This is a genomic window from Thalassotalea algicola, assembly GCF_012932965.1.
Lineage (GTDB): Bacteria > Pseudomonadota > Gammaproteobacteria > Enterobacterales > Alteromonadaceae > Thalassotalea_F > Thalassotalea_F algicola.
The window spans coordinates 1-57,671 of the sequence record NZ_JABBXH010000005.1; the positions used below are offsets into that span (position 1 = coordinate 1).

At 39.4% G+C, this 57,671-nt stretch carries 59 protein-coding genes (1 of these 59 running past the window's edge); 34 read left to right on the forward strand and 25 right to left on the reverse strand.

Features of this window, described 5'->3' with window-relative positions; genetic code table 11:
• Positions 1–239: 239 nt before the first annotated feature.
• Positions 240–845 (reverse strand): TetR/AcrR family transcriptional regulator, encoded by a 606-nt coding sequence (locus HII17_RS14785; protein ID WP_169076145.1) that lies wholly within the window; start codon positions 843–845, stop codon positions 240–242.
• Between the two features lie 146 nt (positions 846–991).
• Here HII17_RS14785 and HII17_RS14790 point away from each other — a divergent pair, with 146 nt between their 5' ends.
• Entirely contained in the window at positions 992–2,002 is a 1,011-nt protein-coding gene (locus tag HII17_RS14790; RefSeq protein ID WP_235938843.1) for an MBL fold metallo-hydrolase, read from the forward strand.
• Positions 2,003–2,077: 75 nt separating this feature from the next.
• Here the strand turns inward: HII17_RS14790 and HII17_RS14795 are convergent, their stop codons facing one another.
• Complete coding sequence (locus tag HII17_RS14795; RefSeq protein WP_169076147.1) at positions 2,078–2,668, reverse strand: hypothetical protein; 591 nt, start codon at positions 2,666–2,668, stop codon at positions 2,078–2,080.
• A gap of 372 nt (positions 2,669–3,040) precedes the next feature.
• Here HII17_RS14795 and HII17_RS14800 point away from each other — a divergent pair, with 372 nt between their 5' ends.
• From HII17_RS14800 to HII17_RS14825, 6 genes are read left to right on the forward strand one after another with little or no spacing between them, the layout of a single operon-like run.
• Complete coding sequence (locus HII17_RS14800) at positions 3,041–3,763, forward strand: DUF3450 domain-containing protein (protein ID WP_408033892.1); 723 nt, start codon at positions 3,041–3,043, stop codon at positions 3,761–3,763.
• A 19-nt stretch (positions 3,764–3,782) separates the two neighbouring features.
• Positions 3,783–5,153: a MotA/TolQ/ExbB proton channel family protein gene (locus tag HII17_RS14805; RefSeq protein ID WP_169076149.1), complete on the forward strand. Its 1,371-nt coding sequence runs from the start codon at positions 3,783–3,785 to the stop codon at positions 5,151–5,153.
• Between the two features lie 2 nt (positions 5,154–5,155).
• Entirely contained in the window at positions 5,156–5,680 is a 525-nt protein-coding gene (locus HII17_RS14810; protein ID WP_169076150.1) for a MotA/TolQ/ExbB proton channel family protein, read from the forward strand.
• 57 nt (positions 5,681–5,737) lie between these two features.
• Positions 5,738–6,151: an ExbD/TolR family protein gene (locus tag HII17_RS14815; RefSeq protein ID WP_169076151.1), complete on the forward strand. Its 414-nt coding sequence runs from the start codon at positions 5,738–5,740 to the stop codon at positions 6,149–6,151.
• Between the two features lie 42 nt (positions 6,152–6,193).
• Positions 6,194–6,802: an energy transducer TonB gene (locus HII17_RS14820; RefSeq protein WP_169076332.1), complete on the forward strand. Its 609-nt coding sequence runs from the start codon at positions 6,194–6,196 to the stop codon at positions 6,800–6,802.
• Between the two features lie 60 nt (positions 6,803–6,862).
• Positions 6,863–8,164 carry a tetratricopeptide repeat protein gene (locus tag HII17_RS14825; RefSeq protein ID WP_169076152.1) on the forward strand — a complete coding sequence of 434 codons (1,302 nt, stop codon included), beginning with the start codon at positions 6,863–6,865 and terminating at the stop codon, positions 8,162–8,164.
• Between the two features lie 79 nt (positions 8,165–8,243).
• Here the strand turns inward: HII17_RS14825 and HII17_RS14830 are convergent, their stop codons facing one another.
• The 8 genes from HII17_RS14830 to HII17_RS14865 all read right to left on the reverse strand — a co-directional run bounded on the left by HII17_RS14830 (position 8,244) and on the right by HII17_RS14865 (position 15,802).
• Positions 8,244–9,305: a hypothetical protein gene (locus HII17_RS14830; RefSeq protein ID WP_169076153.1), complete on the reverse strand. Its 1,062-nt coding sequence runs from the start codon at positions 9,303–9,305 to the stop codon at positions 8,244–8,246.
• A gap of 14 nt (positions 9,306–9,319) precedes the next feature.
• Positions 9,320–10,372 carry a hypothetical protein gene (locus HII17_RS14835; RefSeq protein WP_169076154.1) on the reverse strand — a complete coding sequence of 351 codons (1,053 nt, stop codon included), beginning with the start codon at positions 10,370–10,372 and terminating at the stop codon, positions 9,320–9,322.
• A gap of 334 nt (positions 10,373–10,706) precedes the next feature.
• Positions 10,707–11,948, reverse strand: a complete 1,242-nt coding sequence (locus HII17_RS14840) for a tetratricopeptide repeat protein (protein WP_169076155.1) — start codon at positions 11,946–11,948, stop codon at positions 10,707–10,709.
• Positions 11,945–12,613, reverse strand: coding sequence for an energy transducer TonB (locus HII17_RS14845; protein ID WP_169076156.1), 669 nt, complete (start codon positions 12,611–12,613; stop codon positions 11,945–11,947). The genes HII17_RS14840 and HII17_RS14845 overlap by 4 nt, the downstream gene beginning before the upstream one ends.
• Before the next feature lie 9 nt (positions 12,614–12,622).
• Positions 12,623–13,027 (reverse strand): ExbD/TolR family protein, encoded by a 405-nt coding sequence (locus tag HII17_RS14850; RefSeq protein ID WP_169076157.1) that lies wholly within the window; start codon positions 13,025–13,027, stop codon positions 12,623–12,625.
• Between the two features lie 2 nt (positions 13,028–13,029).
• The gene (locus HII17_RS14855) at positions 13,030–13,584 is read right to left on the reverse strand and encodes a MotA/TolQ/ExbB proton channel family protein (protein WP_169076158.1); all 555 of its coding nucleotides are present in this window, start codon (positions 13,582–13,584) and stop codon (positions 13,030–13,032) included.
• Between the two features lie 17 nt (positions 13,585–13,601).
• Positions 13,602–15,023 carry a MotA/TolQ/ExbB proton channel family protein gene (locus tag HII17_RS14860; RefSeq protein ID WP_169076159.1) on the reverse strand — a complete coding sequence of 474 codons (1,422 nt, stop codon included), beginning with the start codon at positions 15,021–15,023 and terminating at the stop codon, positions 13,602–13,604.
• Positions 15,023–15,802 carry a DUF3450 domain-containing protein gene (locus tag HII17_RS14865; protein WP_169076160.1) on the reverse strand — a complete coding sequence of 260 codons (780 nt, stop codon included), beginning with the start codon at positions 15,800–15,802 and terminating at the stop codon, positions 15,023–15,025. The genes HII17_RS14860 and HII17_RS14865 overlap by 1 nt, the downstream gene beginning before the upstream one ends.
• Before the next feature lie 488 nt (positions 15,803–16,290).
• Here HII17_RS14865 and HII17_RS14870 point away from each other — a divergent pair, with 488 nt between their 5' ends.
• A complete protein-coding gene (locus HII17_RS14870) occupies positions 16,291–16,728 on the forward strand; it encodes a DUF3718 domain-containing protein (RefSeq protein ID WP_169076161.1) in 438 nt (145 codons plus the stop codon).
• Positions 16,729–17,224: 496 nt separating this feature from the next.
• On the opposite strand, the gene HII17_RS14875 is transcribed toward HII17_RS14870, so the two are convergent.
• The 3 genes from HII17_RS14875 to HII17_RS14885 form a co-directional block, all read right to left on the reverse strand.
• Positions 17,225–18,508 carry an HlyC/CorC family transporter gene (locus HII17_RS14875; RefSeq protein ID WP_169076162.1) on the reverse strand — a complete coding sequence of 428 codons (1,284 nt, stop codon included), beginning with the start codon at positions 18,506–18,508 and terminating at the stop codon, positions 17,225–17,227.
• A gap of 77 nt (positions 18,509–18,585) precedes the next feature.
• Positions 18,586–19,386: a cytochrome C assembly family protein gene (locus tag HII17_RS14880; RefSeq protein WP_169076163.1), complete on the reverse strand. Its 801-nt coding sequence runs from the start codon at positions 19,384–19,386 to the stop codon at positions 18,586–18,588.
• 80 nt (positions 19,387–19,466) lie between these two features.
• Positions 19,467–20,525 carry an SO_0444 family Cu/Zn efflux transporter gene (locus HII17_RS14885; protein ID WP_328824548.1) on the reverse strand — a complete coding sequence of 353 codons (1,059 nt, stop codon included), beginning with the start codon at positions 20,523–20,525 and terminating at the stop codon, positions 19,467–19,469.
• A gap of 154 nt (positions 20,526–20,679) precedes the next feature.
• Between HII17_RS14885 and ffh the strand changes: the two genes are divergently transcribed.
• The 7 genes from ffh to HII17_RS14920 all read left to right on the forward strand — a co-directional run bounded on the left by ffh (position 20,680) and on the right by HII17_RS14920 (position 25,745).
• Positions 20,680–22,074 carry a signal recognition particle protein gene (gene ffh / locus HII17_RS14890; RefSeq protein WP_169076165.1) on the forward strand — a complete coding sequence of 465 codons (1,395 nt, stop codon included), beginning with the start codon at positions 20,680–20,682 and terminating at the stop codon, positions 22,072–22,074.
• Between the two features lie 107 nt (positions 22,075–22,181).
• The gene (locus tag HII17_RS14895) at positions 22,182–22,412 is read left to right on the forward strand and encodes a hypothetical protein (RefSeq protein ID WP_169076166.1); all 231 of its coding nucleotides are present in this window, start codon (positions 22,182–22,184) and stop codon (positions 22,410–22,412) included.
• A gap of 172 nt (positions 22,413–22,584) precedes the next feature.
• Positions 22,585–22,833, forward strand: a complete 249-nt coding sequence (gene rpsP / locus HII17_RS14900) for a 30S ribosomal protein S16 (RefSeq protein ID WP_169076167.1) — start codon at positions 22,585–22,587, stop codon at positions 22,831–22,833.
• A gap of 36 nt (positions 22,834–22,869) precedes the next feature.
• The gene (rimM, locus tag HII17_RS14905; protein ID WP_169076168.1) at positions 22,870–23,391 is read left to right on the forward strand and encodes a ribosome maturation factor RimM; all 522 of its coding nucleotides are present in this window, start codon (positions 22,870–22,872) and stop codon (positions 23,389–23,391) included.
• A gap of 18 nt (positions 23,392–23,409) precedes the next feature.
• Positions 23,410–24,183 (forward strand): tRNA (guanosine(37)-N1)-methyltransferase TrmD, encoded by a 774-nt coding sequence (gene trmD / locus HII17_RS14910; protein ID WP_169076333.1) that lies wholly within the window; start codon positions 23,410–23,412, stop codon positions 24,181–24,183.
• 12 nt (positions 24,184–24,195) lie between these two features.
• Positions 24,196–24,549, forward strand: coding sequence for a 50S ribosomal protein L19 (gene rplS, locus HII17_RS14915; RefSeq protein WP_169076169.1), 354 nt, complete (start codon positions 24,196–24,198; stop codon positions 24,547–24,549).
• 230 nt (positions 24,550–24,779) lie between these two features.
• Positions 24,780–25,745 carry a Gfo/Idh/MocA family protein gene (locus tag HII17_RS14920; protein ID WP_169076170.1) on the forward strand — a complete coding sequence of 322 codons (966 nt, stop codon included), beginning with the start codon at positions 24,780–24,782 and terminating at the stop codon, positions 25,743–25,745.
• Between the two features lie 65 nt (positions 25,746–25,810).
• Here HII17_RS14920 and HII17_RS14925 read toward each other — a convergent pair whose 3' ends face one another.
• The 3 genes from HII17_RS14925 to HII17_RS14935 all read right to left on the reverse strand — a co-directional run bounded on the left by HII17_RS14925 (position 25,811) and on the right by HII17_RS14935 (position 29,115).
• Positions 25,811–26,218 carry a type 2 periplasmic-binding domain-containing protein gene (locus HII17_RS14925; protein ID WP_169076171.1) on the reverse strand — a complete coding sequence of 136 codons (408 nt, stop codon included), beginning with the start codon at positions 26,216–26,218 and terminating at the stop codon, positions 25,811–25,813.
• A gap of 12 nt (positions 26,219–26,230) precedes the next feature.
• Positions 26,231–27,418: a porin family protein gene (locus HII17_RS14930; protein ID WP_169076172.1), complete on the reverse strand. Its 1,188-nt coding sequence runs from the start codon at positions 27,416–27,418 to the stop codon at positions 26,231–26,233.
• A gap of 77 nt (positions 27,419–27,495) precedes the next feature.
• A complete protein-coding gene (locus tag HII17_RS14935) occupies positions 27,496–29,115 on the reverse strand; it encodes a methyl-accepting chemotaxis protein (RefSeq protein WP_169076173.1) in 1,620 nt (539 codons plus the stop codon).
• A gap of 335 nt (positions 29,116–29,450) precedes the next feature.
• On the opposite strand from HII17_RS14935, the gene acs reads away from it, so the two are divergent.
• Positions 29,451–31,394, forward strand: coding sequence for an acetate--CoA ligase (gene acs / locus HII17_RS14940; RefSeq protein WP_169076174.1), 1,944 nt, complete (start codon positions 29,451–29,453; stop codon positions 31,392–31,394).
• 49 nt (positions 31,395–31,443) lie between these two features.
• On the opposite strand, the gene HII17_RS14945 is transcribed toward acs, so the two are convergent.
• Positions 31,444–32,436: a CpcT/CpeT family chromophore lyase gene (locus tag HII17_RS14945; protein WP_169076175.1), complete on the reverse strand. Its 993-nt coding sequence runs from the start codon at positions 32,434–32,436 to the stop codon at positions 31,444–31,446.
• A gap of 212 nt (positions 32,437–32,648) precedes the next feature.
• Here HII17_RS14945 and nrdR point away from each other — a divergent pair, with 212 nt between their 5' ends.
• From nrdR to HII17_RS14970, 5 genes are all read left to right on the forward strand, one after another.
• Complete coding sequence (nrdR, locus tag HII17_RS14950) at positions 32,649–33,104, forward strand: transcriptional regulator NrdR (protein WP_169076176.1); 456 nt, start codon at positions 32,649–32,651, stop codon at positions 33,102–33,104.
• Positions 33,094–34,230: a bifunctional diaminohydroxyphosphoribosylaminopyrimidine deaminase/5-amino-6-(5-phosphoribosylamino)uracil reductase RibD gene (gene ribD, locus HII17_RS14955; RefSeq protein ID WP_169076177.1), complete on the forward strand. Its 1,137-nt coding sequence runs from the start codon at positions 33,094–33,096 to the stop codon at positions 34,228–34,230. The genes nrdR and ribD overlap by 11 nt, the downstream gene beginning before the upstream one ends.
• Positions 34,230–34,886, forward strand: a complete 657-nt coding sequence (locus HII17_RS14960; RefSeq protein WP_169076178.1) for a riboflavin synthase — start codon at positions 34,230–34,232, stop codon at positions 34,884–34,886. The genes ribD and HII17_RS14960 overlap by 1 nt, the downstream gene beginning before the upstream one ends.
• 10 nt (positions 34,887–34,896) lie before the next feature.
• Positions 34,897–36,006, forward strand: a complete 1,110-nt coding sequence (gene ribBA / locus HII17_RS14965; protein WP_169076179.1) for a bifunctional 3,4-dihydroxy-2-butanone-4-phosphate synthase/GTP cyclohydrolase II — start codon at positions 34,897–34,899, stop codon at positions 36,004–36,006.
• A gap of 226 nt (positions 36,007–36,232) precedes the next feature.
• The gene (locus tag HII17_RS14970; RefSeq protein WP_169076180.1) at positions 36,233–38,257 is read left to right on the forward strand and encodes a methyl-accepting chemotaxis protein; all 2,025 of its coding nucleotides are present in this window, start codon (positions 36,233–36,235) and stop codon (positions 38,255–38,257) included.
• 65 nt (positions 38,258–38,322) lie between these two features.
• Here HII17_RS14970 and dxs read toward each other — a convergent pair whose 3' ends face one another.
• From dxs to HII17_RS14985, 3 genes are read right to left on the reverse strand one after another with little or no spacing between them, the layout of a single operon-like run.
• Complete coding sequence (dxs, locus tag HII17_RS14975; protein ID WP_169076181.1) at positions 38,323–40,185, reverse strand: 1-deoxy-D-xylulose-5-phosphate synthase; 1,863 nt, start codon at positions 40,183–40,185, stop codon at positions 38,323–38,325.
• A 13-nt stretch (positions 40,186–40,198) separates the two neighbouring features.
• The gene (gene ispA, locus HII17_RS14980; protein WP_169076182.1) at positions 40,199–41,089 is read right to left on the reverse strand and encodes a (2E,6E)-farnesyl diphosphate synthase; all 891 of its coding nucleotides are present in this window, start codon (positions 41,087–41,089) and stop codon (positions 40,199–40,201) included.
• 3 nt (positions 41,090–41,092) lie between these two features.
• Positions 41,093–41,335 carry an exodeoxyribonuclease VII small subunit gene (locus HII17_RS14985; protein WP_169076183.1) on the reverse strand — a complete coding sequence of 81 codons (243 nt, stop codon included), beginning with the start codon at positions 41,333–41,335 and terminating at the stop codon, positions 41,093–41,095.
• A 220-nt stretch (positions 41,336–41,555) separates the two neighbouring features.
• On the opposite strand from HII17_RS14985, the gene pomA reads away from it, so the two are divergent.
• The 3 genes from pomA to thiI all read left to right on the forward strand — a co-directional run bounded on the left by pomA (position 41,556) and on the right by thiI (position 44,837).
• Positions 41,556–42,320, forward strand: a complete 765-nt coding sequence (gene pomA / locus HII17_RS14990; protein WP_169076184.1) for a flagellar motor protein PomA — start codon at positions 41,556–41,558, stop codon at positions 42,318–42,320.
• An 11-nt stretch (positions 42,321–42,331) separates the two neighbouring features.
• Positions 42,332–43,288, forward strand: coding sequence for a flagellar motor protein MotB (locus HII17_RS14995; protein ID WP_169076185.1), 957 nt, complete (start codon positions 42,332–42,334; stop codon positions 43,286–43,288).
• Between the two features lie 94 nt (positions 43,289–43,382).
• Positions 43,383–44,837 (forward strand): tRNA uracil 4-sulfurtransferase ThiI, encoded by a 1,455-nt coding sequence (gene thiI / locus HII17_RS15000; RefSeq protein WP_169076186.1) that lies wholly within the window; start codon positions 43,383–43,385, stop codon positions 44,835–44,837.
• 66 nt (positions 44,838–44,903) lie between these two features.
• Here thiI and HII17_RS15005 read toward each other — a convergent pair whose 3' ends face one another.
• Entirely contained in the window at positions 44,904–45,662 is a 759-nt protein-coding gene (locus HII17_RS15005; protein WP_169076187.1) for an outer membrane protein assembly factor BamD, read from the reverse strand.
• Positions 45,663–45,814: 152 nt separating this feature from the next.
• Between HII17_RS15005 and rluD the strand changes: the two genes are divergently transcribed.
• The 3 genes from rluD to clpB all read left to right on the forward strand — a co-directional run bounded on the left by rluD (position 45,815) and on the right by clpB (position 50,214).
• Positions 45,815–46,789, forward strand: a complete 975-nt coding sequence (gene rluD, locus HII17_RS15010) for a 23S rRNA pseudouridine(1911/1915/1917) synthase RluD (protein WP_169076188.1) — start codon at positions 45,815–45,817, stop codon at positions 46,787–46,789.
• On the forward strand, positions 46,770–47,531 hold the full coding sequence (gene pgeF, locus HII17_RS15015) for a peptidoglycan editing factor PgeF (protein WP_169076189.1): 762 nt from the start codon (positions 46,770–46,772) through the stop codon (positions 47,529–47,531). The genes rluD and pgeF overlap by 20 nt, the downstream gene beginning before the upstream one ends.
• A 106-nt stretch (positions 47,532–47,637) precedes the next feature.
• Positions 47,638–50,214 (forward strand): ATP-dependent chaperone ClpB, encoded by a 2,577-nt coding sequence (gene clpB, locus HII17_RS15020; protein ID WP_169076190.1) that lies wholly within the window; start codon positions 47,638–47,640, stop codon positions 50,212–50,214.
• A gap of 36 nt (positions 50,215–50,250) precedes the next feature.
• Here clpB and HII17_RS15025 read toward each other — a convergent pair whose 3' ends face one another.
• Positions 50,251–50,697, reverse strand: coding sequence for a DUF4124 domain-containing protein (locus HII17_RS15025; RefSeq protein WP_169076191.1), 447 nt, complete (start codon positions 50,695–50,697; stop codon positions 50,251–50,253).
• A 187-nt stretch (positions 50,698–50,884) separates the two neighbouring features.
• Between HII17_RS15025 and pssA the strand changes: the two genes are divergently transcribed.
• Positions 50,885–51,769, forward strand: coding sequence for a CDP-diacylglycerol--serine O-phosphatidyltransferase (gene pssA / locus HII17_RS15030; RefSeq protein WP_169076192.1), 885 nt, complete (start codon positions 50,885–50,887; stop codon positions 51,767–51,769).
• 104 nt (positions 51,770–51,873) lie between these two features.
• On the opposite strand, the gene HII17_RS15035 is transcribed toward pssA, so the two are convergent.
• From HII17_RS15035 to flgA, 3 genes are all read right to left on the reverse strand, one after another.
• Positions 51,874–52,302 (reverse strand): flagella synthesis protein FlgN, encoded by a 429-nt coding sequence (locus HII17_RS15035; protein ID WP_169076193.1) that lies wholly within the window; start codon positions 52,300–52,302, stop codon positions 51,874–51,876.
• A 23-nt stretch (positions 52,303–52,325) separates the two neighbouring features.
• The gene (gene flgM / locus HII17_RS15040) at positions 52,326–52,640 is read right to left on the reverse strand and encodes a flagellar biosynthesis anti-sigma factor FlgM (RefSeq protein WP_211185378.1); all 315 of its coding nucleotides are present in this window, start codon (positions 52,638–52,640) and stop codon (positions 52,326–52,328) included.
• A gap of 74 nt (positions 52,641–52,714) precedes the next feature.
• The gene (flgA, locus tag HII17_RS15045; protein WP_169076194.1) at positions 52,715–53,407 is read right to left on the reverse strand and encodes a flagellar basal body P-ring formation chaperone FlgA; all 693 of its coding nucleotides are present in this window, start codon (positions 53,405–53,407) and stop codon (positions 52,715–52,717) included.
• A 161-nt stretch (positions 53,408–53,568) separates the two neighbouring features.
• Here flgA and HII17_RS15050 point away from each other — a divergent pair, with 161 nt between their 5' ends.
• The 6 genes from HII17_RS15050 to flgE all read left to right on the forward strand — a co-directional run.
• The gene (locus tag HII17_RS15050) at positions 53,569–54,498 is read left to right on the forward strand and encodes a chemotaxis protein (RefSeq protein ID WP_169076195.1); all 930 of its coding nucleotides are present in this window, start codon (positions 53,569–53,571) and stop codon (positions 54,496–54,498) included.
• Between the two features lie 31 nt (positions 54,499–54,529).
• The gene (locus tag HII17_RS15055; protein ID WP_169076196.1) at positions 54,530–55,363 is read left to right on the forward strand and encodes a CheR family methyltransferase; all 834 of its coding nucleotides are present in this window, start codon (positions 54,530–54,532) and stop codon (positions 55,361–55,363) included.
• A 63-nt stretch (positions 55,364–55,426) separates the two neighbouring features.
• Positions 55,427–55,825 carry a flagellar basal body rod protein FlgB gene (flgB, locus tag HII17_RS15060; protein WP_169076197.1) on the forward strand — a complete coding sequence of 133 codons (399 nt, stop codon included), beginning with the start codon at positions 55,427–55,429 and terminating at the stop codon, positions 55,823–55,825.
• A 2-nt stretch (positions 55,826–55,827) separates the two neighbouring features.
• On the forward strand, positions 55,828–56,247 hold the full coding sequence (gene flgC, locus HII17_RS15065; protein WP_169076198.1) for a flagellar basal body rod protein FlgC: 420 nt from the start codon (positions 55,828–55,830) through the stop codon (positions 56,245–56,247).
• A gap of 18 nt (positions 56,248–56,265) precedes the next feature.
• Entirely contained in the window at positions 56,266–56,952 is a 687-nt protein-coding gene (locus tag HII17_RS15070; RefSeq protein WP_169076199.1) for a flagellar hook assembly protein FlgD, read from the forward strand.
• 28 nt (positions 56,953–56,980) lie between these two features.
• Positions 56,981–57,671, forward strand: partial view of a flagellar hook protein FlgE gene (gene flgE, locus HII17_RS15075; RefSeq protein WP_169076200.1) — the 5' portion only. 686 nt of this gene lie beyond the right edge of the window; the window shows 691 of its 1,377 coding nt (coding positions 1–691); it begins with the start codon at positions 56,981–56,983; its stop codon lies off the right edge, out of view.

Below are 57,671 nucleotides of genomic sequence, written 5' to 3' on the forward strand. Positions count from 1 at the left end.
AGTGGTGAACCAATTACTCATAAACTTGAACTGTATAAAACTGATCGGATCGATTGTTATAAAGTTTTTGTCGACGGAAAACTTTGGAAAAAGCGTATTGGTTGGAGCAACATCTTGGCTGGTATTAGAAAAGCACTCCCTAGATTAGCTAGAGAATGACAGTCCATTCTTCGTTCTTAACAGCCTATCAGAAGAAGAATATACCGGTTGCCAGTATCGCCAGGTATTATCTACAATAACTACGAATTGGCGTATCTAGCCAAAAACATGGCTACCGACTCATCGGCTAAATTAATTTGTTCTTGTTCAGAAAGCAAAGGGCACAAGCCTAACAACTGCGGCCAAAAACAGCTGCCTTTAATTAAGCCATGTAATTGTTGAACAGCAAGTTCGATATTTTTAACAGTAAGTAATCCGTCGTTAGTTGCATTTTCTAACCAAAGTTGAAGCGAGGTTTCTTGTTTTGAAAACTTCTCTATTTCCACTTGTAAAGCTTCCGGCTGAAATAAAAAGTGCCCCATGGCAACACGAGATAAATCGATGTAATCAGGGCTATTCATCAACGAAATTTCTTTCATCAATATCTTGGTGAGTTGTGGTGCTAAAGGCGCTGTTTTGTCGTAATCATCTTCGCTACTTAGCATGGCTTTTTGCCATAGCTCCTTAACTAAGTGCATGACTAATTCTTCTTTGGTTTTAAAGTGGTTATAAACGGTTCGTTTAGACACGTTCGCCACTTCTGCCAGTTTATCCATACTGGTCGCTTGCACGCCGTTTTCTTTAAACACTAATTTAGCTGCGTTAATAATATCTAACCGCTTTTGCTCGCTTCTTGATAGTGCCATTTATCTCTCATTTTCAAACAACCACTTATTCATTTTACACTGAGTAGTTTACTTTTCAATATCAAATAAGTAAACTGCACCGGGTAGTTTACTTTGTGGTTGTGATGATGATGAACAATGGCGGAAAATTTTTAATAGGAGCATTAATGGCTATTTCTTTATTAAGTGGATGTAATAGCGAGCAGCAGAGCGCTCAAGTATTTAAGAATACAGAATTTGAATATAAGACCGATTTAAGGAATATCTGGAAGATACTCAAAGAGTATATCAGCGTAGAGCGAGCGGCTCCTGTGCCAATTGATGCCTTGCCAATAAAGCCATTAAGCTTTGCGGAAATTCAAGCAGCTAAAAACAATAGTGCCGCAAAACTTGGTCACTCAACGATACTGATGAAAATTAATGAGCAATTAATTTTGCTTGATCCTGTGTTTAGCGAAAGAGCTTCTCCCGTACAATGGGCAGGACCAAAGCGATTTCATAAATCTCCTATTTCAATAGATGAGCTTGAGCATATTGACGTTGTGGTGATTAGTCATGATCACTACGATCATTTAGATAAAAACTCGATTAAGCAACTTAATAATAAAGTTGGCCATTTTATCGTGCCGCTTAATGTTGGGACTTATTTGCAAAAGTGGGGAGTTGAACCTTCAAAAATTTCGGAGTTAAATTGGTGGCAATCAACCCAGGTGAATGGCGTGGAATATATTGCTACGCCTACCCAGCACTTTTCTGGCAGAGGTCTAACTGATCGAGATGAAACACTATGGGCAAGCTGGGTAATCAGAACTGACGACCTAAATGTTTATTTCAGTGGCGATAGCGGATATTTTTCTGGATTTGCTGAAATCGGTGAAAAATATGGCCCTTTCGATTTAACTTTCGTTGAGGCAGGTGCGTACAATAAACTGTGGGCCGATATTCATATGCTGCCAGAAGAAAGTGTTCAGGCGCATATTGACTTAAAAGGTATGGTAATGACCCCTATTCACAATGCGACGTTTGATTTAGCATTACACGACTGGTATGAGCCGCTCGACAGAGTAGAAATTAGCGCTAAGCAAAATGGCGTAACACTAGCTACGCCAGTCTTTGGTGAATTGTTTGAAATGAAATCACCTAAACAAAGTGTTAGTTGGTGGCGACAATCAAACTAGTATAACTAAACGACTAGCGCTTATTTATTTAACAGGGATAAGCGCTAATTCGACAACAATTAATAGTGATTTTACTTAGCTTTCGCAATTTAACTCTTCGCTATTTTCTGCATTTTCAGCTTCTTCTTTGATATCGATACCACTCAAAAATTTAAAATAACCATCTCTGTCGTCGGTCTGTAGATAGACATCTACGATTAAGTCACGTTCAGGTAGTGGATCTGGAAGACAAAAGTCATCTAGCTCGATGCCTAAACTTCCTGTTCCTTTCATATCTTTTGCTTTGTGAGCAATAATGATTTTTTGATTTTCTTGAAACTTTTTAGCGTCTTTTTCTGTTAATGACAGTACTGTTACCATATCTGTAGCGATAACATCGTCGAACAGCATTATTGCACCTCTATCGTTATGGCTAATCGCGACATAAAATAAATCATCTATTTTGACCGAGCCGTCGTCACTGTCGTATTTAAACTTAATTTGTGCGTTGCCATTTTTAACTTTAATTGATTGGTCTGTTTTGATTGCCACTTTAATTTGTGACGGATCGGTTGTTAAAGGATCCATCTGACTAAGCTTGTACATGCCAGTTAATGACATAGAGCTACAAGCAGACAGCAAAATTAGTGAAAAAATAACCAACAATAGACTTTGCAATTGTTTCATTGAATAAACGTCCTTCTGTTTAAGTTCCTAATTGATGCGCAATCATTCGATAACGTTTTCTTCATTTAGTTCAATTACGCTTTTTATTTCAACTGCAAAAGAGAAACATAACGTTTTTATGAATTTAATTTTATAAGCGTAAGAAAAACGTCACTTTTTTGTAATTTAATAAAGTTGAAATATTGCGGAAACATAACTGTCACAAATTCTGACTAGAATTTGCCTCAACATTTTAGAACAGCATATGCTCTTGGTGAAATATCCACTTAGGAGCTGCTTTTATTTTAAATTATTTAAGGTTTACTTATGAAATTGTCAAAACTGGCGCAAGCTGGGATTTTTTTCGGCATGACGAGTATAGGCGTAATAGGGATGGCTTCATCAGCAATGGCGGTACAATCCCAACAACAGCTTGATGAAGTCGTGCAGGCGGGACAAGAAATCAATCGTTCAGCTGGGCAGTCGCAGCAAAAAATTGACAAAATTGCCGATCAAATTCAAAGCAAGCTACAACAGTTTAAAGCAATTAATAAGGAAATTGATGGCTTATCTGTTTATAACGGACAAATGAATAAGCAAATCGATAATCAGTTAATTGAGCTGAGCGATTTGGTTACGTCAATGGAACAAGTCAGTATTATTGAACGCCAAGTTTCGCCACTAATGGCTCGAATGATTGATACTTTGGCCGCATTTGTTGCGTTAGATGTCCCTTTTTTACCTGAAGAAAGAAACAAACGTGTTGAAGGTTTAAAGTCGATGATGGAGCGTGCAGATATTGCAGCTTCTGAAAAGTTTCGCCGTGTTATGGAAGCTTATCAAGTAGAAGTTGATTATGGCAGAACTATTGAAGCATACAGCGACTTACTATTGTTAGAAGGTAGGGAAATGGATGTTGATTTTCTACGTATTGGCCGTGTTGCATTCATCTATCAAACACGTGACGGTTCCAAAATGGGGTCTTGGAATACTGCAACAAAGTCTTGGGATGATTTGGATGCGAGTTACCGCACAGATATCAACAAGGCACTTCGCATTGCCCGTAAACAACTAGCACCTGATTTAGTTGTTGTTCCAGTTAACGTTTCTGAATAATCTTGGAGTCTTATTCATTATGAATACGTTCAAAAAATACATCTCAACTTTATTAACAGTTGTTGCTTTAACTTCTACAGCTTTCGCAGCCAACGCACAAGAAGCAGCTAGTCTTGATCAATTACTTGACCAACTTGCCCAAGGTAAAGTGGCACAAACTCAGCAAAACAAACAACGTGAAGCTGACTTTATCTCAAGAAAGTCTGAGCAAGACCAATTATTAAAGCAAGCGATAGGTCAGCGTGATGGTCAAATTAAACTAAGTACTGAACTAGAAGCAAAGTTCCAAGACAATGAAATTGCTATTGCTAACCGTCAGGACGCGCTAAACAAACGTTTAGGTGAATTAAAAGAGCTATTTGGTGTGTTGCAACAAGTTGCTGGCGACACAAAAAGTAAATTTCAAAACTCGGTAATATCGGCACAAATTCCAGGTCGAGAAACATTTTTAGATGAATTCGCCCAATCTATGGGTTCATCTTCAAAGCTTGCATCAATAGAAGAAATTGAAAAAATTTGGTTTGAATTACAGCGTGAAATGACCGAAAGCGCCAAAGTGACACGCTTTGATCGCGAAGTGGTACTTGCAGATGGCTCTAAGCAAAATGCGACAGTGACACGAATTGGTAATTTCAACTTAGTTGCCAATGGTAAATACCTAGAGTTTATTAGCGAAACAGGCAGTGTTGCTGAGCTTATTCGTCAGCCTTCAAGTCGTTACTTAGGTACAGCAGGTGATATGACTGCTGCAAGCAACCAACAAGTCGCATTTGCACTAGACCCAACAGGTGGCTCAATTTTAAGTTTGTTAGTTCAAGCGCCAGATACACAAGAGCGTGTTGATCAAGGTGGCCCTGTTGGTTACGTCATTTTAGCAATCGGTGCTATCGGGTTACTTATTGCTTTAGAGCGCTTTGTTAGCTTGTTCTTAGTGGGTAATAAAGTAAACCGTCAACTTAAAGCCTCTACGCCATCAGATGACAATCCATTAGGTCGTGTATTACAAGCCAAAGATAAGTACAAAGATGTAGACGTAGAAACATTAGAGCTTAAATTGTCAGAGCGCATATTACGAGAAGTACCTAAGCTGACATCACGTTTGACCATGATTAAGATTATCTCGGTTGTTGCACCACTAATCGGCTTATTAGGTACGGTTACCGGTATGATTAATACTTTCCAAGCGATTACTTTATTCGGTACAGGTGATCCTAAGTTAATGGCTGGTGGTATTTCTCAAGCCCTTGTAACTACAGTTCTAGGCTTAGTCGTCGCAATTCCAATGGTGTTTATCTCTACCATTTTAACAACACGTAGCCGCGGCATTATTAATATTTTGCAACAGCAAAGTGCAGGCATTGTTGCTGAGCGTGCAGAGCAAGGAGCGTAAAAATGATTGTATTCATCGAAATGATGAATAGCATCAGCGCGTTCTTAGATACTGGTGGTCAAGTGTTAACGGTGATTGCCGGTGTAATCTGTCTAATGTGGCTGCTGATTTTCGAACGTTTGGTGTTTTTCCTAAAAAGCTATAACGGCATTAAAAATAGTGTTATCGCCAACTGGAATGCAAGAACAGACAAAAGTTCTTGGAACGCAGAGCAGATTCGAACCGCACAGGTTTCACGACTAACGCAGATGTTAAATCATAATGTCGCGTTAATTCAAAGCTTAGTTGTGTTATGTCCATTACTTGGATTGTTAGGTACGGTAACCGGCATGATTCAAGTGTTTGATGTGATGGCAATTTCAGGCAGTGGTAATGCTCGTTCAATGGCATCAGGTGTTTCGAGAGCAACCATACCAACGATGGCAGGCATGGTTGGCTCACTTTCTGGCGTATTCCTAGTGACGTATTTCCAGCGAAAAACTAAGCGCCGGACCGAGCAGTTAGAAGATAGTTTATTAATGGATTAACGCTATTAGGCGGCTAATTCATAAAACTGAATTTAGAAATTAAATGAGGAAAGCACAATGCGTTCTCAATTAGCAAAAGTTTTACAAGAACAAGAAGAAGCAGAAGAAATTAACATGACGCCAATGCTAGATGTTGTGTTTATTCTACTTATCTTCTTCATTGTTACCGCTTCATTTGTCAAAGAAGCAGGTATAGAAGTTAATCGTCCAGACGCGGCAACAGCAGTGAAAAAAGAGCGCGCCAATATCTTAGTAGCGATTAGCGATAAAGGAGAGATTTGGATTAACAAACGTCGTGTTGATGAGCGTGCAGTACAAGCAAATATAGAGCGCTTAAAAGCTGAAAACCCACAGGGTACGGTAGTTATTCAAGCCGACAAAAAAGCAACAACTGATGTGTTAATCAAAGTAATGGATTCGGCACGTGCTGCTGGCGTATTTGACGTATCTATAGCGGCACAAGAGGCATAAATGATGTCTAGTACTCTAGCTCCTATTGCTTCAAACAATCCCATGGCGCGTTACGCTATTGGCCTTGTACTAGCCGTTAGTGTCACTTTTGTCTTGTTGTGGGGCATGCAAATGTTAATTACCGGCGGTAAAGATGTGTTAACCGAACCGCCACGTGGCAATGTGCTTGACTTTATTCGTTTAAAGAAAGATGAAACGGTGCAAAAGAAAGAGCGTAAACCACAGAAACCGTCTAAGCCACAAGCCCCTCCGCCGCAAATGCAGCAACCGCAAATGCAGCAAGCTAACCCTAATGCTGAAGCGATTAGCACATCGTTTAGTGCTGATATTGCTGCAGATACTGGTTTAAGTGGCGGGTTGAGCTTAGACAGTGGCGACGGAGACTACTTACCAATTGTTAAAGTTGCGCCTATTTATCCTCGTCGCGCGCAATCTCGCGGTATTCAAGGCTACGTTATCGTTGAATTTACAGTAACGACAAATGGCTCGGTACGCGATCCTAAAGTTGTGGAAGCTGAGCCTGCGGATATCTTTAATCGTGCTGCGATGGATGCTGCACTTAAATTTAAGTACAAACCGAGAGTAGTTGACGGAACGCCGATGGAAGTAGCTGGTGTGCAAAACAAAATTACTTTCCAAATTGACGGCTAAGCGCTAATTAAGCGCCAAGTCATTGCTAATGCATATAAGACATGAATATGAGAGTGAATTATGATCAAATCTAAATTAGTTCTATCACTGTTCACCGCTGGCGTACTGTATGGTATGCCGCTGATGATAAACGACATAGCAGGCATTGCGAAAGCAAATGCAGCAGAGCCAACGAAAAGAGAATCTAAACGAGTACCAGCAATGCGTAATCGTGTTTACTCTCAACTTGCTAGAGCACAAGAATTGGCTGATGCTGGCGATAAAATAGCAGGTTTTGAGGTGCTTGATGAGGTGAGTGATCGTATAGAACAACTCAATAGCTATGAAAAAGCTATGATGTGGAATTTCTATGGCTTTATGTATTACGGCAATGATGATATCGATAATGCCATTGATGCATTCGAGCAAGTTATTGCGCAAGAAGCTATTCCAGACTCATTATATTTATCGACGATATATTCCTTGGCACAGCTAGCGATGCAAACCCAAGATTACGCTAAAGCGTTAGGTTTTTTAAAACAGTGGCAAGCTAATAGCGACAAAGAACTGCAACCTGGTCAACATATAATGTTTGCTCAAGTGTATTATCAAGATAAAAAATTTAATGATGCGTTAACGCATATCAATAGTGCAATTGAGCTTGCTCAAACTAATAATGAAATTCCTAAAGAAAACTGGTTAATTTTGCAACGTGCGGCTTATTACGAATTGAAACAGCCAGAGAAAGTTACGCAAGTAATGGAAATGTTGGTGAAACTATATCAAAAACCTGAATATTGGCTTCAATTAGCGGGTATGTACGGTGAAATTGGCGAAGAGAAAAAGCAACTGGGTGCGATGGAGACTGCATGGCAGGCGGGTTTTGTTACTAAAGAAAGTGATATTGTAATGCTGGCTCAGCTATATTTATTCAACCAACTACCTTATAAAGCTGCCAAGTTATTAGACGATGCGATTGCAAAAGGTGTTGTGGTTGCAGACGAGAAACGCATTCAACTAATGGCGCAAGCTTATGTGATGGCAAAAGAAGATGAAAAAGCCATTCCTGTATTACATAAAGGTGCCGAAATTGCTGAAAATGGTAAATTCGATGAGCAGCTGGCTCAAGCGTATTTGAATACTGAAAAATGGCAAGATGCCATCACGTCAGCAAATACAGCGATTAAACGAGGTGCGTTAGAAAACGAAGGGAATATGCATTTAGCACTAGGCATGTCTTATTTTAATTTAGGTGACTACCACCAAGCGATAACAGCGTTTAAACAAGCTCAAAAGTTTGAAAAAGTCGCTAAAACAGCGAAGCAGTGGGCTACTTATGTAGCAAAAGAGCGCGATCATAAATTGCGTTTAGCGATGAATTAATCTGACTACAAAGAATTAATCTGACTACAAAGTTGTAGTGAAAAAGCCGCAAAATGCGGCTTTTTACTTAAGCAAATCACTAACCGTCATCAGCAATTTTATTCAAAAGTTCCAACCGCTGCTGCTCTTGCAATGACAATTCATATGGCGCGTTGTCCAAACTAGAAACTGCAAAATCGGTTATCAAATACTTGCCTACCTTACTTGTACCATATCTCTTAGGTGTTCCCGGAGCTGGCGACATTAACTCTATTACAAAAGTAGATAGATAAAATGGCGCTTGTCGTCCATTCAATACTGATTTGTGTGCTTTAAGTTCAATGTATTCAGTTCCTTTTTCTAAACGTTGCCGTGAAGAAAGGTAAGCAATGGGAGAATTATTGGCATCAAATAAATTTGCACGTACTCGATATAAACCTTTTTCCCGTGTGGTTAGTTGAGCGTTGATCACCATATCTGCATCTCGGGACTTTACTGATTCAATACTTTCCATAATGGCTGCGGCATTAACATATTTCAGTGAAAGAGCCATAGTGACAGTATTTTCATTGACTTCTGCTACTACTGTTGCCTGTAGCTGCTCTGGTAAATCAGTTAGTCCTTCAATACTTGCTTGCCAGCTATTACTGTTGAGTTTGAAATCACTTACAGCCAAAATGTTTTTATTTTCTGAAGCTAAATCAATCAGCTCTATCCTAGCGTTAGAAATATTCTTGCCGCTTATAGTTGCTACAATTGGTTCTGGGTATGTGTAGCGAAACTTGGTTAGGCTCGCAGTTAATGTATTGCCCGACTCATCGACGGGGATCGTCTGTGGATTAAAATAGTTCGGATTAAGGCGATCAAAATCATCTTCCGCTAAAGGCTGAGAATAAGCTGGAAAACTTAAAGCGGCCGCGTAAGCTTTAGCAACTAAAATAGCTGTCTCGTTAGTTGCGACATTCTTGAAAGGGCTTTGTTCTTCTAGTGATTGAGTGGCACCGTGTATAGAAATAGGTGCTATTTGGGTTTTAACTACAGAGTTGTCAACTACACTTTGCGTTTTTACTTTTTGTAGTGGCATTGTTGGCGATAAAAACCATAGTGCTGCAGTGATACAAATCACCACAGCAACTTTTTTTAATATGCTTTTATTAGTCATTGTTTAATAAAAGATTAATTTGGCATAGCAGCATAAATTAGCTCGGACATACTGTCATTATTTGAGCCTGATACATATACATAATTGCTTTTCCATAACCACCATCCAGATGTAGTTGTGTATGTATTGAATGAAATGTTTTCACCAAACATCAGCTGTTCAGAACTACTTGCAGCAGTAACTTTTCCTTTGTTTATAGGTTCTAAGAGTGAACCATGGCTATACTTATCGCTCATTAACATAGGGTAGTGATAAGGCATAAAACCTGAAACTGCGTCACTTTGACTTGTCGATTTACCATTAAAATCTATACGATCGCTACAGCTGCCGTATCGTCCTTGGCGATTTCCGCCGCAAGCTGAATGACTGCCAACTACACCATCATCGTTACCTTGAATAAATGGACTTGTAACTCCTAAATAATCGCTAGCGTCTCCGACAAAGCGCAAGCGCGGTATTCTGGCATCAGGAAGGGCTGCTAGTTGACGGGCATTATTAACCTTTAAGTCATGCAGTACCCCCATTTCATCTGTTAAATCACCCCCTAACCAAGCTTCAAGCGCTGCTTCAATAGCAAATGTCCAAGCTTCTGTATTTTGTGCAACGCTTACTGCTAAGTCTGCCAGCTCACTGCCGCCACCCGCTCCAGCTATATCAAATGTTGCGACGATATTTAAAGGTGACAGACCAGCATTTTCTAACCACGTTGCTTGATTCTCGATAATGTATCGAGCGACTAGATCACCTGTAGAGTGGGTTACAAATATACATCCTGGCTCACAAAGGTTGCTTTGAGAGAATGATTTTAATTTTGGCCAAACATAGTCGGTCGCAATTTTTCCCTCGATCCTTTCATAAGATGGCCAATCAATTCGTTCATCACTTAAAGCATTCCAATAACCTTGCCAGTAAGCTTGACCACTTTGTGTTACATCTCCATCTGAAATTAGCTGTTGAGGCTGGAAGCCGTGAATTAGTATTATTTTGTATTCTTTTGCAAACACTGATGTAGAAATTAGCGCAGAACAAACAGCCGCTAATGCTACGATTCTTCTGATCGTATTCATGCATTTCCCCACGATTTTATTTAATTATTGTTAATATTTTGTATTTTTATTGTTATCTATGTTAACTGATCGGATGTGGGACCAGTTAAAACGATAATAGTGTTTTGAATGTTTTTTATCCAACTCAAGTGTATTTCTAGTGTGAATAATCAACATTCGCTTTGGGAATGGTTGTTGATTTTCCTTATACTATTCTTGTCTTTTTGCTCTTCTGATGGGGTGAGAAAACATCTTAAACATATCCTCTATTTGAATATTGAGGCGCCAGTAATCGTAAGAGTAAGGGTAATTTGTTTAAGCTAACCAATAGCTTTATTTCAATTAAGCAACAGATTCACTTGTAAGTCTTCAATTGTGCATACTTGTCTTTTTCTGAGTGAATATATCGCAGCCACTGTTTTGCAAGCTTTTTAGATGAGGCTAAATTTAATGCCTTTTCACCGGCGACTAGTGCCTTATCAAAATTTTTTAGGTTGGTTTGCGACATTGCAACTAAAAGGTAGGCTTCGGCGAGTTGTTTACCTTTCTCAAAGCCTTTGTTAATCGCTTTATTTGCAGCGTTATTGGCATATTGCCAATTAAAGTCATCGAAATATAAGTAAGCCTGACGCAGGTACAGTTCTCCATCTTTGCTTAAAGCTGCAGCTTCTCCCATGGCGTTAATTGCTTTGTCCTTCTCAGCTGCTAATAGCCAAGCTTGCGATAACATAGACAAGTTATTTTCAGTTGTCGCTACCTGCTTTGAATTGATGGCATTTTCAAGCAATTTAGCACCTTTATGGGGAACATGTTGGGCAACATAGAGGCTGGCTAAATTAACCAATTGGTTGTCTTTGGTTAAGTTGCCATTTTCAAATAGCGTTTCCATGAGTATGGTTTGGTTTTTCATATCACCCAGTTGTCCATAGACTGAGGACATGTAAAGCAAATAGGTGGGTTTAGGGTAATGCTTAGTAAGTTCTTTCAAAGTCTCTAGCATATTGGCATGATCTTCAAACTCAAAATAAATGGCGTTTTGTAGCAGTAGTATATTTTCTTTAGGTACCTTGTTCGCTTGTCGCGAGATCTTGAGCGATGTGGTGATATGTGTTGCCGCTTGCTTATATTGTTCGGCACGATAAAAAGCCTGTGCAAGTAAGGCATGATCGTTTTCGAGTGAATTGGACACAAGTAACAATTGCTTGCCATATTTTAGTGCTTTTTCATGCTTGTCGAGTGAAAGGCTTAATTGGGTTAATGTTCGAAAAGCATTAACACGTAATACTTCCGATAGCTTTTCAGGAACACGAATTACTTGTTCAAAAGCATTATATGCTTGGTCAATTTTGTCTTGTTGATAGTAAATTGAGCCTTTAATAAACCAAGTTTGTGCATGTTCATAAGCTGATAGGTTTTTCTCTAGTAAAATGTTTAACTTTGAAATCGCTTGGCTATAGTCCTTCTGTTCAGTTAACTCGTTTACTTCGGTGAGGGCTTTATAGGTACGTTTGGTCAACGCATAAGTTTTCTTTTCCGCGGCAAAGCTTACAGACGTTACAAACACGAGCAGCATTAAAACATAATGAACTAGTCTCACTGTTCATCTCCATATTTACTCATTTTAAAGATAAATTTATTACGAATGCTCATCACTTCAATTGCTTTTCCGTCAACGACTCGAGGTTTATATTTAAACTTTTTCGCGGCGTTTATCGACGCTCGCATAAATATGCCTGGGCATTGTCCTTCTACTGGTTTGACATTTTTGGTTGAGCCATTAGTTGTCACAATATATTCAACAGTGCATTCGCCTTCTTTCCCACTAGCCATCGCTTTTAAAGGATAAACGGGGGCAATTTTTACGATAGGTAAATACTCGCCATCACTAGCAGAAATATTAATAGCGCCAATTTCCACATCAATGTTAGTGGCTGCTTGTGGCAGAGAAACAGCAAGACTGGTTTCGCCTAAACTGTTTTGCTGTTGCTGTGGACTAGGAGGAGCAGGTGGTGCGTCTTGCGTTTCTGGTCGCTGTGGTTTTAACTTTTTCTTTTGTGATGTTTCATCACGCTTAACGCGAACAAAATCGAGTAGATTTGCTCTAGTTGATTTGTTTAATTCTTGTTGGCTAGATTCAATTAGGACATGCATAAAGTATGTGAGAGCACCTGCTATACCAATGCCAAATATAAGTAGCAGCAAAAAGCGTAACATTAAGCCATTATCACGAACGCTAACGATGTCTGATGCATATTTGCTCATCTTATATCCTTAATTACTTGCGGCTAGCGCAATGTCATAGACACCTGCTCTGCGTGAGGCGTCCATTACTTTAATTAAAGTTTCATTGCGTGACATTTTATCCGCTTGGATGACCACTGAACCTTTTGGGTTTTCAGCGTGTAAACGTTCGATATTTGGTCTTAATGCTCGAAAGTCCACTTCGCGGCGGTTTATCCAAATTTTATTGTTTTCATCTATAGCAATAAGAATATTAGCTTTTTCTTGTACTACTGCAGTTGACGCTTTTGGTGGATCAACTTCAATACCGGAAAGTTTGACAAAGGTAGCCGTTACGATAAAGAAAATAAGCATAATAAACACCACGTCCAACATAGGCGTGATATCAACGCTAGCTTCCTGATCTTGGTTATTATGATTGATAAATCTACGCATTATTATTCCTTAACCGCAGTGACTGCAGTTTTGCTCACGGTCAGACGTTTTTGTAACTGATTTCTTAATAAGGCGGCTTTGTTACTTAAATGATTACTTATCATTAGGCCTGAAATTGCCACTACCATGCCAGCCATAGTAGAAACGGTAGCTTTGGAAACACCACCTGCGGTTGAGCGAGCGCTATTGTTACCAGTAATCGCAAGCGCATCAAAAATTTCCAACATTCCCATTACTGTGCCTAGTAAGCCAAGTAACGGGCAAACTTTAACTAAGGTTTTAATGAGTTCTAGGTTGGTTTGGCTTGAACGAATAACACGACTAATGAGTAAGCTGCGTAAATGCTGTGAAGTCCATGACAGTTTATTAGTGCGTTGTTGCCAAATCTTTATAATGGTTGATTGCTGAGTAGGTAGTATGTAATTGAAGTACACCAAACGTTCCAAAATTAACGCCCACATAATCGCTGCTACTATAATAATAAGCAGCAATATGTCGCCTCCTAGTTCTAGCATGTCGCCAAACCAAGGGAAAATGTTATCGATTAAGGTAAGCATATCAGTGTGTACTCCGCTTAATGGTGACTTTCCTGTTCAGCATGAACCGCAATCAGTGCTATCGATTCTTGCTCTAGAATCTCGTTTATTTTTGTAGCGCGACCTTGAACTAGGTTATGCAGTAGTAAGGTCGGGATAGCAACTGTTAAGCCAAGCACCGTAGTTACTAAGGCTTGAGAAATACCGCCGGCCATTAGTTTTGGATCGCCAGCACCAAATAAGGTAATCGCTTGGAATGTAATAATCATGCCGGTTACGGTGCCGAGCAAGCCCATTAAAGGCGCGATGGCAGCACTAATTTTTAAAAATGAAAGTCCCCAATTTACTTTGGGAATTTCGCGTAATACAGCTTCTCCGAGTTTTAGTTCGATAGACTCAACATTTTCTGTTTTATTTTGGTGATACACTTTTATTATGTGACCAAGCGGATTATTGGTTGGCTGTTCAATATTTTCTAACTGCGCCTGAATACTGCGGTCTATTTTTACTAAATAAAGCAGTCTAAATACGGCGGTTAATACCACTACAATGCCTAGTGCAATAATAATGTAACCAATTTCTCCCCCTTGATTAAGGCGCTGGGTCATATCTGGTGCGGTCCCTTTAATAGCAATAAGCTGGCCGCGAATAGGATCTATGGTGAACGGCAATAATTCACCATTATTTGCATCTGCTATTTTTTTAGCACCGACCATGTAACGACTTGAAGGCTGTCGCGAAAACTCGACAATACGGCCAGTTTCACTAATGCGCTGTAAATATTTGCCATTAGCAATTAGATTAAACGTGCCTATACGCATAACTTCCATTTGCTCTTCATTACCGCTGGCAGTTAGCACTGTTTGATTGGAGGTGGTAATTTTACCGGCTTCAGTCATTTCTCTTTGTAGCTGATACCACAAGAACTCTATTTCTTCGATAGTCGGCAACTCTGTAGTTTGCCCCATTTTTTCGGCAAATTGTGAAAGCTGCTCACTTCGTTCTGGGTAATGAATTTGTACAAGTGACGCATCGAATTGTCCTTGAGAGTCGCTTGCGACCAGTTGCAGCACGCCAAAAAGCTCTTTTAGTGAACCTAGTCGTTCATTAAGGCGTTGCTGAAGTAGGGTGATCTTTTGTTCGTTGTCTTCAAATGCTTGTTCTTTTAGTTGGCTAAGTTGTTCCGCAGCTATACGATCAGCTTTGGTTTGTGAATATATTCGTTGCTGCTCTGCTTTATCTTGAGTAAATAAAGCAAGTCTAGCTTTGTTGTTTTCATTGTCTTGTCGGTGACCCTGTTTCACTTTTTCAAGTAGTGAATCTAAATCGAGTGTTAAAGGTTTATTTGCCGTAGGGTTCTCAGTGCTGTTCGTGCTTTTAGTTGTTTGCGCTGCAAAAGAGAAATTTAAATTACTGAAAATTAACCAGCTTGTTAAGGCGATAATCATAAACGTTTTCATTATCTTGCCTCCGTAACATTAAGCAGTGGAATCGTGATCAATTCAGGAGAAAGCTCTTCCTTGGCAATTTTTAACCCTTTGGTGATATGACGTTTGTATTGGCTCTCATCTAAAGGTTGCCAGTCGTTTTTTGCCTTGTTCCAAAAACCAAAGTTATTACCAGAAAGGTCGCGATAGAGCAGGGCGATTCGGCCAATTCTTAGAAAATCTACAGCAAATTTATTGTTATCCAGTTCAACACTGCCCTTGTACGCTTCAATAGTGTAGCCATATTCATTTTCAATTTGGTAGGCTTCAAATACTCGTCGTGCTTTTTCAGATGTCGTAATAGCAGACTCGGTCAATAGTGCTCTAAGCCCTTGAACTCTGTTATTACGTTCTTCTTCTAGAAAAGGTATATCAAGTTGTAAAAAGCTTTCCATAGCATCGACCATGCGTACGAGCAGCGGCAGTACCTGACGTTCTATTAACGTCGCGTTATTTATAGAGGTATTCAATTTAGTGATTTCACTTTGCTGCGTAGCTAATTGGCGATCAAGCATGCTGTTATACATACTTAAACCGTCTAGTAGTTTCAGCTCATCAACAAATTGTTTTTTTAACTGTTGGCGTTGCTCTGCAATATTATTAACAGACTGCTGAGCTTGTTGGTTGTCAGCCAGTCGCTTATTGCCTTGCTCAATAATGGCTTGGGTTTTGTCGCCACTAATTACTTGTTGAGCATTTATTGCAAAAGATAAAAGTAAACTAGTGATTGTTATTGGAATAATCATCTTCATTTGCTTTAACGCCTAATTAAATTGTTTATTATTTAACCTTAATATAGGAGAGAAGATGCTTAGCAATATTATTTTAAATCAAATTGTTGACAGGAATTATTATTAAGAGCCAGTGCGATTGATGAACTTATTTTGCATGCTTTTTAATCTAACTTTGAAAAACTCTACTCAAAAGTTTCAAGAGAGTCCGAACTGCAAACGTATTCAATTATTTAAACATTGAGCGTTTTTACCATTAAACTAGCGTAAAAACATAATGTTGAAAGTTTTAATCTCTTTTTAAATGCGAGGTAACAGATTGTATTTTAAATGAATAATCTGAATTACGGCTTCTTTTTGTAATTTAATAACGTAAGTGTTGCGCTTTTGTCGTCAAAAACCCTTTAAATGTAATTTAATTACAAAAGTTATTTACATTAGAGTTTAGACTCTATACACTAGTCATCAATTCGAGATTACTTATTTTTTAGTTTTTAACTGAGGTGTTTATGAAAACTGTATTAGTTGCTGTATTAACTCTAGCTGTGTCATTTGGTGCGTCTGCAAAGGTATCTAACGTTGAATTTCGAGCACTAGATCAATCTGTTGAAACACAATTATGTGTTGCTGCTGCCCAAGGCGGTTTAACAGCAGCTAAATCGACGGCTAGTTCGCTAGGCGTTAAGTTTGGTCAAATTAAGAATCGTTTAAGCTGTAACGACCAATCGTTAATTCGTTTTGCTGCGCAATTTGAATCACAAGTTGAGCAACCAATAAAGTCAGTAGTATTTAAATTTAAAGCAGCTGATAACCAAGCAGCATCTCAAATTTGTAAAGAAGCGGTAGTTAATGGTTTACCTGCTGTTCAAAAGCAATATAAAAATATTGATGATATTTACTGTAATGGCCAAATAATTAGTCGTTTTGTTAAAAAGCACAGAATTTAAGATAAACCTGTTATTACTTTAATGGGTTATTAAAGTTTTTAAGCTCTCTCCCCCAACCTGAGCTTTCTGAGCCTCGCTAATTGCGAGGCTTTTTTTTACATAGCTTATATATTGGGCAACGATGTAATGATGCTTGTAAATTTATTAATTTCTGGTTGACCAGTTGTCATTTTTGACCAAAAAATTAAATAAAAAAAATATGATATTTTTGTGAAAAAAAGATTGCAAAAGTAGAGGCCGTTATTTTTATGGGGCGTCCTTTGTTATCCACAGAAAATGTGGAAAGTTGGATAACTAATAATTCTGTGGATAACTCTGTGATTAAATCGCCATGCCTTAGATTAATTCAACGCTAGACAACAAAGCATGTAAATATGATCAGTAAGTTGGTGACTATTGCATCAAGCAGTTAAAAAAATTGTTCCTTAGATTAGCAGTAAGTTTTCACGCGCTACCTATTAGTAGGTAAAAATTAAGAGAGAATGATTAGAGCCCTTTATTCTTCGTGGCTCTGGCGAAGTATGTGTTCAGGCATGATGCGAACAGTTTTGATCATATTGTCGCTGACATCAACGATCTCTACGGGGTAACCTGCGATCCGTACGCTTAATTTAGCCTGTGGAATATCTTCTAAATATTCAATAATTAGGCCGTTTAACGTTTTAGGGCCGTCTGTGGGTAAATCCCACGACATTTCCTTATTTATGTCTCGAATTGTCGCACTGCCGTCGACTAAATAAGAGCCATCAGGTTGCTGATGAACCTCTTCAGATGGTGTAGGTGTCATTGTCGTGGTAAAGTCGCCCACAATCTCTTCTAGGATGTCTTCTAATGTGACCAATCCTTGGATGTCACCATACTCATCAACAACTAACCCTAATCGTTCTTTGGCATGTTGAAATTTCAGCAATTGAACATTTAATGGTGTGCCTTCTGGAATAAAATATAACTCGCGCACTGCTCGTAATAACGTTGCCTTGGTGAATTGGTTTTTTGACAATAACCGCAATGCATCGCGCATATGAATATAACCAACAACATCGTCTATGGTATCGCGATATAGCAATACACGTGTATGGTTAGATTGGGTGAGTTGTTTTTGGATTTTTTTCCAGTCTTCGTTGATATCAATTCCCACTAATTCGCTTCGTGGGATCATGATGTCTTCTACTGTGACGTTCTCTAAATCCAAGATGCCCACTAGCATATTTTGATCGCGTTCTGGCAGTAAAGCGCTGGATTCATTTACAACTGTCTTTAACTCTTCCGTACTTAGGCTATGCTGTTCTCTTTGTTCTGAGCTAATACCTAAAATGGCTAAAAAACCATTAGTAATCCAATTAACAGCAACAACGAATGGAAATAGCAATTTAAGTAATAGCGAGAGGATGATTGAACTTGGAAACGCAACTTTTTCCGGGTACAAAGCCGCTAAAGTTTTTGGGGTAACTTCAGCAAAAATGAGTATGACTAATGTAAGAATTAAACCTGCATAGAATATGCCTGCATCACCAAAATATCGTGCGAAGATCACACCTGAAACCAATGAAGCAAAAACATTAACTAAGTTGTTGCCTATAAGGATCAGGCCGATTAATCGATCGGGCTTATCAAGTAATTTACTTACGCGTTTAGCACCTTTATGTTTTTGTTTTTCAAGGTGACGAAGTCGGTAACGATTTAATGACATCATGCCAGTTTCTGAGCCAGAAAAATATGCTGATATCAATATGAGTACACCTAATATTGAAAAGAGTGTACTAGTAGAAATGCTGTCCAAAAATGGGATCCTTTGTTGCCAATCATCTTGGCTTTTACTGTTGAAATAAAAGCCAGTGTATCGTTATACCTTAAAAGTTAACTTAATAGAAACTCTTTAACAAAACGGCTGCCAAAATAAGCTAACGTGAGCAATGTTGTCGCGATAATAGTTAAAGTTAACACTTTGTGTCCGCGCCAGCCTTTTTTATAGTGCCCCCAAAGTATAGTGATATATATTGATAAGGCGAATAAAGAAAGCACCGTTTTATGGGCGTTTTCTTTACTGAAAATACCATCTAAAAATAAGAAACCAGTAATTTCGGTTGCTGCTAGTGCATTAGTACCAATAGCAAGAATAACGAACAGTTGTCGTTCAACTTGCATCAGTGGCGGTAAATGATTCACCGCAGCCAAGTTCTTCGATTTAAGCTTCATGTTGATATAGGCGACTTGAAAGCTATATAAGCATGCAATAATGAGTACACAGTAGGCAATCAGAGATAAGGTTATATGGCTAATAACGCCAAATTTAGATATCGCGAGTGGTATATGGGCTACGTCAGGTAACACCATGGTTATTATCAACCAAACTCCTGCAAATGCATAAGTTGCTGGCTGCAATAAATTTAGTTTGTACTTAATCGCGACCAAAGTAATAAGTAATGTAATGACGACGCTGACAAAGGTTATTACATTGGGCAAGCTAAAATTAATTTGTTCGTTGGTAAATAACTGATTAGTGGCCAATAGCGTATGAGGGATTATTGCGAAACAAGCTAACATCAGCACAAGTAGCTGGTTAGGGCCTTTGCTATCAAATAATTTTGCTAAAATTAAAACTGTTGCTGATAAATAACAAATCACAGCAATTAAAGTACTAACGCCAATAAAGTCCACTACTTATCCTATAGTGTTGTCCAACGAAAACTGGCTCAGTTTATCAGATTTGTCCACTAACGCCATGTTTGTCATTGTAATTATTTAATTAATTTGATCCGTAACGGTTTAATCGCAGAAAAAGCTATAATTAATGCACAAAACGTTGTTAGCCAAAGTGGCAATAATTCATGGCTATGTTGCATATGGTGAGCAATGTCAATTCCCATGTACCCCACTAAACTATCGAGTAGCATGCCAAAACCTATTGCACAGGCACTGATCCCTGTTAAGTAACGAATTAACACGGCATTACCCATTTCGCTTTTAATAACACCTAGGGTTGAAATGTTAGTAGCCGGGCCTGCCATCATAAATACTAATGCTGTGCCTGGTGAAACACCTGCCATAATAAACCCGGCGGCAACAGGCGTTGACGCCGTCGCGCATATATACATTGGTATTGAGATAGCAATCATGATCAACATGGCAACAAGCCCGCTGCCATATTCAGTTAGAAATGATGTTGGGATAAACGTTTTAACTAAGGTGGCGAATATAAGCCCAACCAATAACCACTTTATTAGATCATCAATAAGCTTAGTTAAGGCGTACTTAATTCCCGACAACGTTTTGTCGAAAAAGCTTTCTTTTGGTTGTTTAGCCGAAGAACAGCAAGATGTTTCGTTTTCTACTTTTGGCGCTTTTTTTGCGCAACATGAAGTGGTGGTTATGTTGTTTGGTGTATCAGTGTGTTTTGCCGTCTTTACTAAAAAGCCAGTGGCAATGGCAGACAATATCGCGCTAATGGGTCGAAAAATTGCAAATACAGGGCCAAGCATGGCATACGATACTGTAATTGAGTCTACTCCAGTTTCTGGGGTGGCGACTAAGAATGAAGAGGTTGCCTCAGGTGATGCTCCACTTCTTCTTAATTCAGTTGCTACAGGAATTACGCCACATGAGCATAGTGGTAATGGTGCACCAATTAATGCTGCTTTTATAATGGCGAAATTACCAGCGCCTAAATGTTTGGATAATAAATTAGGTGGTAACCAAGCTTTCATTAAGCCTGCGATAAGTAAACCAAGTAATAACCAAGGGCTGGCATCTAACGTTAATTCTATAAAATTACTGAGCAATAAACTTGCAGTTTCCACTTTCATCCCAATATTTAAGATAGTAGTGATAGCGTATCACAAATGTGACAAACGTTGATATTCGCTATCGAATGTTGCTTGCTTATTTTAATTGCTTGGCGAAAGAGTATAATGGCGAGCAGAATTATTTACCCATTTGTTGTTTGAGACTTTCATGTTCGAGAATTTGTCAGATCGTTTAACTAAAACGCTTAAAAATATTAGCGGTCGTGGCCGCCTTACCGAAGACAATATTAAAGATACGCTACGCGAAGTACGCATGGCCTTGCTAGAGGCTGATGTGGCGCTTCCGGTTATTCGTGAGTTTATTGCTAAAGTAAAAGAACGTGCAGTTGGACAGGAAGTATCTAAAAGCTTAACGCCAGGTCAAGTATTCGTAAAAATAGTTCGTACAGAACTTGAAGCTGCGATGGGTGAAGTTAATGAAGCATTAGATTTAAAAGCAACGCCGCCTGCGGTTGTTTTAATGGCAGGTTTACAAGGTGCAGGTAAAACCACCTCTGTCGCTAAATTGTCTAAGTTTCTAAAAGATAGAGAAAAGAAAAAAGTATTAGTGGTAAGTGCTGACGTATATCGTCCAGCAGCGATTAAACAGCTAGAAACACTTGCTAGCGAAGTAGGTGTTGATTTTTTCCCAAGTGATATTAAACAAAAGCCTGTTGATATCGCTAATGCTGCAATTGAACATGCAAAGAAGAATTTCTTTGATGTATTAATCGTTGATACTGCAGGTCGCTTACATGTTGATGAAGACATGATGGGTGAAATACAAGCATTACATGCAGCTATTACACCTGTAGAAACTTTATTTACCGTTGATGCTATGACGGGTCAAGATGCGGCAAATACAGCTAAAGCGTTTAATGACGCATTGCCTCTTACTGGTGTTGTACTAACTAAAACAGACGGTGATGCTAGAGGTGGTGCTGCACTGTCTATTCGTCACATTACAGGTAAACCAATCAAGTTTATTGGTGTTGGTGAAAAAACTGATGCGTTAGAACCTTTCCACCCTGATCGTATTGCATCTCGAATTTTGGGTATGGGTGATGTTCTGTCACTTATCGAAGAAGTAGAGCAAAAAGTTGACAAAAAGAAAGCCGAAAAAATGGCGAAGAAAATTAAATCAGGTAAAGGGTTTGATTTAGAAGACTTCCGTGAGCAACTAGTGCAAATGAAAAATATGGGCGGCATGATGGGCCTTATGGACAAGTTGCCTGGTATGGGCAATATGTCAGAACAAATTAAAGGCCAAATGGATGATAAATTAACGGTTCGAATGGAAGCGATTATCAATTCAATGACGCCTGCTGAGCGAGCACGTCCAGAAGTTATTAAAGGTTCGCGTAAGCGTAGAATTGCGGCTGGCTCCGGTACCCAAATTCAAGACGTTAATAAGTTATTGAAGCAGTTTACCCAAATGCAAAAAATGATGAAGAAAATGTCAGGAAAAGGTGGCATGCAGAAAATGATGCGTGGAATGAAAGGCATGATGCCACCTGGTGGAATGGGTGGTATGGGGGGCGGTGGCGGAATGTTTGGCCGCTAATAAAACGCTATAAATCAAAAGAAAAACCGTAGTTGTTACAACACAGCTACGGTTTTTTTCTTATTTGCCGCTATATTTAAAGTGAACTAAATTAATCGGTATGTTTTATGGTAGAACAAGAAATACTCAGTCAAGCAGATTTAGACAAGCTGTTGCATATCAATGAGTTCTTGGAACAAAAGCAAGAGGATTCATTAGTAAGTGAAATTAAGTTGGCAATATTAGACTCCGGTCAACTTGAGCTAAGACAATGGCAGGCATTACGTGCACAAATTCGAGAAATTGAAGAGCTTATCCCACACATAGATCTTATTATTAAACTAAAAAAAGAAACTTAACCCTGAAGGGAGTTTTTAAGTTTCCAAATTTGAAAAGTTATCGACAGACTATAATATTTGCAATTTTCGTGGAAAAGCGTAGAATACGCGAGCTTTTCTGTCTGTACTGAAAATTCGTCGGATAGGAAGTGTCTGGAAAATTCGTTTTAACATTAAATATATAGAGGACGGTATGGTTACCATTCGTTTAGCTCGTGGTGGCGCGAAGAAGCGTCCATTCTATCAGGTAGTTGTTGCAGACAGCCGTAATTCTCGCGATGGTCGTTTCATCGAGAAAATTGGTTTCTTCAACCCATCAGCACAAGGTCAAGCGGAGAAATTACGTTTAGACCTAGACCGTATCAACCATTGGGTTGGTCAAGGCGCTGGTTTATCTGATCGTGTGGCTAAGTTAGTTAAAGACGCTCAAGCGGCTGCTTAATTGATTTAGTAAGTTTGAGGGAATTTGGTGAGTAATATGGGCGAAAAAGTCCTCCTAGGTAAAGTAGGCGCAGTTTACGGCATCAAAGGTTGGGTTAAAATCCACTCGTTTACTGAAGATCCACAAGCAATTTTTGACTATGCACCTTGGTCGTTAAAATTAGGTGGTAAAGAACAGCCAATTGAAGTTATTGATTGGCGCAAACATAACAATGGCTTAATTGCTAAAGTTGCCAAAATCGACGATAGAGATGACGCTCAACGTATTGTTGGCTCAGAAATATTTGTTGATTCTAGTCTGCTACCTGACTTACCTGAAGGTGAGTTTTATTGGCGAGATTTAATTGGCATGAGTGTTGTGACTGATAAAGGCTATGACCTTGGTCAGGTTTCCGACATTATGGAAACAGGCGCTAATGATGTATTGGTTGTAAAAGCTAATCGTAATGATGGCTTTGGTAAGAAAGAAAGGTTAATTCCTTATATTTTTGACCAAGTTGTTGTTTCGGTAAGCAATGAAAATAAACAAATTTGTGTTGACTGGGACCCAGGTTTTTAAACTGTGACGAGCTGCAAAATGTGGATAGGGGTGATAAGCCTTTTTCCTGAAATGTTTGACGCAATCACAGAATACGGGGTGACAGGCCGAGCGATTCGTAAAGGACTTGTTGAGTTTCATAAGTGGAACCCAAGAGACTTTACCCATGATAAACATCGCACAGTGGACGACCGACCTTATGGCGGTGGACCGGGGATGTTAATGATGGTGCAACCGCTACGCGATGCTATTCATGCAGCCAAAGCGAAAGCGGTGGAAGATGGTAGAAACGCTAAGGTGATTTATTTATCACCACAAGGCCGGAAGTTGGACCAAGTTGGTGTAAGTGAACTTGCACAAGATGACTGCCTGATATTTGTAGCAGGCCGTTATGAAGGAATAGACGAACGGATCATTGAATCAGATATTGATGAAGAATGGTCAGTTGGTGATTACATATTAAGTGGCGGTGAATTGCCGGCAATGAATGTAATTGATGCGGTAGCGCGTTTTGTTCCAGGTGTATTAGGGCATGAACAATCAGCAGAGCAAGACTCATTCGCTGATGGTTTACTAGATTGTCCTCACTATACAAGACCAGAAGTATTAGACGCTAACTCTGAACAAGAGAGGTCGGTACCAAAAGTTTTGTTAAGTGGTAATCACGAACACATAAGACAATGGCGACAATTTCAATCACTTGAGAGAACATGGCTCAGGCGACCAGAACTTTTAACTGACCTAGCTCTGACGGCAGAACAAGTTGAGATGCTTAATGAAATTAAGCGAAAAGCTGCTGACCGTGAATCCTAGGAAGAGGTAATTATGAGTAACATTATTAAGGCTCTTGAACAAGAGCAAATGAAAACTGACTTACCTGCGTTCGCGCAAGGTGACACAGTTGTTGTACAAGTTAAAGTAAAAGAAGGTGACAAAGAACGTCTTCAAGCATTTGAAGGTGTTGTTTTAGCTGTTAAAAACCGTGGTTTACATTCTGCATTCACTGTTCGTAAAATTTCAAACGGTGTTGGTGTTGAGCGTGTATTCCAGACACATAGCCCAGTAGTTGATTCTATCGAAGTTAAACGCCGCGGTGATGTTCGTCAATCTAAACTTTACTATTTACGCGAGCGCTCTGGTCGTTCTGCGCGTATCAAAGAGAAGTTGGCGAAGAAGTAACTTTTACTTTAAAAGTATTACTTTTATACCCCAGATTAAAAAGCCCGAGCATTGCTCGGGCTTTTTTGTTTTGTTACACGTCACAAATTAAATCAAAATTTCTCCATTCAATAGTAAGTTCGTTTTGACGATAGAAGATATAAGCGTAAGCAGTAACTTAATACATTGCGCATGAATTTTGTGGCAAAGTAATGAGTTATTCAGATCAAAGTAGAAAGGAGTCCTTCATAATGAATAAATTAAATTGGGGAATTGTTAGTACCGGTAGAATAGCTGAACAATTCGCTTCAGATATGGCATTTGTTAGCAATGGGAAAATGTTAGCCGTTGCTGCTCGAAAGCTAGAAGATGCCGAAGAATTTGCGAGTAGATTTGAAATAGAACGCGCCTACGCTAGTTATCAGGCAATGTTTGACGACCCAGATATTGATGTGGTCTATATTGGAACACCTCATACACTACATTTTGATCAAGCACGAGATGCTATTTTAGCTGGCAAGCACGTTTTGTGTGAAAAGCCAGTTACGATAAGCAGCGCTCAATGCCAAGAGCTGTCCAAATTAGCCAAGTCACAAGGTGTTTTTTTGATGGAAGCTATGTGGACGTATTTTTTACCTGCAATTCAACAAGCAAAGCGGTGGGTTGATGCAGGGCGAATAGGCAATCTAAAGCATGTCAAAGCAGATTTTGGTTATCCTATGCCGTATTCACCTGAAACTCGAGTATATAACAAAGCGCTAGCTGGCGGTTGTTTGTTAGATATGGGGATTTATCCTATCGCCATTGCCGGTTATTTTCTTAATAATGTTAATGCCGATTGGTATGTAAGTGCGGAGTTTGCACCTAACGGTGTTGAAAATGATGTAATTATGTTGGCAGATTTTGGTGGAAAAAAAGCCACTTTAGCAACATCTTTTCAATGTAAATTAAACAACTACGCTTATATTATTGGAGACAAAGGTTATATTGCCATTCATGACTTTTGGCGTGCAAAGGATTGTTCTTTATATATTCTGGAAGAAGAAGTTGAACACTTTGAAGACAGCCGAGACTCCATTGGTTTGAACTATGAAGCACAAGCGGTAGCTGAAGATATTTTTGCAGGTAAGCTAGAGTCAGATGTAGTAACACATGGAAAAAGTTTGTGGCTTCAAACACAGATGGAAAACGTCAAAAGTTTATTTGATAGGAATTAAAATGAGAAATTGAACAGAAGCCCAAATATATCAATGGGCTTCTGCATATTACGGTTGCTAGTAAGCTAAAATTTACCCGCTGCTTTAACCGAATCTGTAACAGCGTCATCACTAACATAACCGATGAGGTTAGGGTTTTTGCTAATAAGGTCGATAATCTCAGCTTCTGAATCAACACTTCTAGGAGCTTGCCCTTTACCTGTAAATACTCGTTTAGACCAATAAGCTTTGTATTTTGCTTCAGGTTTACCAACGACTGCTTTTAAAAAGCTAGCTCTAGATGCGCCATCTTTTAACTCGATAGGAATAGCTTGAGAGCCACCAGGGAATTTTGTGCTTTTCCCTAGAAATATTTTTTTTACTACCTTTTTGTCTAATGCGTCAGCATTAGAAGGGTGTACTATTACAGTAACTGCTTGACTAGTAAATGCTATTAAGCCAGAGAATAGCAAAACAAACTTAATTATTTTCATCAGATATTCCCCTTAAAAAACTACATCAATGCCAGCAGAAACTATGGTGTAATCGCCAATGTCTGCTCGCGTATTTTCACCGCTAAAATAATCTAGCTTAAAAGCGGCACTCGGATGAAAGTCATATCGCAAGGATATACCAGAACCTTCAAACTCAACTGCGCCCAATGCGTCAACTATTCCGCGTCCTGTCGCTTGCAATACAGGATGCTGCACGTTATCTAAAAAGTCATATTCAATATCTTGTGTTTGCTCTTCTGTATGAATGGTCACTACGTAGTCACCAAAACGATAACCAAAAGCGATATACCATGCTTCATTAGGAGCATCTGCTGCGTCATCGACTGCGTAATTGGCATATTCAAAATCGACAATGAAATTATTGTAGTCAAAGCCAAAACCGCTAAACCAATATAGGCCATCTTTTTCATGCCATGCTAATGAGCTAGTAAGTTCGTTGATATCACTTGATGTAGCCCCTAATGATGTAGCTAAATCAATGCCAGGCTGTGCAAAAGGAAAAATAACACCCTGATCTAAACCTGTTGCATTCATTTCTGTGATAAAAGCGCCAGCAAAAACTTTCCACCAATCACCTGATAAAGTTGCATTAAATGAAAAAATATTGTCTAGCCCTAAAGGTACATCTCCTCCTGCAGCTGCAAGAAATACGGTTCCCTCCCAATTACCGTAGGAGAGTTTGGTATCTAATGTATAGTCACCATCAGCGAGTTCGAATTGGCTATTTAGCGATATTCCTTCCATTGTTGCAAAATCAAAGCCGCTATAAACCGCAACTGGTAAACGAGAAAAATTATGAGCATAACCAACTTTTTCGTATTCAGATTGATGGAATATGGGGTTTGCTAGTTTTCCTGCATTAATTTGGTGGGTGTCATCTAATTGATAGCTGACATAAGCCCAACGTGCTTCGATATCAAAATCATCTCGTCCTTCAGCAAACATTTGTACAGTTGCTGAGAGGCCTTCGCCTAAATCGGCTCGTGCTTGCAGAGCAAATAGCGACTCTCCTTTGAAGGTGATATCACCTTCATCAAGGTAGGAGAATGGCGCGGAACCATTATCAGATTCAGAGTAGGTTGCCCTGACTGAACCGAAACCATTGAATTGTATTTCCGCCACAGCGTATGGCGTAACTAGCACCGACAGCGCTAATAGCTTGAGGTAAGGTTTTTTCATATCAAGAGACCCTCGTGTGTTTTTATGTAGCCCGTTAAAAATCGATACTACTTATTTTCTAACTCTTAACGAAAATTCTAAACTTTGAACCCTTTTGCAATAACCTCAAGATCGTGCGCTAAGTGGGCCAAATCGCCACTAACCGCGGCGAGCTCTTGTGAGGCTATATGTGTTTGCTCTGTACTGTTACTTATTTCATCAACATGAGTAACAATTTGATGTGTTGCTTGTGTTTGTTCTTCTGTAGCTTGTGCAATATTGCCGGTCATATCGTTAATTTGGGCAACAGATGACGTTATTTCTGTTAAAGATTCACCCGCCTTACTTACCTGCTCAACACTGCTTTCAGCAAGGTTTCTACCGTTACTCATTGCGGCAACTGCTTTTCGCGCAGCTTGTTGTAATTTTTCAATGGTTGTTTGGATTTCAATTGTGGAATCTTGTGTACGTGAGGCCAGTGTTCTCACCTCATCTGCAACAACAGCAAACCCTCTTCCTTGTTCACCTGCTCGCGCTGCTTCGATTGCGGCGTTTAAAGCAAGCAAGTTCGTTTGCTCTGCAATACCGCGTATTACATCCAGTATCACGCCAACTTGATTGGCATCGTTATCTAAATGATCAATTACGTCTGAAGAGTCTTCGACAGTTTTCGCTAGTTGATGAATTGTATCGACTGTCTTTGAGACGACTTCTTCACCTTGTGTTGAAACGGTACTCGTTTGCATAGCCGCTTCTGCGGCTAAAGATGCACTATCAGCGACGCTTTGAACACTGTGGCTTAAATTGTCAACAGCCGTTTTAGTATTTTGCGTACCGTCTTGTTGGATTTGTGTAATATTATTCGTTTCTTCAGCGTTAGAGCTAACGGAGTTAGCCATGTCAGATAACGGCAGGGCAATCTCAACAACTTGTTTGATTGTAATTTGCAGCTTTTCAATAAAAAGGTTGAAGCAATTAACCAGTTCGCCAATTTCATCTTGAGATTTAGAATTTAATCTAACCGTTAAATCACCTTCACCTTGAGCTATGTCTTTCAAAGACCCAATAACACTAGAAAGCGACTGCTTAATTTCAGTAATAATTGGTACTGCGGTACCAAATAACAGGGTTATAGTGATGGCACCCATAATATATCCAATAGTGACAATGGTCTCTGCAGAGTCATTTGCATCTACTATCGCCTGTTCAAATTCCGTTACTCGAGCCTTATTAAATTGTTCTACGGTGCCTTTTACTTTTTCAAACGCGTCATTCATCGCTTTACCCATCGCGGGTAATTTTTCAAAATCTATGGTTTCTTCAACCATACCGAGAGATAGCGTTCTTGCTTGTTGATAGTAGTCATCAAATTCTGAAAGCATTTGACGTTGTGCAGAAGCAAACTGTGTATCAGTTGCACCTATATTAGAAATGGTTTGTTTTACTGTTTCTGATAGTTCATCTGCAGTTTCAATGCTTTCTTCATCACCTGTAGTGACCGCACTGTTAAGTAATTCTGAAACGCGGACAATATCGACTGATGCTGATTTAGATAATTGAACTACCGGAAACTGCAGATCTTTTGCGCTAGATAAAAGCGCGACATTGCCATTGGCGCTAATGGTTGAAAGAGCCAGATATACAATAAAACTTATCGTACCAATGATTGGGATTAGATAAATCTTTTGAGAAATAGTTAGGCGATAAAGCAAGTTCATATATTTTTTTCTCCCACCATCAATAATTAAAATGTAGAACAAAAAGAACTGATTGCACAAAAAATAGTCGAATAAAATTTTAAACAGCTATGTTTAGATTGTTATAAAAACACATTTTCCACGGTAATAAGTAAATGACAGCGTTGTCATTTGTGTTGGTAGGTGTTATGTTGTTGTACTCGTTTGGTTATAAGCATAATGTTAATTAAACAATGAAACTGTATAAGACAAATTAATAAAACCAGATACACTGGTAGATAAGCATTAAATAATAATTAGAGCCCTTGAAATAAAGGGGTTCAATAACATACATACAATTGTATTAGAGTGGGAAGATGAACGAATTACAAAAACTGTACCCTGTAAAGGAGCAGGCCAAAGCTATTACACATATTGATAGCGAAACTTACGAAAAGCTTTATCAGCAATCAATTGATCAACCTGAACAATTTTGGGCAGAGCAAGCCGAAAAATTTATCGACTGGGTGAAACCATGGGATGAAGTTACATCAGTTGACTACAAAAAAGCAGAAATATCATGGTTTAAAGGTGCTCAGCTTAACGTCAGTTACAATTGTATTGATCGTCATTTGGCTACTAAGGCCAATGAAACTGCCATTATTTTCGAAGGTGATGAACCAACGGATGACACACGTATAAGTTATCAAGAGCTGCACGATAATGTTTGTCGCATGGCAAACTTATTAAAAGATCGTGGTGTGAAAAAGGGTGATAACGTTTGTATTTATATGCCGATGATCCCTGAAGTTGGCTATGCAATGTTGGCATGTGCACGAATTGGTGCAGTTCACTCTGTTGTATTTGGCGGCTTTTCTACAGAGTCTATTAAGGCACGTGTACTTGATGCTGATTGTCAGGTAGTGATTACGGCAGATGCAAGTGTTCGAGGGGGCCGACACATTCCATTAAAGGCAAATGTTGATGCTGCTGTAGCTGACTGCAAAGATGTACATACTGTCGTCATGGTAGAGCGCACAGGTGCCTCCGTAAATTGGAATAATGAAAGAGACGTTAACTACAACCAAGTTATCGATACCTATCCTGCTATTTGCCAGCCAGAAATTATGGATGCTGAAGATCCATTGTTTATTTTGTACACCTCAGGGTCTACCGGTAAACCCAAAGGTGTATTACATACTTGTGGTGGCTATATCCTATACGCTGCGATGACTCATAAGTATGTATTTGACTATCAAGAAGGTGAAGTTTACTGGTGTACTGCGGATGCTGGTTGGATAACGGGGCATTCTTATATTTTCTATGGCCCACTGGCAAATGGAGCGACAACTTTAGTATTTGAGGGTGTTCCTACTTACCCTGATGCTGGACGATTTTGGCAAGTATGTGAAAAACACAAAGTAAATATTTTCTATACTGCACCAACGGCCATTCGTGCCTTAATGAGTTTAGGTGATGAGCTAGTTGAAAAATATGATCGTTCAAGTATTCGTTTACTTGGTACTGTAGGTGAACCGATTAACCCTGAAGCGTGGCACTGGTATTATGAAATTGTTGGACAAAGTCGATGCTCAGTAGTTGATACTTGGTGGCAAACGGAAACAGGCGGTATTTTAATTACTTCGCTACCAGGCGCTGTGGATATGAAGCCTGGTGCTGCAGGTAAGCCTTTCTTTGGGGTTAAACCTGCGATATTAAGTAAAGAAGGTGAATTGCTTGAAGGTAAAACTCGTGGACGACTTGTGATGACAGGTTCTTGGCCTGGACAAATGCGTACCGTCTATGGTGATCATCAGCGATTCTACGACACATACTTTAGCCAATACCCAGGTAATTACTTTACTGGCGACGGTGCGAAGCGCGATGAAGATGATTTTTATTGGATTACTGGACGTATCGATGATGTATTAAATGTCTCAGGTCATCGCTTAGGCACTGCGGAGATTGAAAGTGCGCTTGTGCTTCACCCAGCAATTGCAGAAGCCGCAGTCGTTGGTTATCCGCATGAAATTAAAGGACAGGGCATATATTGTTATATCACTTTAATGTGTAGCTCTCATGAGTCTGATGAGTTGATCCCAGAACTTCAAGAGTTTGTAGCGAAAGAATTAGGGCGTTTTGCTAAACCAGATTATATTCAATATGCGCCAGGTTTACCTAAAACTCGTTCAGGTAAAATTATGCGTAGAATATTACGTAAGATTGCTGAAAATGAATTGGAAAACTTAGGCGATACGTCAACGTTAGCCGACCCTAGTGTCGTAGAACATTTAATTGAAAATCGTATTATTCACGAATAACCTTTTGTTAACCTGAGTTTTAAAAGGCGCTTTATAGCGCCTTTTTTATTTAGATTTGGTGACAGCTTGTTTGCATCCATCTTAAATTAATACCTAAACGTGTGGCGTCAGCATTAGCCCACGTATACGATAACGCCTTTTTATAGCTTTTCTTTGCAACTTGACTATTTTCATGGACAAAAATTTCTATAACATCAGGTCGATTTCCCGCTGGGAAAATCGTTTCTTTTAAACGAATAAAGTAGCTTTTAGGTTGTGTTTCTGTCGTCGTGAATTCAGCGATATCTCCTTGATTATGTAACATTATATTAGGGTGGAAATCCCATTTAGCTTCTCCGTTGTCTTTAAATTTGTCAGTCTTAAATGCCGCCCAACATTTAAATTGTCTAGCGCGGGTTAGTTGATAATAGTCATAATCTTTTCGACCAAAGCGCATATTGCCTTGTTCGTCATAACCCGCTTCTAGATGCCAGTAGCCTTGCTCGCTAATAACGAAGTTACCACCAATAAATACTTTTCCACCATGCTTAGAAACTACTTGGCAGGTATGTCGATCTATTTTTCCAACAAAGCTTTTACCTAGTTGTTGGTATCGTGCTTGGCAGTGTTTACCAAGTGAAGTTAGTGACTTTACAGCAAGACTAGATTGGTTCTCAATAACATCAAAATCATTAGCTACTTTAAATTGCTCAACTACTATTTCGTTACTTTGATAATCAGGCTTGGCTATTGCTATTGTTTTTCGATAAACAGGCTTGTCTTTTCCACCAGTGTGAGTTTGCTCAAAATAGACGTATTCTCCAAGCTGTGGCGCATTGAGCTTAGTGACTTTTTTATACAGGCGATGGTGTTTATCTTCCGGGATTGCACCTTTTGGAAGAAAGCCGTTAGTTTCGAAATTTACTTGGTTATAGTTATCAAATTCGCCTTGGACAAGTCGATCAAATTGAGTCAACAACTTGTCCGCTGGCAGTTCACTTGCAACCATTTGATGACTAATTAACCCTAAAAAAAATATTCCTAAAACTTTGAGTTTTTTCATGCTAGTACGCTTATTAGAATTATCAGCTTTTCACCTTAGCGCAAATACAAATACACCGAGTTTGATATTTAGCAAAGGTGTATGAATTTTGTTCTGTTGTTTGAGGTTTATGTCACTGTTATTCTGGCTAAAAAAATAACTGATATAGCTTTCGCTTAACTGCTTGTTTTAGATTAAAATAGCGATAACATACTAACTATTTGGGTACGTACATGTATTGCCCGTTTTGTACTGCAACAGACACTAAAGTTATTGACTCACGTCTTGTCGCTGACGGCCACCAAATTCGTCGTCGTCGTGAATGTGTTGAATGTCATGAACGTTTTACGACTTTTGAGACCGCAGAACTTGTCATGCCACGCATTGTTAAACGTGATGGTTCACGTGAACCTTTTAACGAAGAAAAAATGCGTAGTGGATTACAGCGTGCGTTGGAAAAACGTCCTGTTGGTGTTGAACAAGTAGAGCTGTCTATCAATAAATTGAAATCTGAACTTCGTGCTACTGGTGAACGTGAAGTGTCATCGGAAATGTTAGGTAATTTAATTATGGAGCAACTAAAAGAGCTCGATAAAGTAGCCTATGTTCGATTTGCTTCGGTGTATCGTTCTTTTGAAGATATTCGAGAATTTGGTGAAGAAATTGCTCGATTAGGTGATGAAAAATAGCATGAGCTTTACGATTGATGATCATCGCTTTATGGCTAGAGCAATATCTCTGGCTAAAAAAGGTCATTACACTACTTCGCCTAATCCTAGAGTAGGATGCGTTATTGTCAACAATGGTAAAATTGTTGGCGAGGGTTTTCATCAAAAGGCGGGGGAACCACATGCCGAAGTTTATGCTTTGCGCGCAGCAGCGAAACAAGCTGAAGGTGCAACTGCGTATGTAACGCTTGAGCCTTGCAGTCATTTTGGTCGCACGCCTCCTTGTGCTAAAGGCTTAATTGAAGCAAAAGTCAGTAAAGTGATTGCGGCAATGGTTGACCCCAATCCAAAAGTTGCTGGTTCAGGTCTAAATATGCTTAATGAGGCTGGAATTGAAACTGCTTCTGGCCTGCTTGAAACTGACGCTAAATTGCTAAACCTAGGCTTTATTTCGTTAATGGAACGAAAACGTCCATATGTTCGCTGTAAATTAGCCGCTAGTATTGATGGTCAAACGGCAATGGCAAGTGGTGAAAGTCAATGGATTACTTCTTCAAAAGCTAGGCAAGACGTCCAGCGCTTGCGAGCACAAAGTTGTGCGGTGATTTCTGGGGCGAGTTCGGTGATTAGCGATAATGCTAAGATGACAGTTAGGCAAGCGGAACTGGGCTCGCTCAATAAGCAGTATTCGGAAAGTGAAATAAGGCAACCTGTAAGAATTATTGTCGACAGCCAAGATCGCTTAACACCTGATTTAGCTCTATTTGAGCACCCCAGCTCAATAATAATTGTTAATACAGGGATTGAAACTCGCCATCAGTGGCCTCATTTTGTCAAACATATCCAAGTTAAGGCGCAAAATAATAAGGTAGATTTAGCCTCTTTATTATCTGTGCTCGCAGAGCTAGGTTTGAATGACGTGTTGATCGAAACCGGAGAAACATTGGCTGGTGCCTTTATCGAGCAAAACTTGGTGGATGAGCTTATTATTTATCAAGCGCCTAAATTAATGGGCGCAGAAAATAAAGGCTTGGTTAAGATGCCGGCAATTACACAGCTGTCACAAGCGAAGTCGTTTAAATTTAAAGAAGTTACTATGGTCGGCGATGACTTAAAAATAGTCGCAAACTTAGAAGAGAGTCATTAATGTTTACAGGTATAATTGAAGCTGTAGGTTCAATAAAAGCGATTAATATCAATGCTGACGGCGCTCGTATTACAGTCAATGTTGGCGCGCTAGATATGAGTGATGTAAAACTTGGAGATTCTATTGCCACAAATGGTATTTGCCTCACTGTAGTGAGCTTTGATGCTAACAGTTATAGCGCAGATGTTTCTACAGAGACCCTTAAGCGTACAGGCTTTGGTAACTATCAAATAGGACAAAAAGTTAACTTAGAAAAAGCGATGTTACCAACAACTCGCTTTGGTGGTCATATCGTATCAGGACATGTCGATGCTGTCGCAGAAATTATTGCGATAAATCCATCAGGCAATAGCACAGATTACTGGTTATCAATGGCTAATGAGGTAGCGCCTTACATTGCTGAGAAAGGTTCAATCACAATAGATGGTGTCAGCTTAACGGTAAATAGCTTAGAGCAAGGTAAGTTTAGATTAACCATTGTCCCCCATACCGCAGAACAAACCATTATTACCCAATATCAAACGGGTAGTAAGGTCAATATTGAAGTTGATGTAATGGCCCGTTATATCGAACGCTTATTAACTAAAGGGCAAGCAACTGAACAATCTTCAGGTGTTACTCAAGAGCTGCTAGCACGCAGCGGTTTTATTAGATAAAGAGGCAGTCATGCAATTAAACACGCCACAAGAAATTATTGAAGACATCAAGCAAGGCAAAATGGTTATCTTGATGGATGATGAAGATCGTGAAAATGAAGGTGACTTCATTATGGCTGCGGAGTTAGTCACACCGGAAGCTATAAATTTTATGGCAACACACGGGCGTGGCTTAATATGTTTACCTATGGCACGTGAACGATGTGAACTATTGAAGCTACCACTAATGGTTGATAAAAATGATGCGCAATTTACCACTAACTTCACCGTTTCAATTGAAGCTGCTGAAGGCGTAACAACCGGAATTTCTGCTGCTGATCGTGCGACAACAATTTTAGCTGCGGTTGACAAAAATGCGGATCATAATTCGATTGTACAACCAGGGCACATTTTTCCGTTAATCGCGAAAGATGGCGGTGTTTTAAATAGAGCAGGGCATACTGAAGCTGGTGTTGATTTAGCGCGTCTAGCAGGCTTAGAGCCCGCTGCAGTTATAGTCGAAATATTAAATGAAGATGGCACTATGGCTCGTCGACCTGATTTAGAAGTTATAGCTGAAAAGCATGACGTGAAAATGGGGACTATTGCTGATCTAATTGAATACCGCAATGCTAATGAAACGACCATAGAGCGTGTTTCACAATGTAAATTACCTACGGCATTTGGTGAATTTGATCTAACCGTATTTAAAGATACTATTGATGGCCAAGCCCACTTTGCGTTAACTAAGGGAGAAATTAACCCTGAGCAACCAACGCTTGTCCGTGTTCACCTTGAAAGTACCTTTAGAGACTTATTATTTAGTCAGCGTGATAGTGTTAATAAATGGCCGATAGGCAAGGCTTTAGAACGTATTGCAGTAGAAGGCGGCGTGTTAGTGTTATTAGGTAAGCATGAATCACCTAACAGCTTGATTGAACAAGTAGAAAAATACGCTAAGCTAGATGCCGGTGAAACGGTTAAAGAAGTGAAACGCCATATCGGTTCTCGTAACGTGGGCGTTGGTTCACAAATTTTGGCTAATTTAGGTGTTAGTAAAATGCGCCTATTGAGCTCTCAAACTAAATATCATTCGTTGTCGGGCTTTGGTTTGGAAGTTGTTGAATACCTGCCTGAATAAATAGCGATTACTATTATTATCAAAAGCCGCCTTCATGGTGGCTTTTTTTTGGGCAAAAGCATGACAATTTATGCTGTTTGTAACAACTTTGTTGTGATTAATTCATAAAAATGTAAAAACTGGCTTTTAATTAGGCGCATTAGTGTTTTAAGATACTGGTCGAACTAGTTAAATAAGGCATTAAGCCAGATAATAATAAAACTAACCTTAAGAAGTAGGTGTTCGCATGAATGTAAAAGTTGCCCATAAGATTATATTAGGGTTTACTGTCATTTTGTTATTGTTAATTGTCAGCAGTGTAAGTTCTATAGGGATTTTAGCGAACATTGAAGAAGCTACAGAGCAAGTTGATAGCCAAGCCATACCAATACAACAACTCAGTAACAGTATCCAGATAGAGTTACTAAAACAAGCTAAACAAGCTTCGCAGATCGATGGTATTCAAGATCTTGCTTTACTTGAACAATTGAAAATCGCATTTGAGCAAGGTGGTCAGCAATTAGCTGTGCATCGTACTAAGCTTACAAAGTTACTAAAAGGTCAGCCAATGGAAAAGCAATTGAAGCTTTTCCTGTCTCAATACGAATCTTTTGTAATCGATGTTCAACAAATGCTGGACAATAAAGTAGGTGTTATTGAAAAAGGCGCTGAATTAGCAAGCATTGAAGATGAACTTAATCTTTACTTGGATGAAGCTGGCGCGCTACTCGTTGATTTAACTTACCTTGAAGACCCTGATGAACAAGCAACGATAGATCGCATTGCTGGTGCTGCAGGGCAAATTGAAGGTTATTTGATCAATGTGACTGATGCGACTAAGTCAGTAAATCAAATCAATGATTTAGCTGAGGTTCAAGATAGTGAAGCTGTGATCAATCAATCGTTAGGTACGATTGAACAACAGACCGTGTATTTAGTGAACTTAGGTCAAGACTACAATACCGATGGCGTAATAGAACAGTTTGTTGAAGAGTTTAATAAATCTAAGAATTTACTTAGTGGTGACAATAACTACTTTGCAGTGAAGATTAGTCAGTTGGAGCTGCAAAAGGCGCTTAATATTAGTTTAGTATCGTCAGAAAAAAATATTTCTCAGTCAATTGAAATTATTGATGGCTTGTTATCGCAAGTGGATGACAACTTACAACGCTTACAACAAGACGTGTTTGATGATGTTGACCGTGGTCAGATGTTAACAAGCATTATTATGATCGTGCTTATCGCCGCGAGCATAACAATTGCCTTTTTAACCATTCGTTCAATGATAGAGCCACTGAACAAGATTAATAATGTGCTTAGCTCAATTGCCCAAGGTGATTTGTCTCATCAGTTAGACGTTAATAGTCGAGATGAGTACGGTCAGTTGTCAACAAACGTAAATTCAGTAGTGAGCCATTTGAAAGTGTTAATTGACGAAATAGGTCAAAATGCTAATGCGTTAAATGTTGCGGCAAATCGCTCTGAAGAAGAAATTCAGTCGGTGGCTCAATCATTAGATACGCAGCAAGACACGGTTAACGGTGTGACTAATATTACCCAAGCACTTAGTCTAAATGCTGATGAAGTGTTAGCAAAATCCACTGACGCAGAAAGTCAAATGACAGAAGCATTGGATCGCAGTAATGAACTAGAGCAGCGTGCCAATAGTACCGCGAGTAAGATTAGTGATTTGAGCGAATTACTTGATGCTACGGCAGGGAGAATGTCAGCTTTAGATAAAGAAGCGACCAATATTAGTAGCATACTGGAAACAATTCAGAGCATTGCTGATCAAACTAATTTACTTGCATTAAATGCGGCAATAGAAGCTGCGCGAGCTGGTGAAGCTGGTAGAGGGTTCTCAGTTGTTGCTGATGAAGTGCGTATGTTGGCGAGTAGAACTCAAGAGTCGACCGCTGAAATCAACGCCATGATCGATTCGTTACAGTCCCAAACCGGCTCTGTTGTGGCGGAAATTGAGCAAGGCAAGGATGGTGCTAAATTGTGTCAAACTGATACTGAGCGATTACTAGAAACATTGACAACTATAAGTCAGGCGATTGAACAAATGCATATGATGAGTAGCGATATTTCTTCAGCTGCTGAACAGCAAAACTCATTGAGCAATGAAATAAATCAAAGCATTGCACTTGTTTCAGATATTAGCCAGCAAAGTAGTGAAAAATCGAGTTCAACGTTAGGCTATAGCCATGAAGTAGCAACGCTAGCCAAACAACTAGAGCAATCAGTTGATGCCTTTAAGGTTAAATAACTAATTGATAATTGAAATAAAAAAAGCCGCTTAAAGCGGCTTTTTTTATTTCAATAATAGTGACTTTAACTAATGAAATTATTGATCTTATTTACTATTCCTTCGCAATCTAATCCTAATTCTTGATGGATTTCTTGCTGAGTACCATGCTTGATAAATTGATCAGGTAATCCAATATTAAGTACCTTAACAGCTAAACCATTAGCAAGTATAAACTCATTTACTGCTGAGCCTGCGCCACCAGCAATTGCATTATCTTCAATTGTCACAATAACATCGTGCTTACTTGCTAGCTCTACAATAAGTGCTTCATCTAGCGGTTTTACAAAGCGCATATCGGCAAGGCTGGCATTTAGTGCTTCAGCAGCTTGTTCTGACTCGGCTAGCATAGTACCGAAATTGAGCATAGCAATTTGCTCACCTTCTTTTATGACTACTCCTTTACCTATTTCAATCGTTTGTTCTATTGAAGGTAAGTCTGCTCCTGTACCATTGCCTCGTGGGTACCGAACAGCAGCTGGTCCTTGGTACTCGTGACCAGTAGTAAGCATTAATTGACACTCTTGCTCGTTAGATGGTGTCATTATCACCATATTAGGGATACAGCGCATAAAGCTTAAATCGAAAGAGCCTTGGTGAGTTGGGCCGTCGGCACCGACAATTCCAGCTCTATCGATTGCAAACAATACCGGTAAATTTTGTATAGCAATATCATGTATTAACTGGTCATAACCACGTTGTAAAAAGCTTGAATAAATTGCTACTACCGGATTATAGCCACCTATAGCTAAGCCCGCAGCATAGGTTACAGCGTGTTGTTCTGCGATGGCAACGTCAAAGTATTGATCCGGGAAACGTTGACTAAATTCAACCATGCCAGAGCCTTCTCGCATGGCTGGAGTGATCGCCATTAATTTTTTATCTTGTTCGGCCATTTTACATAGCCAATCACCGAATATTTGTGAATAACTTGGTAAAGTAGGCTGACTTTTAGGTAAAGAAGTATCTGCAGGATCGAATTTGGGTACCGCGTGATACTTAATTGGGTCTTGTTCTGCAGCGTGATAGCCTTTACCTTTCTTCGTTGCAATATGCAGTATTTGTGGTCCTTTTAGACTACGCATATTACGTATGGTATCTACTAAACCATCAACATCATGACCGTCAATTGGACCTATGTAGTTAAAACCTAATTCTTCAAAGAACGTGCTCGGAACTACCATACCTTTTAAGTGTTCTTCAGCGCGGCTCGCTAGTTCTTTAATTGGTGGAATATTATTAAGTAATTTTTTGCCACCTTCACGAATACCAGTATAAAAACTGCCAGATAACATTTTGGCTAGATGATTATTTAACGCTCCAACGTTTTCTGAGATAGACATTTCATTATCATTTAAGATAACTAACATGTCTTTATGAATGTCCCCAGCGTGGTTTAGTGCTTCAAATGCCATACCGGCTGTCATGGCGCCATCACCAATAACAGCGACGACCTTTCGCTCTTTTCCTTCTTTTTCAGCGGCTACAGCTAAGCCTAAAGCTGCTGAAATAGAGGTACTTGAGTGACCAACGCTTAACACATCATAGTCACTTTCTTCTCGCCAAGGGAAAGGGTGTAATCCGTCTTTTTGACGAATAGTATGAAGCCTATCACGACGACCGGTCAGTATTTTATGTGGATATGCTTGATGGCCTACGTCCCAAATTAAATGATCAAAGGGCGTTTTATAAACATAATGTAGAGCTACTGTTAATTCGATAGTGCCTAAGCCTGAAGCAAAATGCCCACTGCTCTTACTTACTGAGTTTAATAAATAGCTACGTAACTCTTCACTAACTTGTGGTAATTGATCTTGTTGCAGAAGACGCAATTCATCTGGAGTATCAATAGTAGAAAGCAAAGGGTAATCAGCAAGGTTGATTGTCATAATATTTTTATAATTAATGAGTACGGCGAACTATAAAAGTCGCAAATTCAGCTAAATTCTGCGTATTGTAGGGCAAAGTGGCTAAAGCTTGAAGTGATTCTTGGTATAAGTCATCCGCTTTTTGCTTTGCACCCTCTAAACCTAACAAGGCAGGATATGTTGATTTGTTCGCAGCAATATCTGAACCCTTAGGTTTTCCAAGCTCTTCTTCGCTTGAAGTGATGTCAATAATATCGTCTTGTACTTGGTAGGCTAAACCAACTAATTCGGCAAATTGGTTCAAGGATGTTTTTTGAGAGGCAGTAATTGATTCTACACATTCAGCTGCCATTGCAACTGATGCCTTGAGAAGCGCTCCTGTTTTTAGCGCATGGAGGTTTTCTAATTCGTTTATCGAAATAGCCTGGTTTGTCGCGCTTAAATCAAGCGCTTGACCACCACACATGCCACTATATCCTGATGCTTGTACAAGTAATTGAAATAATTTTGTTCTTTTGCCATCTACCAATACTGAAAATGGGTGATTAGCTAAAAAATCGAATGCTAAGGTTTGTAAACTGTCGCCAGCCAAAATTGCCGTCGCTTCGTCAAAAGCTTTGTGACAAGTTGGTTTGCCTCTACGTAAGTCATCATCGTCCATGGCAGGTAAATCATCATGTAGTAACGAATAGGCATGAATACATTCCAATGCACAGGCAATGCCGTCTAAATCTTCCATTGAAGCACCGAGAGCTTGACCTGTCGTATAAACAAGATAAGGACGCATACGTTTGCCACCAATTAGCAAGCCATAACGCATTGCGTCGAGCAATTTTTCGTCATTAACCATAAGGGTATCAAGCTTTTCTGAAAGCAACTGATTAACGCGATGTTGATAATTTTCTAATTGGGGGAGGTTAGGCACGAGTTAACTCTCTTCAGCATCAAAGTGAGTTAATGCTTGTTCACCGTTTTGGTTGACCAGCATTTGTACTTTTTGCTCTGCATCTTGCAGTTTAGTTTGACTTAACTGACTAAGCTTTAGGCCTCGTTCAAAGACAGCCATTGATTCTTCTAAGCTAAGTTCGCCTTGCTCAAGTTGCCCAACGATAGTGTCTAACTCTGTCAAAGCCTCTTCAAAGCTTAAATTTTCTAATTTCTTTTTAGCCATAGCTACCAAGCGATAAAATAAGTCATGTTAATAAGGCGCAAAGGTACATCACAGTAGGCGGTAGGTCAATCAAAGAACATTCTTAGCTTTATATAAAAAACAAGTTAAGTTATTGACGGTTAGGGCGATAATATCAATATAACTATTCGCGAATAGTAAATTGATAATGTATTATCAAATTAATTCAGGTCGTTAAAGACACTTATTTAGGAGGCAGTTTGTGGATTTAGCTACGCTACTAGGGATGTTAGGCGCTATCGGATTCATTGTGATGGCAATGATATTGGGTGGCGACATTTCAATGTTCGTCGACACACAGTCTATTCTGATTGTATTTTGTGGTTCAATTTTTGTTGTTTTGTCTAATTACAACATGGGGCAATTTTTTACGATAGGTAAAATTATCGGTAAAGCATTCATGTTTAAAATTGAAAAACCAGAAGAGTTAATTGAACAATCAGTAGAAATGGCTGATGCTGCTCGTAAAGGTGGTTTCTTGGCACTAGAAGAGGCTGAAATTTCAAATGCCTTTATGCAAAAAGGTGTCGATATGTTAGTTGATGGCCACGATGCTGATGTGGTTAGAGGAACTCTGCAGAAAGATATCGCATTAACTACAGAGCGCCATGAAACCGGCGTTGGTATGCTAGGAGCGCTTGCTGAAGTGGCACCGGCTATGGGGATGATAGGTACGTTAATCGGTCTAGTTGCCATGTTATCAAATATGGATGACCCAAAAGCTATCGGTCCTGCAATGGCGGTTGCACTTTTGACTACCTTATATGGTGCTTTTTTAGCAAACGTTATTGCCATTCCAATTTCAAATAAGCTGTCACTTCGTATGGCAGAAGAGAAGTTAAACCAAGAACTAATACTCGATGCGGTATTAGGTATTCAAGACGGCCAAAATCCACGCGTTATCGAAGGGTTGTTGAAAAACTACTTGGCTGAAGGTAAACGTGCTATCGATACGACCGAAGAATAGCGAGGTAACAAATGGCTCCACCTCCTGAGTGTAAATGTCCACCTCCTGGCTTACCGGCTTGGATGGGGACATTTGCCGACTTAATGTCGCTACTAATGTGCTTTTTCGTACTACTTTTGTCGTTTTCGGAAATGGATGTACTGAAGTTTAAGCAAATAGCAGGTTCAATGAAATTTGCTTTTGGTGTGCAGAATAAAATTGAAGTTAAGGATATCCCAAAAGGTACCAGTATTATCGCGCAGGAGTTTAGACCAGGAAAGCCTGAGCCGACGCCAATAGAGGTTATTCAACAGCAAACTATGGAAATGACTCAGCAAATGCTGGAATTTCAGGCTGGTGATGAAACGTCTGCTGGTGGTCGTCAAGAACAGCGCGGTACTGAACGTGGTGGGCAATCACAAAGTACTGACACACAAATGTCTCAGCAACAAATAGAGCAAGCTCAAGAGCAATTAGAGCAAGCTCAGCAAGAACAGGTTAACGAGCTCGTTAAGAAAATTGCCGAACAAATGGAACAACAAATCCAAGACGGTGCAATTGAGCTAGAGTCATTAGGCCAGCAAGTCACAATTCGAATTCGTGAAAATGGTTCTTTCCCGTCAGGTTCTGCATTTTTACAACCTAAATTTAAACCTATCATACAAGATATTGGCGAATTGCTTAATACGGTGCCGGGTGAAATCATGATTTCTGGAAATACCGACAATCAAGGCATAAGCTCTGAACTGTTTAGATCAAATTGGGATTTAAGCAGTCAACGAGCTGTAGCTATTGCGCATGAAATGGTGAAGGTACAAGGTTTTGATCCGAGCAGGCTAATGGTTGTCGGTCATGCGGATACTCGTCCACTGGTGCCAAATACAAATGCCTTAAATAGACGTCGTAACCGTCGAGTAGAGATCTCTATTAATCAAGGTAAGGCAAAGGTTACCGACCCAATATCTTTAAGTGAAGGTTCGAATAATTAGTTTTCATAAAAAAAGAGCAGCAAACGCTGCTCTTTTTATTTCCACACCCCCTAGTGTATAATGCGCGCCACTTTATTTTGTCTTGGTGGTATTAATGAAATTTATTGTTAAGTTGCAAGCGGAAATTGCGATTAAAAGTCGTCCCGTTCGTAAGCGTTTTACTAAAATTCTAGAATCGAATATTAAAAACGTTTTGCGTCGTGTTGATGAGCAAGTTACTACGCAGGTCAACTGGGATAGCATTGAAGTTAATACTAAAAATGACACAGGCGAAAACCGACAAGCACTTGTGGAGACCTTAAAGTGCATTCCAGGTGTAGCGTCATTTATCGAAGTACAACAAACTGACTTTACAGATCTTCATAGCATTTATGAGAAAACATTAGCTGTTCATGCAGACACTATTGCCAATAAAACGTTTTGTGTTCGAATTAAACGTAATGGTGATCATGAATTTAGTTCTCTTCAAGCAGAGCAGTATGTTGGTGGTGGCCTAAATCAAGCAGTTGAATCTGCAAAAGTTAAATTAAAAAAGCCTGAAGAAACTATTCGTCTAGAAATAAAACAAGACAAATTATTCATTGTTACCCAAGCACATAAAGGGTTAGGCGGATTCCCCATAGCAACACAAGAAGACGTTTTATCCTTGATGTCTGGTGGTTTTGACTCGGGTGTTGCTAGTTATCAGATGATCAAAAAAGGTGCTCGAACTCACTTTTGCTTCTTTAATTTAGGTGGCACAGCGCATGAAGTAGGTGTTAAGCAAGTAAGCCACTACTTATGGAGCAAATATGGCGCTTCACATCGCATTAAATTTATTGCAGTAGACTTTGATCCTGTGGTGGCTGAGATTTTAGAAAAAATTGAAAATGGCCAAATGGGCGTTATTTTAAAGCGCATGATGATGCGCGCTGCAGCGAAAGTTGCTGAAAAAATGGGCATTCAATCTTTGGTAACAGGTGAAGCATTAGGGCAAGTATCAAGTCAAACGTTAACTAACCTTAATGTGATTGATCGTGTTACAGAAACGCTAATTCTTCGTCCTTTAGCAGCGTACGATAAACAAGATATTATTGATATTGCTCGTGAAATTGGCACTGAAGATTTTGCTAAAACTATTCCTGAATACTGTGGTGTTATTTCAAAGAAACCTACAGTTAAAGCTGTTCTGTCTAAAGTAGAAGCTGAAGAAGATAATTTTGATTTTGGCATTTTAGATAGTGTAGTTGAAAATGCTCGAGTATTCGATATTCGAGATATTGGTCAAGAAACTGAACAAGAAGTGCAAGCTGTTCAAGAGCTTTCAGAAGTAGCTGAAAATACAGTAATTGTTGATATTAGAAGCCCTGAAGAAGAAGATGAAAAACCGCTGGAGCTAGACGGCATTGAAGTGATACATATCCCATTTTTTAAATTGGGTACACAGTTTGGTGATTTAGATAAATCGAAAGAGTATTTATTATATTGTGACCGCGGGGTAATGAGTAAGCTTCAAGCGCTATATTTACATGACAATGGCTTTAGTAACGTTCATGTATATCGCCCATAACAGACAATTGTTGATATAAAAAATGCCGCATATAGCGGCATTTTTTTTGACTAAAGAAGTTCTTTGCTAGTTAATCAATGCGTTGGCTGGGTAGTTTGCCGCTAACACTTGCAATGCGTTACGTTTTAAATCGTCTAACTTTAATTCTTCGTAACATCTAACCATCATTTCTAATGCGCTTTCCATTTCATTGCTTGGAGAATAATACTCTACGATATAACGAGCACGATTCGCAGCTGAAACAAAAGCATCGCGTTTAAAATAAAACTCAGCGACAGCTAACTCATAGCGAGCAAGACGTGACTTTATAGCTATCATTCGCTTTCTAGCATCAGCAGAATATTTGCTGTTTGGGTGATCATCGACTATTTTTCGAAAATCATTAAATGCATCACGTGACGCCGTTGGATCTCGGTCTGCTCTGTCGATACCCGCTAAGTCTTGGAATAAGTTTTGTTCAGTTTCCAAGTTGATTAAAGCGCGCATGTAATAAACATAATCTACATTTGAATGCGTAGGGTTTAATCGCAGGAAACGGTCGGCTAGCGCAACACCTTGCTCGGCATTACCTGTTTTGTAGTAAGCGAACAACAGGTCTAACTGTACCTGATGTGAAATTGGGCCAAATGGGAAGCGAGAGTCAATTGCTGAAAGAATTTGAATCGCTTTTTGATACAAGCCATTATCTAACGCTTCTCGAGCATCAACAAATAATGCCTGTGCTGAGCGGTCTGGTACTTTTTCAATGTCAACTTCAGAAGAAGAACAGCCTGTTAATGCCACTACGGCGGCTAATAATATGGCTTTTAAGGTCAATTTATCCATAGACTTGGTTATCACTACTTTGTTTTCGTTAAAATTATTATGAAAGCCCTAAACAAAAGGGTAAAATGCATTTCTAATTGTTGAGCAGCATTCTAACTCAGCAATCTTGCCTTGCACAGTGCAAATACAAATTTGATAGCAAAGAGATATTAATGGCCGAAATTATTCAACATCAGGAAACCATACCTCAAGAGTGTTTAGGAAAACGATTAGACCAAGCTTTAGCTGAAATGTTTCCTGATTATTCACGTTCTCGAATAAAAGAATGGATTTTAGCAGGAAATGTCTTAGTTGATGGACAAGCAATTACTAAAGCGAGAGAGAAAGTATACGGCGGTGAACTCGTTACTATTGATGCGACTGTTGAAGCTGACATACGTTTTGAACCTCAAGATATTCCACTGAATATTGTGTATGAAGATGACGATATTTTAGTCATAAATAAGCCAGCAGACCTTGTTGTTCACCCTGGAGCAGGAAACCCTGATGGCACTGTATTAAATGCTTTGCTTCACTATTGTCCTGAGTTAGAAGTTGTGCCACGAGCAGGTATCGTGCATCGACTAGATAAAGATACTACTGGTTTAATGGTGGTGGCTAAAACCATTCCGGCTCAAACCAATTTAGTTGATGCGCTACAAGCGCGAGAAATCACCCGCGAATATGAAGCGATTGCCAATGGCGTGATGACTGCAGGCGGTACAGTTGATGAACCGATTGGTCGTCACTCAACAAAGCGTACGCACATGGCAGTTACCATTTCAGGTAGACCTTCGGTAACTCACTATCGTGTTATGGAAAAATATCGACTTCATACTCGTCTTCGTCTTCGTTTAGAGTCTGGACGTACGCACCAAATTAGGGTGCACATGGCGCATATTTCACACCCACTAGTTGGCGATCCACTATACGGAGGCCGGCCTCGTCCACCTAAAAACTCTACCCCTGAGTTACTGGAATATTTACGTGGCTTCAAACGCCAAGCGCTGCATGCTGCTATGTTATCGCTATACCATCCCATTACTGGCGTATTGATGACGTGGCGAGCAGATATTCCAGATGATTTTGAGAAACTGGTAAAATTGTTGCAAGAAGATAATAAGCTGAATGCAAAAGAGCAGTACTAGCCTTCCAACAGTTAATATTAACTGGCCTGTAGAACAAGTGCAGGCCTTTACAACATTGCGTCAACCCCTAGTAAATAAAACAAAGTTAAATGACTTTGGCTTGTTTAATTTAGGTCTTCATGTGGGCGATAACAGCGCGGCGGTCTTAGTTAATCGCAAGAGTTTGCACGCTTTACTTCCTCCCAACAGCCAAATTCAGTGGTTAGAGCAAGTACATGGTGCAGATGTTGTAACGGTTGAACAAGTTAGTTCGACACCGCTTGTTGCTGATGCAGCAATTACACGACAAAAACACTTGGCCTTAGCAGTCATGACTGCTGATTGTTTACCGATATTAATCACGAATATTAGCGGTACTGAAATTGCCGCTATTCACGGCGGCTGGCGACCTCTTGCTTCACATATTATCAGTAATACTATAGATGCCTTAGAATCTTCGCCAAATGAACTTTGCGCTTGGTTAGGCCCTTGTATCGGTCCTAACGCATTTGAAGTCGGTGAAGAAGTTAAAGAAGTTTTTGTTGCTATATCGGATGAACTAGGTTTTGCTTTTAAAGCTAGTAAAAATGCTGGGAAATATTTTGCAGACTTGCATCAAATTGCTAAGTACCTGCTTGTTCAGTCGGGTGTGAGTACACATTATCAGTTGGCAGATTGTACTTATAGTAATTCAAATTACTACTACTCTTATCGCAGAGACAAACATACCGGTCGAATGGCGAGCATTATTTGTCGACAGTAACGGAAAGTTGAGCTAAATCAAAAATATAATCGTAATAAACTTGATTTTCTCTGGCTCGACCTTATACCTAAGAGTGAAGACCGTACTGTTTTTAGGAGAGGGCTAAATGCGTTTAGATAGATTCACCCAATCATTTCAAATGGCGATTTCCGATGCGCAATCATTAGCATTAGGCAAAGATCATCAATTTATTGAACCATTGCATTTAATGATGGCGCTGTTAAAGCAGTCAGGCAATAGCGTCATTCCGCTGCTAAAAAGTGCAGGTATTGAAGTTAATTCGCTACAACAACAAGTGGAAAAGTCGTTAGAAGGCTTGGCTCAGGTGCATGGTGTTGGCGGTGAAGTACAACTTTCAGCCACAACAGGTAAGCTTTTAAACCTTTGTGATAAATATGCGCAAAAACTAAACGACAGCTATATATCATCAGATGTTTTTCTATTAGCTGCACTTGAAGATACCGGTACACTAGGTCAAATTTTAAAGTCACTTGGTGCAAATGAAAAGCGCATTAAAGAGGCAATCACTCACGTTAGAGGCGGTCAAAGTGTTAATGAGCCGAATGCTGAAGATGTTCGCCAAGCACTAGATAAATATACGGTAAATTTAACTGAACGTGCAGAGCAAGGAAAGTTAGACCCTGTAATTGGTCGTGACGATGAAATTCGCCGTGCAATTCAAGTGTTGCAGCGTAGAACGAAAAATAACCCTGTTTTAATTGGTCACCCTGGCGTCGGTAAAACTGCAATTGCAGAAGGGCTTGCCCAGCGAATTGTCGATCATGAAGTTCCAGAAGGCCTTAAAAACAAACAAGTGTTATCACTAGATATGGGGTCATTGGTTGCGGGCGCGAAATACCGAGGTGAATTTGAAGAACGTTTAAAAGCAGTACTTAATGAACTCTCGCAGCTTGAAGGGCAAGTCATCTTATTTATAGATGAGCTTCATACTATGGTTGGTGCAGGTAAGACTGACGGCGCGATGGATGCAGGTAACATGTTAAAACCGGCATTAGCCCGAGGCGATTTACATTGTGTTGGGGCAACTACTTTGGATGAATATCGTCAGTACATTGAGAAAGATGCCGCATTAGAGCGTCGTTTTCAAAAAGTGATTGTTGATGAACCTACAGTAGAAGATACCATTGCTATTTTACGTGGCTTGAAAGAACGTTATGAATTGCATCATTCGGTTGATATCACCGATCCTGCAATTGTTGCAGCTGCAGCACTTTCTCATCGTTATATTAGCGATCGCCAGTTACCAGATAAAGCAATCGATTTAATTGATGAAGCAGCTTCAAGTATTCGTTTACAGATGGATTCAAAACCGGAAGATCTAGACAAGTTAGAACGCAAAATTATCCAGCTTAAATTGGAACAAAAAGCGCTGGAAGATGAATCTGATGAATCTTCAATTAAACGACTGCAGGCGATCTCTTCGGATATAGACAAACTGCAAATTAGTTATGATGAACTTGATGAAGTATGGACAACTGAAAAAGCGGCATTGCATGGTACCCAAGCAATAAAGGCTGACTTAGAGCAAGCTAGAATTGATTTAGAAGCCGCTCGTCGTTCTGGAGATCTCAACCGAATGTCGGAATTACAATATGGGCGCATCCCTGAACTTGAAAAACAGTTAGATTTGGCAAGCCAAGCAGAGATGCAGGAAATGAGCTTGTTACGTAATAAGGTCACTGAAGTTGAAATAGCCGATGTTCTAAGTCGGGCAACAGGCATTCCTGTAGCGAAAATGCTATCGGAAGAGCGAGAAAAATTACTTAAAATGGAAGATGAACTTCACAATCGTGTCATAGGCCAATCTGAGGCTGTTGTTTCTGTATCAAACGCCATTCGACGTTCAAGAGCAGGACTAGCTGATCCCAATCAGCCTATAGGTTCATTCTTATTTTTAGGGCCTACGGGGGTAGGTAAAACAGAGTTAACTAAGGCATTGGCGGAGTTTTTATTTGATACACAAGATGCGTTAATTCGTGTTGATATGTCAGAATTTATGGAGAAGCATTCTGTAGCTCGATTAGTAGGTGCTCCCCCTGGTTATGTAGGCTATGAAGAAGGTGGATATTTAACCGAAGCAGTAAGAAGAAAGCCTTATTCGGTTGTATTACTTGATGAAGTAGAAAAAGCGCATCCTGATGTGTTTAATATTTTACTTCAGGTATTAGATGATGGTCGATTGACCGATGGGCAAGGGCGTACGGTTGACTTTAAAAACACTGTCATAATTATGACATCGAATATTGGCTCAGATATTATCCAAAATTATGCCGGTGATGATGAGTATGAGCAAATGCGCAGCGCTGTAATGACTGAGCTTGGTAGTCACTTTAAACCCGAGTTTATTAACCGAGTCGACGACACCGTAGTCTTTCATCCCCTTGTTGCGGAGCAAATTGTTGAAATTGCTAAAATACAGATTACATCATTGTCGCAGCGATTAGCTGAACAAGAGTTAACGCTTATTGTAGAAGATAGTGCGTTGCGTAAAATTGCCGAAGTCGGCTTTGATCCGTTATTTGGCGCAAGGCCACTGAAAAGGGCGATTCAAAATGATATCGAAAACCCTTTAGCCCAGCACTTATTAGCAGGAGATTTTGCTAAAGGTACGAATATTACGATGAAAGCGTCTGAAATTGGATTTGAATTTAAGGCAAGCTGATTGCTTGCCTTTTCAGGTGTAGAAATAAATTACTGACTATTGATTTGACTCATCATTACAGAAAACATCTACATACTTTTGACTAAGCGCCATTTGCTCTGTTTTTTCTTCTGCAGAGAGTAACCGTGAGTTCCCTTCTAAGTCCTTATAAAACACTTTTTCATAATCACCAAGTGTTTTTAAATTAAGCTTAGCTGATTCGCAGTTTTGTTTGATCATTTCCTTACTGTTTTGTGGGAGTTGATCGCCGTCTGTATTCTCATTTTCATTCTCATTTTCTTCGTTTTCACTATCTTCTGCTTTTTTAGCTACAGGTGCATAAGATACTTGAACGTCAATTTGTGCATAGTCTTTGTCCGTTGGATGCTCATGGCTAAAATGCACAACATTGTTACTATCTACCCAACGATATATGGTTGATTCTTGTGCCGACGCCGCACCTACAGTTGATAAAATCAATAAAGCTAAAAGGGATTTATGCATAAAAAGGCCTTACACCAACAAACTTTGAAGCCAATAAAAACTAGTATAGTTCAATCAATAGTAAACGTTAAAACTTGATATTTACAGCAATTTTTACATATAGGGTAACGAATTACGTAATGCGGTGGTAATCCATCTGTGGTAAATTACGCCTTTTAAACGTTACATCAAAGGACTTAGGATTTGTATGGCGTCGTCAAAATCTAAAGTTAATCATCAGAGTCGTGGTATTTACTTACTGCCAAACTTATTGACTACCGCAGGTTTATTTTCTGGTTTTTATGCAGTTATTTCTTCTATGAATGGGCATTTCGAAGCTGCTGCAATCGCTATTTTTATCGCTATGATATTTGATGGACTTGATGGGCGTGTCGCTCGTATGACCAATACGCAAAGCGAATTCGGTGCTGAATATGACAGCATGGCGGACATGGTTTCATTTGGCATTGCACCTGGTCTTGTAGCATACAACTGGGCACTGTCGGGGATGGGGAAATTTGGCTGGTTAGCGGCTTTTGTCTTCGTCGCAGGCGCGGCATTAAGGCTTGCACGCTTTAACACTCAAGTAGGTGTTGCCGATAAGCGATATTTCCAAGGTTTAGCCAGCCCAGCTGCAGCAGGTGTTATCGCTAGTATTGTGTGGACTGGCAATGACTATCAATTAAACGGCCAAGATTATGGTTTTATCATGGGAATCATTACCATTATTAGCGGTTTACTTATGGTGAGTAATTTCAGGTACCATAGTTTCAAAGAAGTCGATTGGAAAGGTAAAGTAAACTTTGTCGTCGTACTATTTATTGTATTGGTGTTTGTAGTCATAGCGTCTAGCCCAGCAGAGTTGTTGATGGCTATTTTTGTGCTATACGCAAGTTCAGGGCCAGTGACTACTGTTCGCTCCGTTAAAAAGTTAAAGCTTGAGCATGTGGTTGGTGATGACGATGATGAAGACTTCACTAATGCGAATTCTGCTAAAGCAAACCAAGAAAATGGTGAAGATAAAGTTCCATCACAGACGGATGCTTCTCAAGAGTCTATAAAAGCAAATGAAAAGACAGAAGATAAAGTTTAGTTATTTATTGAATGTTTAAAGCTGACAAAAAAAACGCCTAGTTGGCGTTTTTTTTTGTTAAATAATAAGTGAAGTTTTTCAGGTTTTGCTTTTAGTATAGTTATCTAGGCTTTGATATCTAAACTACTTAACCCTGCACTTTTTTTGCCTTTCGCATCATAGGTCATTGTTGATTTGCTGTGGCGTTCTAACAATGTGTTTTTCATACGCTCAACGGCTAACTCTGAATGATGAATTATTTGACCGTTCACTTCGTTGAGCTCCTTACAGTGCTTAAGTACCTCTTGAATCTCAGCTAACTTGTTGTCTAAATGGCCTTGTTTTTTATCTTCAATAAATTGTAAGTTGCTGCCAATGTTCGCATCAAAGCTTTCTATTGCCAATAAAAGCTCATGCTTTTTAGTGGTGATAGCACTTAATACCTCAGGGTTATGCTTGGTCAGCGCTTCTTTTTCTTCTGCCAATAAGCTCTCTAATGCATGTAGTTGCTCAAGCTGCTTATTTAGTAATTGATGTGAAGCACTCTCTGTCATGTAAACCCTCTAATTAATATGAGTTATATTAAGTCAAATTCGAATTTAACGATGCTTTCCGCTAGTTTTTCTGCGTCTACTTTATACGCACCAGATTGAATGGCTTTTTTAAGCTGTTCAATTTTCTTCTGGTTAACTTCAGGAGCGTCACCATTTTTCTTCTGAATTTCGTTCAACTGCTTAGCTTGCGGTGTCAAAGATACTGAATCTTGTGCCACTTTTGTTGCTTGTGAGTTAGTTGTTGCATTTTTTGCAGCTTGATTTTTAGTGTCGGACTGCTGTTGCACATTTCTATTAACTTGACTGTTGTTATTCAAGTTATTGATATTAATAGCCATTTTTAATACCTTCGTAAGTTACTATAATCATTCTATATTATTATCGGCCATTTCTTTAATATCTTTATAGTTTTTTATAAAATAATTGTAACTTTATTTAGTCCTGTAACCCTTCCTGTAACTAACTTTCCTGAGCGATCATTTCGTACTCTGACTTTATCACCTAAGTGACCACTATTAATTGATGTACCAGCAGTTTTTATTTGTAAGCTATCGCTTTTAGCGATGAGGCTAACATTATCGCCTTTACATACTAAGCAAATGTACCGTTTTGAAATAGGTTTTCCGGATGAAATATTACGCTTTGCTTTAGCACCTATAACATTATTTGACGTGGTAATTACTTCTCCCCGCACTTTTAACGTGGGGAGGTATCTCACCTTTACATTATCTGGCGTCAAAACACTGCCTTTATCTATAGGTTGTGTCGCTATTAAAACGGCCTTTGTTTCTGTGACTTTTACAGGAACATATAAGCTCCATGGTGTTGATCCTTCACAAGTTATTTTTACATTAACGTTTCTACTACGGCTATTTTCAGGTATATTTGCACTTAATTGATTTTTGCATGGCTTAATAACTATTCGCGGATCTAATTTTACAGTTTCTACTACAATCTTTTTTTCTTTTGATTTGGGTAAGCTCACTAAAACGCTAGTTTTAGCAAGGTTCTCGATGAATTGATGATCATAAGTATTTGCTTTTGCAAAACAGAACTGTTGACAGCTTAGTATCAGAAAAGTTAAAAAAATCTTAGTTTTGCTCATTTTTTGCAGCCATTAGGTTATTGAAAATTAAATACTCGTCTATGCTTAATGAAAGCAAGGCTAATAATTTGTATCTGTCAAAAAGCAGACACCTGTAAGTCGTATAAATTTATTACAATCAAGAATTGTGCCTTATTGGCTCAATTTAATAAGGGGTAACTATGGCGGGCATTTTAGATTCGGTAAACCAACGAACTCAATTGGTTGGTCAAAACCGACTAGAACTTTTACTGTTCAGATTAATTGGTCCACAGCGATTTGGAATTAACGTCTTTAAAGTAAGAGAAGTGTTACAATGCCCTCGTTTGACCTCTTTACCTAATCAAGACCCTTTTATTAAGGGGGTCGCTCATATTCGTGGACAAACAATTTCTGTTATCGACCTTAGTAAAGCAACAGGTGGACGTGATATTCCGCTCGATGAAAATTGTTTTATTATAATTGCTGAATATAACCGAAGTGTTCAAGGATTCTTAGTTGCAGGTGTTGAACGTATCACCACGTTAAGTTGGCAGGACATTATGCCGCCGCCAGAAGGAGCTGGTAAATCTAGTTACCTTACCGCGGTAACAGAAATTGACAATGAAATGGTGTCAATTTTAGATGTGGAAAAGATACTTAATGAAATTAGCCCTGTGTCAACTGAGTTGAGTGAAGAGGTTGTCGATGAGACTGTCGGCCAAAGTATCGGTGATAGAGTGATCATGATTGCCGATGATTCTACTGTGGCGAGAAATCAAGTGAAAAGAGCGCTTGAACCACTTGGGCTTAAAATGGTGTTGGCAAAAAATGGTCAGGATGCATTAAACCAACTCAACGAACTGGATAGTGAGTGTGAAAACTCAGTTGAAGAAAAAGTTGCGCTGCTTATTTCGGATATAGAAATGCCTGAAATGGATGGTTATACGCTGACAGCTGAAATCAAAAGTAATGAAAGGTTGCGCTCAATGCCTGTTATTTTGCATACGTCACTTAGCGGTGTGTTTAATAATGCGATGGTAGAAAAAGTTGGAGCTGAAGATTTTATACCTAAGTTCCACCCAGATGAATTAGCAACAGCCGTTAAAAAATGGTTGAAGATTGAAGAATAGCTGGCTAAGTGTTGATAGATAGGATAACGCAGTGTCTGCTAGACAGTTAGACGATAAAAGTTACCATGATTTTCGTACGTTCTTAGAACAGCAGTGCGGAATTGTACTTGGTGAAAACAAACAATACCTAGTGAAAAGTCGCTTGGCACCTTTGATGTCTAAGTTTGACGTTGAATCACTTGCTGTCTTAGTGCAACGAACCTTGAGTCCGATGGAGCGTCAGTTGCGTTCAGCAGTTATTGATGCCATGACTACCAATGAAACGCTTTGGTTTCGTGATGACTACCCATTTCAATTACTTAAGAATAAATTATTACCGCAATTTTCGGGACAACGTTCGCCATTAAAAATTTGGTCTGCAGCGAGTTCCTCAGGTCAAGAACCATATTCAATAGCGATGTCAGTGCTGGAATATCAACAATCAAAACCGGGAGCATTTCCTGGTGGCGTGCAAATAGTTGGTACTGATATTTCGTCAACTATGCTTGAGCATTGCAAGTATGCCCACTATGACAGCTTAGCGTTAGCTCGAGGCCTATCTGCAGAGCGTAAACGTTTGTTTTTCGAAAATGGTGACAATGGCATGTTGAAGGTAAAAGACAACGTTAAGAAGCTAGTAAGCTTTAGGCCATTAAACCTATTAAACAGTTATAGCTTAATGGGACGCTTCGACATTGTCTTTTGTCGTAATGTATTAATATATTTTGCACCAGAAATTAAAGCGCAAATATTGTCACAAATAAATGGCGTGCTGAATAAAGATGGCTATCTTTTTCTCGGCGCATCAGAATCATTATCCGGTTTAAATCAAAAATTTGATATGCTCAGATGCAATCCTGGCATCGTTTATCAAAAACAATCATAAAATTGACACTTCTTTTGGCATAAAACTTGAAAGGCTACTTCCAGAGATATTGGAGGTAGTATTATGGCTATTAGTTTTGATAAAGCATTTGGCATTCATCCACAAGGGATGGTTTTGCGTGCAAAACGCGCAGAGATAATAGCGAGTAACATTGCTAATGCCGATACCCCTGGTTATAAAGCGAGGGGGATGAACTTCCAAGACGCACTTGCCAGTGCGGCAAAAAATCAACAAATGGGTATGTCCCGCACCAACGAAAAGCACTTTGATGTTCGAATGGAACTCAATGATGGTGAAGGTTTTCGTGTTCCAGATCAACCAGATACGGGTGATGGTAATACAGTAAATGTACAAGTGGAACGAAACTTGTATCTACAAAACTCATTAGAGTATCAGGCTAGCGTTCAATTTATGAATGCAAAAGTTAAAGGCCTGAAAAAAGCAATCACTGGAGGTCAATAAATATGAGCCTTTTTAATGTATTTGAAATTAGTGGCTCAGGTATGGCGGCACAATCAGTGCGACTTAATACCACGGCAAGTAATATTGCTAATGCCGACAGTGTAAGTAGCAGTATTGATCAAACATACCGTGCAAGGCATCCGGTTTTTGCCGCAGAGATGCAAAAAGCTGCCGCAGGGCAAGAAGGATCTGTTGGTGTTGAAGTCCTAGGTATAGTTGAAAGTAATAAACCATTGAATGTCGAGTACTCTCCAGAGCACCCGATGGCAGATAAAGACGGTTATATCTACAAGCCAAACGTTAATGTGATTGAAGAAATGACGAATATGATTTCAGCTTCACGTTCGTATCAAACCAATATTCAATTGGCTGAGTCGGCGAAGAATATGGTTAATAAAACCCTAATGCTAGGTCAGCGTTAATTTACAGTGAGATAGATTATGGAATCAGTAAACGGTAGTAGCAGTTTAGATGGTCTACGCTGGCAAAGAGAAGAAGTAAAAGTTGCCCAAGATGATGATGGCATGCTTACGCAAGAAGACTTCTTTGCCTTAATGACCCAAGAATTAGCGCATCAAGATCCAACAAAACCGGTTGAAAATAATGAGATGATTTCTCAAATGACAGCGTTTTCAACGACAGATGGTGTGGCAAAACTAAATGATTCATTTGCCGATTTTGCTGCCAGTATGTCTTCGAGCCAAGCATTGCAAGCGTCGTCGTTAGTAGGTCGTAGTGTTCTTGTCGAAGACAACGTATTCGGTATGGCTGCAGGTGAAGAGCCTAAAGGGAAAATTATTACCGACCAGCCTGCAAGTAACGTCAATATTTATGTTGAGAATACTGCCGGTGAAATTATTCAAACGGTACCTGTGGGTAATGTAGCCGCAGGTGAGTCAGGGTTTACGTGGGACGGCATGATGTCGAACGGTGAACGAGCGCCAGAAGGTGCTTACCGGTTCCGTGTCGGTGGTTTAGTAGATGGTCAGGCTTCAGAATTACAAGCCATGACTTATCGTAAAGTAGATAGTGTGACGCTAGCCGGTGCTGGCGGACAAATAGTATTAAACCTAAATGGTGGGTCTTCAATGAATCTTTCAGATGTCGTTGAAGTGTCGCAAGGTTAATTCAGCTTAGAGTATGAAGAGGTAAAATATGTCTTTTAATATTTCATTAAGTGGCTTAAATGCAGCCCAGAAAGATTTGGACGTTACGTCGAATAATATCGCTAACGTTAATACAACAGGCTTTAAGGAATCAAGAGCTGAATTTGTTGATGTATACGCTGCATCGTTACTTGCAGGTGGCAAAACTAAAGTAGGTGATGGTGTATTAACGGCTGACGTAGCTCAGCAATTTGCACAAGGTAGTATTAAATTTACTAATAATGCACTTGATTTAGCAATTACAGGTAATGGTTTTTTTGCCACTATCCCTGAAATTGATAGTTTAGAGAAATCTTATACACGAGCAGGCGAATTTAAGCTAAACGCTGATAATTTTGTCGTGAACTCTAATGGTGGACACTTATTAGGTTTTCCAGTTAACCCTGATGGTTCGTCATCTTCTGTAGCACTCAGCACCGCTATACCTATTCGTATACCAACTGCATCTGGTGCACCACAGCAAACGGCTGAGGTTGATATTCGAATGAATTTACCTGCAGGTAATCCAATCATTGATCCATTAACGCCATTTGATCCAACGGATCCGTTAACGTTTGACCATTCAACATCAGTTACAGTATTCGATTCACTAGGCGATAGTCATATTATGACTTACTACTTTAGGAAGGCAGCCGCTAATGAGTGGGATATGTATACAGCCGTTGATGGCAATAGAGTAG

Coding starts and splice junctions, on each gene's coding strand:
- ribD (WP_169076177.1), top strand. CDS start 33,094: ATGAAAAATAGCATGAGCTTTACGATTGATGATCATCGCTTTATGGCT.
- HII17_RS14785 (WP_169076145.1), bottom strand. CDS start 845: ATGGCACTATCAAGAAGCGAGCAAAAGCGGTTAGATATTATTAACGCA.
- HII17_RS14920 (WP_169076170.1), top strand. CDS start 24,780: ATGAATAAATTAAATTGGGGAATTGTTAGTACCGGTAGAATAGCTGAA.
- rplS (WP_169076169.1), top strand. CDS start 24,196: ATGAGTAACATTATTAAGGCTCTTGAACAAGAGCAAATGAAAACTGAC.
- HII17_RS14870 (WP_169076161.1), top strand. CDS start 16,291: ATGAAAACTGTATTAGTTGCTGTATTAACTCTAGCTGTGTCATTTGGT.
- trmD (WP_169076333.1), top strand. CDS start 23,410: ATGTGGATAGGGGTGATAAGCCTTTTTCCTGAAATGTTTGACGCAATC.
- HII17_RS14830 (WP_169076153.1), bottom strand. CDS start 9,305: ATGACTAATAAAAGCATATTAAAAAAAGTTGCTGTGGTGATTTGTATC.
- HII17_RS14820 (WP_169076332.1), top strand. CDS start 6,194: ATGGCGCGTTACGCTATTGGCCTTGTACTAGCCGTTAGTGTCACTTTT.
- flgB (WP_169076197.1), top strand. CDS start 55,427: ATGGCTATTAGTTTTGATAAAGCATTTGGCATTCATCCACAAGGGATG.
- flgA (WP_169076194.1), bottom strand. CDS start 53,407: ATGAGCAAAACTAAGATTTTTTTAACTTTTCTGATACTAAGCTGTCAA.
- HII17_RS14845 (WP_169076156.1), bottom strand. CDS start 12,613: ATGAGCAAATATGCATCAGACATCGTTAGCGTTCGTGATAATGGCTTA.
- HII17_RS14945 (WP_169076175.1), bottom strand. CDS start 32,436: ATGAAAAAACTCAAAGTTTTAGGAATATTTTTTTTAGGGTTAATTAGT.
- nrdR (WP_169076176.1), top strand. CDS start 32,649: ATGTATTGCCCGTTTTGTACTGCAACAGACACTAAAGTTATTGACTCA.
- flgM (WP_211185378.1), bottom strand. CDS start 52,640: ATGGCTATTAATATCAATAACTTGAATAACAACAGTCAAGTTAATAGA.
- HII17_RS14810 (WP_169076150.1), top strand. CDS start 5,156: ATGATTGTATTCATCGAAATGATGAATAGCATCAGCGCGTTCTTAGAT.
- HII17_RS14790 (WP_235938843.1), top strand. CDS start 992: ATGGCTATTTCTTTATTAAGTGGATGTAATAGCGAGCAGCAGAGCGCT.
- HII17_RS14930 (WP_169076172.1), bottom strand. CDS start 27,418: ATGAAAAAACCTTACCTCAAGCTATTAGCGCTGTCGGTGCTAGTTACG.
- flgC (WP_169076198.1), top strand. CDS start 55,828: ATGAGCCTTTTTAATGTATTTGAAATTAGTGGCTCAGGTATGGCGGCA.
- rpsP (WP_169076167.1), top strand. CDS start 22,585: ATGGTTACCATTCGTTTAGCTCGTGGTGGCGCGAAGAAGCGTCCATTC.
- HII17_RS15070 (WP_169076199.1), top strand. CDS start 56,266: ATGGAATCAGTAAACGGTAGTAGCAGTTTAGATGGTCTACGCTGGCAA.
- HII17_RS14960 (WP_169076178.1), top strand. CDS start 34,230: ATGTTTACAGGTATAATTGAAGCTGTAGGTTCAATAAAAGCGATTAAT.
- HII17_RS14995 (WP_169076185.1), top strand. CDS start 42,332: ATGGCTCCACCTCCTGAGTGTAAATGTCCACCTCCTGGCTTACCGGCT.
- HII17_RS14895 (WP_169076166.1), top strand. CDS start 22,182: ATGGTAGAACAAGAAATACTCAGTCAAGCAGATTTAGACAAGCTGTTG.
- clpB (WP_169076190.1), top strand. CDS start 47,638: ATGCGTTTAGATAGATTCACCCAATCATTTCAAATGGCGATTTCCGAT.
- HII17_RS14970 (WP_169076180.1), top strand. CDS start 36,233: ATGAATGTAAAAGTTGCCCATAAGATTATATTAGGGTTTACTGTCATT.
- HII17_RS15035 (WP_169076193.1), bottom strand. CDS start 52,302: ATGACAGAGAGTGCTTCACATCAATTACTAAATAAGCAGCTTGAGCAA.
- rimM (WP_169076168.1), top strand. CDS start 22,870: ATGGGCGAAAAAGTCCTCCTAGGTAAAGTAGGCGCAGTTTACGGCATC.
- ribBA (WP_169076179.1), top strand. CDS start 34,897: ATGCAATTAAACACGCCACAAGAAATTATTGAAGACATCAAGCAAGGC.
- rluD (WP_169076188.1), top strand. CDS start 45,815: ATGGCCGAAATTATTCAACATCAGGAAACCATACCTCAAGAGTGTTTA.
- HII17_RS15050 (WP_169076195.1), top strand. CDS start 53,569: ATGGCGGGCATTTTAGATTCGGTAAACCAACGAACTCAATTGGTTGGT.
- HII17_RS14865 (WP_169076160.1), bottom strand. CDS start 15,802: ATGAAGATGATTATTCCAATAACAATCACTAGTTTACTTTTATCTTTT.
- dxs (WP_169076181.1), bottom strand. CDS start 40,185: ATGACAATCAACCTTGCTGATTACCCTTTGCTTTCTACTATTGATACT.
- HII17_RS14815 (WP_169076151.1), top strand. CDS start 5,738: ATGCGTTCTCAATTAGCAAAAGTTTTACAAGAACAAGAAGAAGCAGAA.
- HII17_RS14825 (WP_169076152.1), top strand. CDS start 6,863: ATGATCAAATCTAAATTAGTTCTATCACTGTTCACCGCTGGCGTACTG.
- HII17_RS14925 (WP_169076171.1), bottom strand. CDS start 26,218: ATGAAAATAATTAAGTTTGTTTTGCTATTCTCTGGCTTAATAGCATTT.
- HII17_RS15005 (WP_169076187.1), bottom strand. CDS start 45,662: ATGGATAAATTGACCTTAAAAGCCATATTATTAGCCGCCGTAGTGGCA.
- HII17_RS14795 (WP_169076147.1), bottom strand. CDS start 2,668: ATGAAACAATTGCAAAGTCTATTGTTGGTTATTTTTTCACTAATTTTG.
- HII17_RS14850 (WP_169076157.1), bottom strand. CDS start 13,027: ATGCGTAGATTTATCAATCATAATAACCAAGATCAGGAAGCTAGCGTT.
- HII17_RS14800 (WP_408033892.1), top strand. CDS start 3,041: ATGGCTTCATCAGCAATGGCGGTACAATCCCAACAACAGCTTGATGAA.
- ffh (WP_169076165.1), top strand. CDS start 20,680: ATGTTCGAGAATTTGTCAGATCGTTTAACTAAAACGCTTAAAAATATT.
- HII17_RS14835 (WP_169076154.1), bottom strand. CDS start 10,372: ATGAATACGATCAGAAGAATCGTAGCATTAGCGGCTGTTTGTTCTGCG.
- thiI (WP_169076186.1), top strand. CDS start 43,383: ATGAAATTTATTGTTAAGTTGCAAGCGGAAATTGCGATTAAAAGTCGT.
- HII17_RS14805 (WP_169076149.1), top strand. CDS start 3,783: ATGAATACGTTCAAAAAATACATCTCAACTTTATTAACAGTTGTTGCT.
- HII17_RS15025 (WP_169076191.1), bottom strand. CDS start 50,697: ATGCATAAATCCCTTTTAGCTTTATTGATTTTATCAACTGTAGGTGCG.
- pgeF (WP_169076189.1), top strand. CDS start 46,770: ATGCAAAAGAGCAGTACTAGCCTTCCAACAGTTAATATTAACTGGCCT.
- HII17_RS14935 (WP_169076173.1), bottom strand. CDS start 29,115: ATGAACTTGCTTTATCGCCTAACTATTTCTCAAAAGATTTATCTAATC.
- acs (WP_169076174.1), top strand. CDS start 29,451: ATGAACGAATTACAAAAACTGTACCCTGTAAAGGAGCAGGCCAAAGCT.
- pssA (WP_169076192.1), top strand. CDS start 50,885: ATGGCGTCGTCAAAATCTAAAGTTAATCATCAGAGTCGTGGTATTTAC.
- HII17_RS14860 (WP_169076159.1), bottom strand. CDS start 15,023: ATGAAAACGTTTATGATTATCGCCTTAACAAGCTGGTTAATTTTCAGT.
- HII17_RS14985 (WP_169076183.1), bottom strand. CDS start 41,335: ATGGCTAAAAAGAAATTAGAAAATTTAAGCTTTGAAGAGGCTTTGACA.
- HII17_RS14855 (WP_169076158.1), bottom strand. CDS start 13,584: ATGCTTACCTTAATCGATAACATTTTCCCTTGGTTTGGCGACATGCTA.